Below are 43,360 nucleotides of genomic sequence, written 5' to 3' on the forward strand. Positions count from 1 at the left end.
GGGTGCGGGGGCGGCGTCCTCTGCGGGCGCGGCGACCGGCTCGGCGGCGGGGGCCGCGGCCTCGACCGGAGCGGCTTCGGCGGCCGGGGCGGCGACGGCGCGGGTGGCACGACGACGGGCACGCGGCGCGGGAGCGGCGTCCTCGACGGGCGCGGCGACCGGCTCGGCGGCGGGGGCCGGGGTGACCTCGGAGGTCTCGGCGGTCACGACGGCGCCGGGCGGACCGGCGGGCCGCGATGCGGCGCGGCGCCGCCTGCGCGGCGGCAGGTTGTCGCTGGGGCTGTTGCCCTCGGCGGTGTTGTCGTTGGCGGTGTTCTCGTTGTTGAGCATGTGCGGGGTTCTCCCGTCGCGCTCCCGGGCGCCGCGGCTGACATCCGGTCCGGCACGGCTCCGCGCGATGAACGCGGAACCGGCCTCCGGGGCGCGTGCGCCACACGGGAGCTGTAGTCCATGGCCGCCGGTTCCGTACGTGTTTGTCCGTACGGCCTGGCGGAAGTCTTCAGGTCTTTGCGCCGCCCGACCCAGGAAGATCCCGGATGCCAGGGTGGCGCGGCAACGACGGTCCCTACGCGGCGGGACCTTCCGGCGCCTTCGCGTCGGCCGCTACGGCAGCCGTGGGTGGGGCGGCCGTGACGGCCTCGCGGTCGGGCGCGAGCGGGTCGGTCACCGTGCCGGACTCCTCGTCGAAGAGCCCCTGCGCCAGCCTGGTCACCGCTGCGGGGACCGGCGGCGCCAGGTCGGCCACAGCTCGGAGACCGGACAGGACGTCGTCGGGTCGAACGGCAGGTGTCAGATGCCGAACAACCAGCCGCAGTATCGCACAAGCACTGTCCAGCGGCCTATCAGCCGGAACGGCCGAGGTCGCGGCCAGGTCGAGGCTGACGACGGCGCCGCGCGTGTCGAAGGTGCGCATGCCGTTCTTCGTACGGCGCTGGACCTCCACGGTCTCGGCGGCGAGGAAGAGGGCCACGGCCCGCTCGGCCTCGGCGGGGTCCGTGCCGTCCAGGCGCAGTTCCCAGATCGAGGCGGTGAGCCGGTCCGCGAGGCCCGAGGTGCGGGCTTCGACGGCGTCGACGATGTCCAGGCCGGCCGGCATCGACTCGTCGAGCAGGGCGCGCAGCGTCTGCGGGTCGCGGGGCGCGGCGAGGGCGATCTCCAGGTACTCGGCTTCGCTGCCGGTCCCGGTGGGGGCCGCGTTCGCGTACGAGACCCTGGGGTGCGGGGTGAAGCCCGCCGAATAGGCCATCGGAACCTCGGCGCGGCGCAGGGCCCGCTCGAAGGCTCGCTGGAAGTCGCGGTGGCTGGTGAACCGGAGGCGGCCGCGCTTGGTGTAGCGCAGTCGGATGCGCTGTACCACCGGTGCGGGAGGGGGGCCTTCGGGCTGTCGCTTGCCCAGTGGTTCTTCTCCTTGTGCGGGGCGGGCGCTCTCGCGCACCGTCCGAGGTCTGTGGAGCCGTCCGGCCGTGCCCGCTACTCCGGCTCACCCCCGCTGGCGCGGGGAGATCTCGGGTGCGTGCGCGTCGCCGTCAGCTGTCGTACTACCCACAGTACGCGCCCGTGACCTCCTCGGTTGCACGGGAGGATCAGCCCGGGTCGAGGGAACCGGGATCGGCGAGCCGCTCGGCGCGCCCCGCGGCGCACGGGCCTTCGGGCGCCGCCCGAACGCGCGTGCCCCCGCCGGATCCCGGCGGGGGCACGTGCGCGACAGCGGTGACGGCCGTCGTGGCGGCTACTTCACGACCGACAGCGGCAGCAGCTTCTGGCCCGTGGGGCCGATCTGGATCTGGGTGTCCATCTGCGGGCAGACGCCGCAGTCGAAGCACGGGGTCCAGCGGCAGTCCTCGACCTCGGTCTCGTCGAGGGCGTCCTGCCAGTCCTCCCAGAGCCAGTCCTTGTCGAGACCGGAGTCGAGGTGGTCCCAGGGCAGGACCTCCTCGTAGGTGCGCTCGCGGGTCGTGTACCAGGCCACGTCCACGCCGTACGCGGGCAGCGTCTTCTCGGCCGCCCGCATCCAGCGGTCGTAGGAGAAGTGCTCGCGCCAGCCGTCGAAGCGACCGCCCGATTCGTAGACGGCGCGGATGACGTCGCCGATGCGGCGGTCACCGCGCGACAGCAGGCCTTCGACCACGCCCGGCTTGCCGTCGTGGTAGCGGAAGCCGATGGAGCGGCCGTACTTCTTGTCGCCGCGGAGCTTGTCGCGCAGCTTGGTCAGGCGCGCGTCCGTCTCCTCGGCCGACAGCTGCGGGGCCCACTGGAAGGGGGTGTGCGGCTTGGGCACGAACCCGCCGATGGACACCGTGCAGCGGATGTCGTTCTGCCCGGAGACCTCGCGGCCCTTGGCGATGACGTTGACCGCCATGTCGCCGATCTGCAGGACGTCCTCGTCGGTCTCGGTCGGCAGGCCGACCATGAAGTACAGCTTCACCTGGCGCCAGCCGTTGCCGTAGGCGGTGGCGACCGTGCGGATCAGGTCCTCTTCCGAGACCATCTTGTTGATGACCTTGCGCATGCGCTCGGATCCGCCCTCGGGGGCGAAGGTGAGGCCCGAGCGGCGACCGTTGCGGGTCAGCTCGTTGGCCAGGTCCACGTTGAACGCGTCCACGCGGGTGGACGGGAGGGACAGGCCCACCTTGTCCTCCGTGTAGCGGTCCGCCAGGCCCTTGGCGATGTCCGCGATCTCGGTGTGGTCCGCGGACGACAGCGAGAGCAGGCCGACCTCTTCGAAGCCGGTCGCCTTCAGGCCCCGCTCCACCATTTCGCCGATGCCGGTGATGCTTCGCTCCCGTACGGGACGCGTGATCATGCCGGCCTGGCAGAAACGGCAGCCGCGGGTGCAGCCGCGGAAGATCTCCACGGACATGCGCTCGTGGACGGTCTCGGCGAGCGGGACCAGGGGCTGCTTCGGGTAGGGCCACTCGTCGAGGTCCATGACCGTGTGCTTGGACACCCGGTACGGAACGCCGGAGCGGTTCGGAAGGACACGCGCGATGCGGCCGTCCGGGAGGTATTCGACGTCGTAGAAGCCCGGCACGTACACCCCGCCGGTCTTCGCCAGGCGCAGCAGGACCTCTTCGCGCCCGCCCGGACGGCCCTCGGCCTTCCAGGCGCGGATGATGTCGGTCATGTCGAGGACGGCCTGCTCGCCGTCGCCGATGACCGCGCAGTCGATGAAGTCCGCGATCGGCTCGGGGTTGAAGGCCGCGTGGCCGCCCGCGAGGACGATCGGGTCGTCGATCGTACGGTCCTTGGCCTCCAGCGGGATGCCCGCCAGCTCCAGTGCCGTGAGCATGTTGGTGTAGCCCAGCTCCGTGGAGAAGGACAGGCCGAACACGTCGAAGGCGCCCACGGGGCGGTGGGAGTCGACCGTGAACTGCGGCACCTTGTGCTCGCGCATCAGCTCTTCGAGGTCGGGCCACACGCTGTAGGTGCGCTCGGCGAGGACGCCCTCGCGCTCGTTGAGCACCTCGTAGAGGATCATGACGCCCTGGTTGGGCAGTCCGACCTCGTAGGCGTCCGGGTACATGAGCGCCCAGCGGACGTCACATTCGTCCCAGTTCTTGACGGTGGAGTTCAGCTCCCCGCCGACGTACTGGATCGGCTTCTGGACGTGCGGAAGCAGGGCCTCGAGCTGAGGGAAGACCGACTCGGTCATCACGCGACTTTCGTGAAGCGGGCAGGGGGCGACTCTCAAGCGTACCCCGGGGCACGGGCGCCACCCGCCGCCCCGATCACCGGCTAACCGCCCAGCGGGGCCCGGAGCCGCGGGTCGGAGGCTTCGGCCCAGGCCGCGGGGAGTTCGCGTTCGCGGCGCTCGGCCAGGGCCTCCTCGCGTCCGTGCAGCAGGCCCCAGGTGAAGGAGGACTCCCCCGCGCCGTTCGCCTGGACGGCCAGGGCGCGCAGGGCGTCGCGGGCGACCACGCTGTCCTGGTGGTCGCCGAGCAGGGTCTGGACCGACTTCATGGCCTTGGCCAGCCGTTTCGCCGGGGCGCCGAGGGCCGGTACGGCGGCTTCCGCCGCGTAGCGGGCGCGCTTGGCGGCCTTGCGCGCGTCGTGCAGGGCCAGGTCGCGGTCCTCGCCGGGGGTGAGGGCGAGCGCCGTGCCGATCCGGCCGGAGAGGCGTTCGTAGTCGGCGAGGACGGCCTTGGGCAGGACCCGCGGGGCCGGCTTCGCGGCGGCCGGGAGCAGCGGCGGGTCCTGGAGCAGCGCGTCCAGGGCGTCGAGCAGGGCGAGGTAGCGCTTGCCGTCGAGGGTGGCGAGGGCGCGGCGCCGGGAGCCGGAGCGGCGGGCGGTGTTCCAGATGCGCAGGCGGGCGCGGACGGGGCCGAGCACCAGGGTCTGCGGGAGTTCGCCGAGGCGGGTGCGCAGGCGGTCCAGGAGGACCTCCTGGTCGCGGTCGACGCCGAGCTCGCCGGCGAGCCAGCGCAGCTCCTGGCCGAGCGGGTCGGTGCGCTCGCGGTCCAGGACGCGGCGGTGGGTGCGCAGCGCGCTGCGCAGGCGGCGGGTGGCGACGCGCATCTGGTGCACGGCGTCGGGCAGCGCGCGCCGGACGGCCGGGTCCTGGGCGACGAGGGCGTCGCGCTGGGCGCGCAGGTACGCGAGGACGTGGGCGCCCGCGGTGTCGTCGGCCGGGTCGGCGCCGGGCCGGGGGGCGGGCGCGGATCCGGTCTCGGCGAGGGCGCGGGCGAGTTTGGAGGGGGCGGCGGAGACGGCGAGTCCGGCCTTGCGCAGGCGCTGCTCGACGGCGTCGAGCAGGGCGGGGTCGACGTCGTCGGCGAGTTCGACCTCCACCTCGGTCCAGGTGGCGGTGGTGTCGTGGCCCTCGGCGCGCACGGCATCGGTGCTCAGCTCCGCGAGCAGCGCTCCCCCCTCGTCCAGGAGGTGGAGCACCTTGCGCGAGGACAGCAGCCGCATCTGCGGGACGAGCGCCGCGTCGCGGACCCGGGAGCGCAGCAGGGCGGTGAGGGCGCGCGGCACGCCGTCGGTGAGTCCCGCGCGCACTTCGTCGCGCACCCCGGGCGAGACGGGGAGCTTGAGGTGCCAGCCGGCGTCCTCGCCGCCGGTCCTGCGCCGCAGGGTCAGGCCGTCGGCGGCGAGCCGCTGGTCGGGGGTGTCGTAGTAGACCGCGTCGAGTTCGACGGTGCCGCGGTCGAGGACCGCGGCGATGCCGGCCGTGCCCGTCAGGTCCGGTACGCCGCGCCGTCCCGCCTTGACGCTCGTGAACTCGAATTTCCGCTCGACTTCGCGCTTGGTCTCCGCCATGGACCGAACGTAGTCCTGAACGGAAGACGAAGTGAAGGCGAACGCCGGGGACGGCCGCGCGTCGGCCACGGATCCGGCCGACAACGGCCCCTCAGGCCGACATCGGCCGTTGCACCCTGATCGACTGCAACAGCCCGATGGCCACCCACACGGCGAACATCGACGATCCTCCGTAGGAGACGAAGGGCAGCGGCAGTCCGGCCACCGGCATGATGCCGAGCGTCATGCCGATGTTCTCGAAGGCCTGGAAGGCGAACCAGGCGATGATCCCGGCGGCCACGATCGTCCCGTACAGCTCGGTGGTCTCGCGGGCGATCACGCAGGCCCGCCAGAGCACCACGCCGAGCAGGACCAGGATCAGCCCGGCCCCGACGAAGCCCAGCTCCTCCCCCGCCACGGTGAAGACGAAGTCGGTCTGCTGCTCCGGCACGAACTGGCCGGTGGTCTGGGAGCCCTGGAAGAGCCCCTCGCCGAACAGTCCGCCGGAGCCGATCGCGATCCGGGCCTGGTTGGTGTTGTAGCCGACGCCCGCCGGGTCCAGGGCCGGGTTCGCGAAGGCCGCGAAGCGGTTGATCTGGTACTCGTCGAGGATGCCGAGCTGCCAGATGAGTACGGCGCCCAGCGCGCCGGATCCGAGCAGCCCGAGCACCCACCGGTTGGAGGCCCCGGAGGCCAGCAGCACCCCGAGCACGATGACCAGCATGACCATGACCGAGCCGAGGTCGGGCATCAGCATGACGATGCCCATGGGCGCGGCGGCCAGGCAGAGCGCCTTGGCCACGGTGCGGTGGTCGGGGTGGTCGAGGTCCCCCGCGTCCACCCGGTGCGAGAGCAGCATCGCCATGATCAGGATGATGGTGATCTTGCAGAACTCGGAGGGCTGGAGCGAGAAGCCGCCACCGATGACGATCCAGGCGTGCGCGCCGTTGATGGTCGCGCCGAGCGGGGTGAGCACGGCCAGGACCAGGACCAGCGAGAGCCCGTAGAGGATCGGCACCGCGCCGCGCAGGGTGCGGTGGCCGAGCCAGACCGTGCCGATCATCAGCACCAGGCCGATGCCGGTGTTCATGGCGTGCCGGAAGAGGAAGTAGTACGGGTCGCCGTTGTTCAGCGAGGTGCGGTTGCGGGTGGCCGACCACACCAGCAGCGAGCCGATGAAGGACAGCGCCAGCGCGCTGAGCAGTATCGGCCAGTCCAGCCGCCACAGCATCGAGTCCCGGGCGGTGAGCTTGCCGATCGCGCTCCGGTCGGGGCCGTAGCGGGAGACGGAGAAGGCGTTCGGTCCGGGCATCAGTCCTGCCTCCCGGTTCCCGGGCTGCGCGGCGGGCCGGCGGCGGGCGGCGGCGCGTCCGTCGGGCTCGGCGGGACGTAGGGCTTGACCTCGGGCGCGTCGATCGAGCCGTCGGGCTGGATCGTGGGGAGCGCGGTCTCGGGGTGCGGCAGCAGGGCCTTGGAGAGGTCCTGCTTGCCGGCCATGTCGAGGCCGTAGATCGCGTTGTAGATGTTGCGCACGGCGGGACCGGAGGCACCGGAACCGGTACCGCCCTGGGAGATCGTCATCACGATCGTGTAGTCCTCGGTGTACGTGGCGAACCAGGACGTCGTCTGCTTGCCGTAGACCTCGGCGGTGCCGGTCTTGGCGTGCATCGGGATCTGCTTCTGCGGCCAGCCGCCGAAGCGCCAGGCGGCGGTGCCGCGCGTGGCGACGCCCTCCAGCGCATCGTTTATCTGCGACCGGGTCTTCTCGTCCATCGGCAGCTTGCCGTGGGCCTGGGGCTTGATCTCCTGGACGTTCTTGCCGTCGGCGCTGACGATCGCCTTGCCGATGGTGGGGTTCCACATCGTGCCGCCGTTGGAGATGGCGGCGTAGATGGTGGCCATCTGGATCGGGGTGACGAGGGTGTCGCCCTGGCCGATCGAGTAGTTGACGGAGTCACCGGCGCGCATCATGTTGCCTTCGAGGCAGTTCTCGTAGGAGAGCAGCTCGATGTAGGTGCCGCCCTTCTTGCCGACCTTGCACCACTGGTCCTTGTTGGCCTCCCAGAACCGCTGCTTCCACTGGCGGTCGGGGACCCGGCCCTTCTCCTCGCCCGGCAGGTCGACGTGGGTCTCCGCGCCGAGGCCGAACTCGTGGGCCGTCTTGTAGAAGATGTCCGCCGGGTTCTTCACCGGCTTGAGCGCGCCGTCCTTCTGCCACTGCTGGTGGGCGAGGGCGTAGAAGACGGTGTCGCAGGAGACCTCCAGGGCCTGGCCGAGGGTGATCGAACCGTGGCCCTGGGACTCGAAGTTCTTGAAGACCTGGCCGCCGATGGAGTACGAGCTGGGGCAGGGGTAGTTGCCGTCGAAGGCGTACCCGGCGTTGACGGCGGCGGCGGTGGGGATGACCTTGAAGATGGAGCCGGGGGCGGCCTGGCCCTGGATCGCCCGGTTCATCAGCGGGACGTTGGACTCCTTGGCGGTGAGCTTGGCGTAGTCCTTGCCGGAGATCCCGCCGACCCAGACGTTGGGGTCGTAGGTCGGGTTGGAGGCCATGGCCACGACGCGGCCGGTCTTGGACTCCAGGACGACGACGGCGCCCGCGTCGGCCTTGTAGTTGACGCCGGTGTTGCGGTCGTTCTGCTTGCGGGCCTCGACCATGGCCGCGTTCAGCTCGTACTCGGTGACCGCCTGGACCCGGGAGTCGATGCTGGTGACCACGTTGGCGCCGGGGACCGCGGGGTCGTTCTTGGCCTCGCCGATGACGCGGCCGAGGTTGTCGACCTCGTAGCGGGTGACGCCCGACTTGCCGCGCAGCGCCTTGTCGTAGGTGCGCTCCAGGCCGAAGCGGCCGACCTGGTCGGAGCGCAGGAAGGGCGAGTTGGTGGTCTTGGCGGTCTGGATCTCGCTGTCGGTGACGGGCGAGAGGTAGCCGAGGACCTGGCCGGTGTTGGCGCCGCCGGGGGCCGGGTAGCGGCGTACGGCGGTGGGCTCGGCGGTGATGCCGGGGAAGTCCTCGGGGCGCTCGCGGATCTGCAGGGCCTGCTGGGTGGTGGCTTCGAGCGTGACCGGGATCGGCTGGTACGGGGAGCCGTTCCAGCACGGCTGGGGGGTCTTGGAGTCGCAGAGGCGGACCTTGTCCATGACCTCCTGCGGCTTCATGTCCAGGACCCCGGCCAGCCGGGTCAGGACGTCCTTGCCCTTGTCCTTTATCTTCATCAGCTCGGTGCGGCTGGCGGAGACGACCAGGCGGGTCTCGTTGTCGGCGAGGGCCACCCCGCGGGCGTCGAGGACCGACCCGCGCACGGCGGGCTGGACGACCTGCTGGACGTGGTTGTTCTTGGCCTCGTCCGCGTACTCCGCGCCGTTGCGGATCTGCAGGTACCACAGCCGCCCGCCGAGGGTGAGCAGCAGCGAGAAGACGAGCACCTGGAGGATGACGAGCCGGATCTGCACCCGGGGGGTGCGGCCGGTCTCGGGAATGTTGGTCACGCGCGGTCCCCCGTCACAGCTTCTTGACGCCCTTGACGCTCTTCACGCCCTTGACCCCCTTGACGCCCTTTATGCGCACGGCCTTGTTCGCGCGGCTGCGCGCGGTCTTCATCCGCAGACCGCCGCGCTGGCTGCCGATGCGCAGGCCCGTGCCGCCCGAGAGCCAGCCGGAGGCCACGTCGGCGCCCTGCGCCGGGCCGCCGCCCGTCTCGACGGCCATCGGGTCGTTCTCCGCGCGCCGGGCCAGCGCCATCAGGAACGGCACCGTGAAGGGTGCGAGCAGCAGGTCGTAGAGGACCGCGGTGAACAGCAGTCCGCTCAGCCCGACGTGGCGGGCGGCGGTGTCGCCGACGAGGGCGCCCACGCCCGCGTAGAGCAGCGTGGAGCCGACGGCGGCGGCCACCACGGTGAGCATCGGCCCCCAGGCGGAACGGAAGCGCCCGGTGTCGGGCCGCACCAGCCCGCAGACGTACCCGGTGAGGCAGAGCACCAGGGCGTAGCGGCCGGCGGCGTGGTCGGCCGGCGGGGCCAGGTCGGTCAGCAGTCCGGCGCTGAAGCCGATCAGGGCTCCGCTGACCGGTCCGTAGACCAGGGCGAGGGCGACGACGGTGAGCAGGACCAGGTCGGGGACGGCGCCGGGCAGCTGGAGCCGCCCCAGCACGCTGACCTGGACGACGAGGGCGACCACGACCAGGGTCGTGGAGAGCAGGATGCGGTTGAAGCGCATGGCGGTCGGCTCCTACTCGTCGGCCGGCTTGACGGACCCGCTGGGGGACGGCGCGACGGTGACGGTGACGGTCGGCGTCGGCTTGGGTCCCTCGGGCTTGGGCGGCAGGACGGCGTCGCGCGGGTCCTGTCGGGGCGGCATGACCACGACGCCGACGATGTCGAGGCGGGAGAAGCCGACGTAGGGGCGGACCCAGATCGTGCGGGTGAGGTCGCCGCGGGAGGGGTCGACCTTGACCACCTCGCCGATCGGGACGCCGGGCACGAAGGGCTTGTTGCCGCGCGAGCCGAAGGTGACGAGGCGGTCGCCGGGGCTGACCTTGGCCTTGCCGTTGAGCATCTGGACGGACAGGGCGCGGTCGCCCTGGCCGGTGGCGAAGCCGAGCTCGCCGGTCTTCTCCAGGCGGGTGCCCACCGTGAAGTCCGGGTCGTTGGCCAGGACGACGGTGGCGGTGTCGGGGCCGACGGTGGTGACCCGGCCGACGAGTCCGTCGCCGTTGAGGACGGTCATGTCGCGTTCGATGCCGTCCTTGCTGCCGGCGTCGATGGTCACGGTCCAGGAGAAGCCCTGGGCCGCTCCTATGGCGATGACCTCGGCGCCCTTGATGCCGTACTGGCCGGAACCGGCGCGCTTGAGCATCTCGTCCAGCTCGTGGATCCGGCTCTTGTTGCGGTCGTCGCTGCCCAGTTTGGCCTTGAGCGCGGCGTTCTCGCCCTCGAGCACGGTGATGCGGTTGTGGCGCTCACCGGAGTCGCGCACCGCCCCTATGGCGTTGGCGACCGGGTCCACCGCGGTCGCCACGCCCTTCTCGACCGGGCCGAAGACCGCTGCGGCGGCCTGCCGGGCACCGTCGACCGGTGACTCCTCGCCCGCTCTGATGTCCACCGTGATCAATGCGAACGCGATGGCGATCAGCAGCACCAGGAGCAGCCGGCTCTCTCGTGTGTCCCTCACGTGCGGCGGCCGTGCCTTCCTCGTCGGAATATTTCCCTGCCTGTATATCAACGATCCGCCGTACGGGAGCGACAGCACCCGTACGGCGGATCCTTGTGTTCCGCAAGGCCGTCCGCCCCGTGGGCCCCCTGGCAGAGGGGCGCGCGGCGGGGCGGGTCAGCGGCGGGGCTGCGCGTCCAGGACCTGCTGGAGCGCCTCGAACTCCTCCACGCACTTGCCGGATCCGAGCGCGACCGAGTCGAGGGGGTCCTCGGCGATGTGGATCGGCATGCCGGTCTCGCGGCGCAGCCGCTCGTCGAGGCCGCGCAGCAGGGCGCCGCCGCCGGTGAGGACGATGCCGCGGTCCATGATGTCGCCGGACAGCTCCGGCGGGCACTTGTCCAGGGTCGTCTTGACCGCGTCGACGATGGCGTTGACGGGCTCCTCGATGGCCTTGCGCACCTCGGCCGCGGAGATGACCACGGTCTTGGGCAGGCCCGAGACGAGGTCGCGGCCGCGGATCTCGGTGTGCTCGTCCTTGTCGAGGTCGTAGGCCGACCCGATGGTGATCTTGATCTGCTCGGCGGTGCGCTCGCCGAGGAGGAGCGAGTACTCCTTCTTGATGTGCTGGATGATCGCGTTGTCCAGCTCGTCACCGGCCACCCGGATGGACTGCGCCGTGACGATTCCGCCGAGCGAGATGACGGCGACCTCGGTGGTGCCGCCGCCGATGTCCACGACCATGTTGCCGGTGGCCTCGTGGACGGGCAGGCCCGAGCCGATGGCGGCGGCCATGGGCTCTTCGATGATGTGCACCTGGCGGGCGCCGGCCTGCGTGGACGCCTCGATGACGGCGCGCCGCTCCACTCCCGTGATGCCGGAGGGTACGCAGACCACGACGCGCGGACGGGCCAGGTAGCGGCGCTTGTGGATCTTGAGGATGAAGTACCGGAGCATGCGCTCGGTGATCTCGAAGTCGGCGATCACGCCGTCCTTGAGGGGGCGTACGGCGACGATGTTGCCGGGCGTGCGCCCGATCATCTTCTTCGCTTCGGAACCGACCGCCAGAATGCCACCGGTGTTCGTGTTGATGGCGACCACGGACGGCTCGTTCAGGACGATACCCCGGCCCCTCACGTACACCAGCGTGTTGGCGGTCCCGAGGTCGATCGCCATGTCACGGCCGATGAACGACATGTTGTTCCCCTTGTTCCCCATGAGGAGCGTCTGGCCTTCCAGTTGATAGCGGCTGCTGTCAGGTCGGCGAGGTGGGTGTGTGGGTGGAGGCCCCATCGTAATGCCGCAAGTACGGGCACCGCGCGACGGGACTCCGGCAATCCCGCCGGAACGGAAACCCGCCCCCTAGTGGTGACGTCACGTCCTGCGCATACGTTCCCGTGATCACCCGTTAATACCGAAGGGCGACCGAAATTAATTCGGTCGCCCCAGGTCATGAGCGCTATTCGGCTGATGTTCCGTCAGGAAAGAGTCATCAGAGAGCCGGGAAGAACAGCTTCAGCTCCCGCTCGGCGGACTCCTCGGAATCCGACGCGTGGATCAGGTTCTCCCGGGTGATGGTGCCGAAGTCGCCCCGGATGGACCCGGGCGCCGCGGCGATCGGGTCAGTGGGTCCGGCCAGCTGGCGGACACCCTCGATCACGCGTTCCCCTTCGACCACCAGGGCGACGATCGGACCGGAGGACATGAAGCCCATCAGGGGCTCGTAGAACGGCTTGCCCTTGTGCTCCCCGTAGTGCGCCTCCAGGGTCTCCTGGTCCAGCGTCCGCAGCTCCAGCGCGGGGATGGTCCAGCCGGCCTTGCGCTCGATCCGGCCGATGACCTCGCCGATCAGACCACGACGGACGGCGTCGGGCTTGAGCAGGACGAGAGTGCGCTGGGTCATGTTCTAACTCCTTGCGGCATACGGGTGCGGTGCGTCGAGGCTACAGGGGCCGTACGGGCCCCCGTCACGCAGCGTCAGGAGCGGCCGCCTCCGCCTGCGCGGCCCAGCGGGCCTTGATGACGTCGATCTTCCGCCCGTAGTGCACGGAACACCACCACAGGCCCGCGAACACCGCACCGAGGATGAACATCGTCGGAACGACGAACCCGCTCAGGACCAGCCCGATCTGCAGCGCCCACCCGATCTGGACGGCGCCGGGGCGCGAGAGCATCCCGCACAGCAGTACCGACAGCAGCATGGTGACCCCGCAGACCGTCCAGACCGTGGCCTGCGTCAGGTCCGGGTCCTTCATCGCGACCAGACCGGCGAAGCCGATCACGAAGAACTCGCCGATCAGCGTGCTGGCACAGAGCGTGTGCATGTCCTCAGCCCCTCTTGAACAGCAGGCGTGCCTCGCCCACCGTGATGACGGAGCCGGTCACCAGGACCCCGGCCCCTCCGAATTCGGCCTCTTCCTCCGCCAGGGTGATGGCCGCCTCCAGCGCATCGTCCAAACGGGGCTCCACCTGTACCCGCTCGGCGCCGAAGACCTCCACGGCGACCGCGGCCAGCTCGTCAGCGCCCATCGCCCGGTGACTGGCGTTCTCGGTCACCACGACCTCGGCGAAGATCGGCTCGAAGGCCTCCAGGAGGCCCCTGACGTCCTTGCCCTCGCTCGCGGCGACCACGCCGATGAGCCGGCTGAAGCCGAAGGACTCGGTGACCGCCTCGGCCGTGGCCAGGGCGCCCGCCGGGTTGTGCGCGGCGTCCAGCACCACCGTGGGGCTGCGCCGGACGACCTCCATCCGGCCCGGGGAGGACACGGAGGCGAAGGCCTTGCGCACGGTGTCCACGTCCAGCGGACGCGCGTGCTCGGCGCCGATCCCGAAGAACGCCTCTACGGCCGCCAGGGCCACCGCCGCGTTGTGGGCCATGTGGGCGCCGTACAGCGGCAGGAAGATGTCCTCGTACTCGCCGCCCAGCCCGCGCAGGGTCAGGTGCTGACCGCCGACCGCGACCTCGCGGGCGACCACGCCGAACTCCATGCCCTCGCGGGCCACGGTCGCGTCCACCTCCACGGCCTTCTTCAGCAGCACCTGCGCCGCGTCCACCGGCTGCTGCGCGAGGATCACGGCGGCGCCCTGCTTGATGATCCCGCCCTTCTCCTGCGCGATCTCGCCGGGAGTGGAGCCGAGCCGGTCCGTGTGGTCCAGGCTGATCGGGGTGATCACCGCGACCGAGCCGTCGATCACGTTGGTGGCGTCCCAGCTGCCGCCCATGCCGACCTCGACCACGGCCGCGTCGACGGGGGCGTCCGCGAAGGCCGCGTAGGCCATCCCGGTGAGCACCTCGAAGAAGGACAGCCGGTACTCCTCGGCGGCGTCGACCATCTCCACGTACGGCTTGATGTCGTGGTAGGTCTCCACGAACCGCTCGTGGCTGATCGGCAGCCCGTCGAGGCTGATCCGCTCGGTGATCGACTGCACGTGCGGGCTGGTGTAGCGCCCGGTGCGCAGCTCGAAGGCGACCAACAGGGCCTCGATCATGCGGGCGGTGCTGGTCTTGCCGTTGGTGCCGGTCACGTGGATGGAGGGGTAGGCGCGCTGCGGTGACCCCAGGACGTCCATCAGCGCCGCGATGCGCGTGACGGACGGCTCCAGCTTGGTCTCGCCCCAGCGGCCGGCGAGCTCCTGCTCCACCTCGCGCAGGGCCCGCTCCACCTCCGGGTCCTCGGGGCGGGAGGGGGCCTGGTCGCCCTGCGGCGCACCCCCATGGGCGCGCAGGGTGCGGCTGCCCGCCTCGATCACCGCCAGGTCGGGGTCGCGGTCGGTCTCTTCGGCCACGATCTGGTCGAACTCGTCGGGCCGGTCGTCGCTCTCGGGCTGCTGCTCACTCACGGGCCCCAGTCTACGGACGGGGAGCGGAAGGACTTTCGGCCCGGGCGTTTCGGGACCTTGGGCGCAAAGGGCGACCAGATCGTTATGCGAGTCTTGCGGCAGGAGATTGGGGAACAAATGCCGCAGGCCAGCAGCAATAAGACAGGATCCAGCCGCGACATAGGAATAGACCTGGGGACCGCGAACACCCTCGTCTACGCACGGGGGCACGGCATCGTGCTCAATGAGCCGTCCGTGGTGGCGGTCCGGGCGGGAACCACGGCGGCCGTGGCCGTGGGCACGGAAGCCAAGGAGACCATCGGCCGCACCCCCGGCTCCATCACCGCGATCCGCCCGCTCCAGGGCGGCGTGATCTGCGACTACGAGGCCGCGGAGGAGATGATCCGGCACTTCGTGCGCAAGGCCGTGCCGGGCCGCAGGCCGCGCACCCGCATGGTGGTCTGCGTGCCGTCCGGGGTCACCCCGGTCGAGCGGCGGGCCATCATCCACGCCTCGACCCGGGCCGGGGCCAAGGCCGTCCACCTGATCGAGGAACCGATGGCGGCGGCGATCGGCGCCGGGCTGCCGGTCTCGGAGCCGCGCGGCTCGATGGTGGTGGACATCGGCGGGGGCACCACCGAGGTCGCCGTGATCTCGCTGGGCGGGATCGTCACCTCGCGGTCGCTGCGGGTCGGCGGGGACCGGCTCGACGCGGCGATCATCGACTACGTCCGCAAGGAGCACTCGCTGCTCATCGGCGAGCGGACCGCCGAGGACATCAAGTGCGCCATCGGCTCGGCCTGGCCCGTCCCGGGCAGCCCGGAGCTGGAGGAGCGCACCTTCACCGTGCGCGGCCGGGAGAAGGTCGCGGGGATGCCCAAGACCCTGGAGCTGACGGCCTACGACGTCCGCTCCGCCCTCGACGAGCCGGTCGAGGCGATCATCGCGGCCGTGCGCACCACCCTGGAGGAGTGCCCGCCGGAGCTGTCCGGTGACGTGATGGAGTACGGGATCGTGCTCACCGGCGGCGGCGCGCTGCTACCGGGTCTGGAGCTGCGCCTCGCCTCGGCGACCGGGATCCCGGTCTTCGTCGCGGAGAACCCGCTGGACTGCGTGGCCCTGGGCTCGGGCAAGTGCGTGGAGGACATGGACACGCTCAACTCGCTGCTGTCCCCGGCGAAGTAGCCGGCGCGCGGCCGACCGCCGCCGCGCGGGTGCGGTCAGCCGCGCGGCAGGGTGGCCACGACGAGGTAGGTGTCGTCCGTGCGCGTCGTGGTCAGGGTGCCGCCCAGGCTGCGGACGCGCTCGGCCATGCTCGCCGTGCCCGAACCGGCCGAGACGGGGGCGCGCACCGGGCCGCGCACCGGCAGGCCGTTGCTGACCGCGATCCGCAGCCGCGGGCCGTCGACGCCGATGGTCACCTCGATCGTCTCGCCGCGCGCGTGCTTGGCGGCGTTCGTCAGGCACTCCTGGACCACCCGGTACACGGCGGCCTGGCGCAGCGGCGAGAGGGAGCGCGCCTGCGGGTCCATGACGAGCCGGACGGGTGATCCGGCCCGGCCGCTCTCGTCGGCGAGCCCGGGCAGCCCGTCCACGCCCGGGGTGGAGGCCCGCTCCCCGCGCTGCACGATGATCTCGTTGAGCACGAGGTGGGCCCGGCGCGCGGTGTCGGCCAGCTCCTCGAAGTCCTTGGCGGACGCCGACTCGCGCGTGCGCATCGAGAGCACCTCGGAGCGCACCGTCAGCAGGGTCAGCTCGCGCCCGACGAAGTCGTGCACGTCCCGCGCGACCGAACGGCGCTCCTGCTCCACGGCCTGGTAGACGGCGGCCTCGCCGCGCCGGACGGCCAGCTCGCGCACCAGGTCGTGCCGGTAGGCGGCGATGCCGACGGCGGCGGCCAGCACGCCGATGGGGATGACCAGGCTGAGGAAGCCGCTCAGGGTGTCCGCCCGCTCCTCGGGCCACCCGGGCAGGTTGAAGAGGGCGAAGGCGAAGAGGACGTACCCGGCGGTGGCGAGGATCCCGGCCCGCCGCCCGCGGTAGCGACCGACCGAGTAGAGCGCGAACTGGATCAGGGTCAGCTCGTGCAGCCAGCCGATGAAGAGCAGCGCGGTGAGGTACGCGAGCCACGGCGCCCGGCGCCGCACCAGCAAGGTGGCGGCCCCCAGGGTGAGCACCACGGCGGCCTGCGGGGCGTTGAGCGAGTTGTCCTCGGAGGCCAGTCCCGGCAGGTCGAGCGCCATCAGGGCGAGGCAGCCCAGCGAGGTGAGGACATCGAGCGCGCGGGGCGACCCGGCCCAGCTCTCGGGGAGTCGCCGGCCCGTGGCCAGGACCCACTGGAGCGCCGAGGCGACGGGCTTGACGTGCATGCCCTCCATCATCCGTGGTCGGCGAGGACGATCGAATCTTCCGGGCGTCCGGAAAAGGTGATATGCCACACTCCGTCTGGATGTGGATCAGGGCCGGACGGCCCTGCCCCGGCCCGGCCCGCCTTCGTAACCTCGAAAAGATGACCCCCGAGTACACACCGGTCGGCGCCCGCAGGCGCGGCCTGCCCTTCCTGATGCTGATCGGCGGCGTGATCGGCGCGCTCTCCTCCTGCGTGCTGACCTACGACCGCATCCGCACCCTGGAAGACCCGCTCTTCAGCCCCGGCTGCAACATGAACGCGGTCCTGAGCTGCGGCGACGTGATGACCACCTGGCAGGGCAACCTGCTGGGCTTCCCCAACATGATCCTGGGCATCGCGGGCTTCGCGGCGCTGGCCGCGCTGGGCCTGGCGCTGGTCGCCGGGGCGGTCTTCCCGCGCTGGCTGTGGCGGTGGGTGTGGGTCGGCGTCGCGGCCGGCTTCGTCTTCACGGTGTGGCTGATCGGCCAGTGCCTGTTCGTGATCGGCGCGCTGTGCCCCTGGTGCATGGTCGTGTGGGCGGTCATGATCCCGCTCTTCTGGTACGTCACCCGCCACCTCGCCCGGCCCGGGTCCCCGCTGCGGGCCCTGCCGCACTGGCTCGTGCCGACGTTCCTCTACCTCCTGGTACTGGCGCTCATCCTGTCCGTATTCGGTGTTCGAATTTTCTGACTGTTTACCTAGGATCAGTTCCCTGCGGCCCTCCGGCCCGGCAGCACGCCCGACCCGACCCGAGGCCCGCATTCCGATGAGTCACGTCCCGACCAGCCCTGCCCCCGTCCTGCCCCGCGGCACGGGCGGCCGGTACAGACCCGATGCGCCCGGCGCACCCGGCACGCCCGGCACGCCCGCGCGCCGGCGCCTGAGCCGCCCCGGCGCCCTCGCCGCCCTCGTCTCCGCCCTCATGTCCATGACGGCGTACTGCGCCGGGCTCGCCGCCCACGGCACCTACCCCTTCGGCCCGTCCCCGCGCGCCGACAACGACCTGCGCCACCAGTACGTGCCCTTCCACACCCACCTGTGGGACCTCCAGCACGGCGCGGCGCGGGGCGACCTCCTCTACAACTGGCAGAGCGGCTACGGCGTCGGCTTCCTCGGCGACTTCTTCACCTACCTCGCCAACCCCTTCTCCTGGCTCGTCGGGCTCTTCCCCCGCGACCAGAGCGAGTTCCCCGTCTTCCTGGTCAGCCTGTTCAGCACGGGCCTGGCCGCCGCCGCCATGACCGTCTTCCTCGGCCGGCTGCGCCCCGGCTCGCCCTGGCTGCGCGCCCTGATATCCGTCGGCTACGCCCTGTGCGGCTGGAGCCTGGCCGAGGGGGCCATCGTCCCCATGTGGATGTGGGGCCTGGTCGCGCTCCCGCTGCTCGGGATAGCCGCCGACTGGTGCCTGACCGGCCGCCACCGGATCCTCGGCAGCCTCCTCGTCGCCCTGTGCTGGTACGCGAACTTCTACACCGCCGCCATGGCCACCCTGGCGGCCGCGCTCGTCCTGCTGCTGCGGCTGGCGACCGCCGACACGGCCCGCCTCGGGAGCGGCACCCGGCTCCGGGTCCTGTGGCGGGCCGCCACCATGACCGCCACCGGGATGCTGCTCGCCGCCCCCGCCATCGTGGTGTGCGCCCTGGCCAACGCCCAGGCCCAGCCCACCGACAAGTACGTCGTCAGCGTCGCCACCCCCGCCCTCGGCTACCTGGCGATGTTCCTGCCCGGCAGCATCGCGAGCCCCTCGGCGCCCAACGTGTTCACCGGCTCCCTCGTCCTCCTGCTGGTCCTCGCGCTGCCCTTCCAGTCCCGGGTCCCGGTGCGCGAGCGGGTCGCCTGGGCGGCGCTGATCGTCCTCACCGCGCTCTCCTTCGTGTTCACGCCCACCGCGAAGCTCTGGCAGGGCCTCGCCCTCCCGCACGGCGCCCCCTTCCGCGAGTCCTTCGTCCTCAGCGGCTTCCTGGCCATGGCCGCCTGGGTCTGCCTGGCCCGGATGCCCCGGCCGCGGGCCCTGCTCGGCGGGGCCGCGCTGCTCGCCCTCCTGCTCGCCCTGACCTACGACGCCCAGCCCGTCGGCGGCCACGCGCTGACCGGCAGCCTCGTGGGCGGGGCCGCCGTGACCGGCCTGCTCCTGCTGTACGCGCGCGGGCGCCGCCGCCGGGCCCGCGGCGCCGTCGTCGCCCTGCTCGCCGTCACCGTCCTGGCGGGGGCCACGTACGGCGTCTACGGGCTCACCGAGCTCCTCGACCCCACCAAGCGCGGCCCCGCCCGCGCCCAGACCATGACGGAGCTCGGGCTGAACGTCCGTCGGGTGCTCGCCCCGCACGAGGACTGGCCCGCCGCGCGCACGGACCCCGGGCCCGGCGTCTTCGTCACCAACAACGACGCGATGCTGCTCGGCACCGGGGGCGGCTCGTACTACAGCAGCTACATCACGAAGGAGACCGCCGACGCGCTCGCCGGGCTCGGCCTCGGCGAGGCCATGGGCGGACGCCACCTGTGGCCCGTCCGGGACCCCGTCCTCCAGGCCCTCCTCGCCATCGACACCACCGTCGACGTCATCGACACCGACGGCGCCCGGGCCCGCGGCACGACCGCGCTGCCGCTGGTCGCCGTACGGCCGCCGGGCAGTGACCGGGCGTACGGCGCCCCCGCGGACTCGGTGTGGGCCCGGCGCCAGGCGGCGCTGGGCGCGCGGGTGTACGAGGTCCCCGCGCTCAGCGCCCAGGACCCGCGGCGCGGCCTGCGGCTGAGCCCGGACGCGGCGGACGCGGGCGCGGCCGCCGGGAACACCTTCACCGCCCAGTGCACGCCCGGGGCGCGCGCCTTCCTCTACGCGCCCGCGCTGCGCGCCGACGTCGCCGCCGCAGGCGTCTCCGAGGGCTTCTACGGCGACCCGCCGCAGCGGCTGGCGCCGCTCAAGGAGCTGGGCACCGTCCCGGCCGACGGACGCTTCGTCTTCACCGTCCGCACCGGCGAGGACGGCCAGTCGCTCCCGGCGGACGCGCTCGGCTGCCTGGACGTCCCGGCCTTCGAGCAGGCCGTGCGGACCCTGCGGGAGAAGGGCGGCGCGGCCGTCGAGACCGGCGGGCACTCCCTGACCGCCCGCCTCCCGAAGGGCTCCACCGGCACCGCCGTGGTCGCCACCACCGCTCCCCCGGGCTGGAGCTGCTCGGTCGACGGCGGCCCGGCCCGGCCGCCGGTGTCCTACCAGGGGCTGCTCGGCGTACCGCTGGGGAAGGGCGGCGCGGACCGGATCGAGTGCGCCTACACGCCACCCGGCCTGACCGCCGGGCTCGCCGGAACCGGCGCCGGCGCGCTGGCGCTCCTCGGCACGGCCGTCGCCGCGCGGCTGCGCGGGCGGGGACGCGGGCGCGGGCGCTGACACCTGCGCGGGTCCGGGCCGATCGCGTCGTATCCGGCCCGATCGGCCCGGTCGGCCTCGTCGGGCCAAGGGAAAGGGCCCCGCACCGGCTTCCGGTGCGGGGCCCTTCCCTTGCGACTGCGCGGCCGTCAGGCCTCCGGCATGGCGGCCAGCTGGGCCTGGATCCGGGCGATGTCCGCCTCGGCCTTGGCGAGGCGACCCTTGATCTTGTCCACGACGTTGTCGGGCGCCTTGGCGAGGAAGGCCTCGTTGCCGAGCTTGCCCTCCGCCTGCTGCTTCTCCTTCTCGGCGGCGCCGAGGTCCTTGGAGAGCCGCTTGCGCTCGGCGGCCACGTCGATGGTGCCCGACAGGTCGAGCGCGACGGTGGCACCGCCGACCGGCAGGGTCGCGGTGGCGCTGAAGGCGTCGCCCTCCGGCTGCAGGCGCAGCACCTGGCGGATGGCGGCCTCGTGCGCGGCGAGCGTGGTGGCGGACAGGTCCAGGCGGGCCGGGACCTTCTGCTTGTCGTCGAGGCCCTGCTCCTTGCGGAAGCGGCGCACCTCGCGGACCAGGCTCTGGACGCCCTCGATCTCGGCCTCGGCGGCCGCGTCGCGGAATCCGCTGTCCTTCGGCCACTCGGCGATCACGAGGGACTCGCCGCCGGTCAGCGTGGTCCACAGGGTCTCGGTGACGAACGGGACCACCGGGTGCAGCAGCCGCAGCATGACGTCGAGGACCTCGCCCAGGACCCGGGCGGAGGCCTTCGCCGGCTCGCCGCCCGCGAAGAAGGTCGTCTTCGACAGCTCGACGTACCAGTCGAAGACCTCGTCCCACGCGAAGTGGTAGAGGGCGTCCGACAGCTTCGAGAACTGGTAGTCCTCGTAGTAGGCGTCGGCCTGCGCGACCGTCTCGTTCAGGCGCGACAGCACCCAGCGGTCGGTGGCGGACAGCTCCTCGACCGGCGGCAGGTCGCCCTCGATCGTGGCGCCGTTCATCATCGCGAAGCGGGTGGCGTTCCAGATCTTGTTGGCGAACTTGCTGGAGGCCTGGACCCAGTCCTCGCCGATCGGGACGTCGACACCCGGGTTGGCGCCGCGGGCCAGGGTGAAGCGGACGGCGTCGGAGCCGTACTTGTCCATCCAGTCCAGCGGGTTGACCGCGTTGCCGAAGGACTTCGACATCTTCTTGCCGCGCTCGTCGCGGACCATGCCGTGCAGGGCGATGGTGGAGAACGGCGGGGTGCCGTCCATCGCGTACAGGCCGAACATCATCATCCGGGCGACCCAGAAGAAGAGGATGTCGTAGCCGGTGACCAGCACCGCGTTCGGGTAGAACTTCGCGAGGCTCTCCGTCTGCTGCGGCCAGCCGAGCGTGGAGAACGGCCACAGGCCGGAGGAGAACCAGGTGTCCAGGACGTCCGTGTCCTGGGTCCAGCCCTCGCCCGACGGCGGCTGCTCGTCGGGGCCGACGCAGACGATCTCGCCGTTCGGGCCGTACCAGACCGGGATGCGGTGGCCCCACCACAGCTGGCGCGAGATGCACCAGTCGTGGAGGTTGTCGACCCAGTCGAAGTACCGCTTCTCCATCTCCTGCGGGTGGATCTTGACCTTGCCGTCGCGGACCGCGTCACCGGCGGCCTGGGCGAGCGGGGCGACCTTGACCCACCACTGGAGCGACAGGCGCGGCTCGATGGTGGTCTTGCAGCGCGAGCAGTGCCCCACCGAGTGGGTGTACGGGCGCTTCTCCGCGACGATCCGGCCCTCGGCGCGCAGCGCGGCGACGATGGCGGAGCGGGCCTCCAGCCGGTCCAGACCCAGGAAGGGGCCGTGGACGGTGATGACGGCGTGCTCGTCCATGACCGCGAGGTTGGGCAGGCCGTGGCGCTGGCCGATCTCGAAGTCGTTGGGGTCGTGCGCCGGGGTCACCTTGACGGCGCCGGTGCCGAACTCGGGGTCGACGTGCGCGTCCGCGACGACCGGGATGCGGCGGCCGGTGAGCGGCAGCTCGATCTCGGTGCCGACGAGGTGCGCGTAGCGCTCGTCCTCCGGGTGGACGGCGACAGCCGTGTCACCCAGCATCGTCTCGGCGCGGGTCGTGGCGACCACGATGGACGCGTCGCCCTCGCCGTAGCGGATGGAGACGAGCTCGCCCTCGTCGTCCTGGTACTCGACCTCGATGTCGGAGATCGCGGTGAGGCAGCGCGGGCACCAGTTGATGATGCGCTCGGCGCGGTAGATCAGCTCGTCGTCGTAGAGCTTCTTGAAGATGGTCTGGACGGCCTCGGAGAGGCCCTCGTCCATGGTGAAGCGCTCGCGCGACCAGTCGACGCCGTCGCCGAGGCGACGCATCTGGCCGGAGATCTGGCCGCCGGACTCGCCCTTCCACTGCCAGACGCGCTCGACGAACGCCTCGCGGCCCAGGTCGTGGCGGGACTTGCCCTCCTTGGCGAGCTCGCGCTCGACGACGTTCTGGGTGGCGATGCCCGCGTGGTCCATGCCGGGCTGCCACAGGGTCTCGTACCCCTGCATGCGCTTGCGGCGCGTGAGGGCGTCGATCAGCGTGTGCTCGAAGGCGTGCCCCAGGTGGAGGCTTCCGGTGACGTTCGGCGGCGGGATGACGATGGCGTACGGAGGCTTCTCGCTCTTCTCGTCCGCCTCGAAGTACCCACGCTCTACCCAGCGCTCGTAGAGCTTCCCCTCTACGTCGGCCGGCACGTACGCGGTCGGCAGTTCGGAGTCGGGGCTGCTGGGTGTCTGCGTGTTCTCGGTCACGGGCACAGGATACGGGCGGCCCCCACCCCGTTACGAATCGATACCGCATCCCGGCATCCGTTGACCGGCCCGCGGCAGGTCGGCATCACTGAGCCCATGAACGAGAACGATCAGCAGACGGCTCAGTCCCCCGTACCGGGCTCCTCCCTCCCCTACGCGGCGTCGCCGTCACGGCCGCCGTCCAAGGCGAAGCGCACCCTGTGGGTCGTCGCGGGAGCACTCGTGATGGCGGCGAGCGTGCTGGGCGGACGACTGGCCATGAACGCGTTACTGGCCCCCGCCGAGCCGGAGGCGGCGAGCGCACCCGGACCGCAGCGATCGGAACCCGCCGCGGCCCCCGAACCGGCCGACTCGGGCCGCTACCGCCTGGCACCGCCCGCCGCCTTCCAGGGGCTGACGCTCCAGGACTCCGGCCCGCGGGTCGATGCCATCAAGCAGGGCCAGGGCCCGGCGAAGCCCGGCACGACGCCCGTGGCCGTCGTGTACGCGGACGAGGAGGGCCAGGCGCAGCTCGTCGTCAGCGGTGTGGCCGGGCGCTTCGGCGCCGTGGATCCGGCTGCGGCGCTGGACAGCGGCTTCCTCGCCCTGCAGATCGAGCACGGGCAGATCCTCGACCACGACGCGGGCTCGCCCGCGGGCGCCGTCATGCGCTGCGGCACTCCCACGCTCCAACGCGTGACGGTCCCGCTCTGCATGTGGGCCGACCACAGCACGCTGGTGACGGTCACCGTCCCCATCGAGAACGAGCCGCCCACGACCGGCGAACTCGCCGCCCGGACAAAGGCGCTGCGCGAGGCGATGCAGGTCCCCGCGTCGTAGTTCGGTAACGCCGAGGCCCCCGGGGCACGGATCCTCGCGTCCTTCCGACAGGATGTGAGCAACATAAGTAGTTCCTAAGGGGGACGCGGGTATGAGTTACAACCAGCCAGGTCCGTACGGCGGCCAGCAGCCGCAGCAGCCGGGACCGTACGGCCAGCAGCCGCCGCAGCCCGGGTACGGCTACCCGCAGCAGCAGCCCGGCTACCAGCAGCCGGGCTACCCGCAGACGCCCCCGCCGCCGCCGGCCCCGGGCTACGGCTACCCCCAGCAGCCGGGCGTCCCCCCGCAGGGCTACCAGCAGCAGCCCCCGCAGCAGCCCGGCTACCCCCAGCCCGGCTACCAGCAGCCCCCGAAGAAGTCCAAGACGGGCGTGATCGTCCTCTCGGTGGTCCTCGCGATCGCGGTCATCGGCGGCGCGGGCTGGTACTTCACGAAGGGCGGCGGCGGCGCGAGCGGCGACGTGGCCGCGGACACGAAGGGCTACAAGCTGGTCTACCCGGCTTCGGTCGACGAGTACCAGAAGGACCCCGCGTCGCCCACGACGCCCGACACCCCGCTCACCGGCGAGGCCAAGACCACCGCCGAGGCGCTCGGGGTGAAGAACCCGCACAACACGTCGGCCTCGTACAAGAGCGGCACGGGCGCAACGGTCAAGCAGGTCACCGCCTACGGCATCTGGGGCGAGATCGACGACCCCTCGAAGGCGGTGGACGCGTACTTCGCCAGCATCGCGGTAGCGAGCAAGAAGAACGCGGCCACCGGCTTCACCTACGAACTCGCCGGCACGCCGAAGGAGTTCACCCCGGCCGGCTTCAAGGGCGCCGTGATGAAGTGCGTCAACCTCAAGATGGCGGCGACGAAGAACGTCAAGCCGGGCGAGCCGAGTTCGGCCCTCATCCCCACCTGCGTCTGGGGCGACCACTCCACGCTGGGCGCCACCAACCGGATGGACATGGCCTCGATCCTGGTCGGCGGCAGCAGCGGCAGCCTCGACGACGTGGCGAAGACCGCCGGGAAGCTCTACAACACGAGCCGCACGAAGGTCTGATAGCCAGAGGGGCTCGGCCAATTGCGCGGGCCCCTCCGTATCGGCTTCTTCATTAGCTGTTTGCCTGACTACAGGCCTCCCTAGCGTCGCTGGGCTTCACACCTGCCTGCACCAGCAAGACGTAGCATCCCTGCTCTCCCACCCATCCCGTCTCACCCGTATCGCACGCTCCCTGCACCCTCGGGCCAACGATGTAGCCCACGTTGCTCAGGAATTGACGGCAGTCATACGTATCCGCCGATGCCGCCGAAGCCGAATCGCAGGGGTCAAAGTCCTGAACGGTCATGACACGCGAAGGGGCGCCCCGGATGATCCGGGGCGCCCCTTCGCGCGTTGCGTGCGGCGGTCGTTACGCCGACTTCTCCTGCGGGCCCTGGTCCTTCGGGACGATCCGCGGGACCAGCGTGGGGTTCACGTTGGAGCGGACGACCTCGGAGGTGACGACGACGCGGGCCACGTCCTTGCGGGACGGGACCTCGTACATCACCGACATCAGGACCTCTTCCATGATGGCGCGCAGGCCGCGCGCGCCGGTCTGGCGGAGGATCGCCTGGTCCGCGATGGCTTCGAGCGCCTCGCGCTCGAAGTCCAGCTCGACACCGTCGAGTTCGAACAGCCGTTGGTACTGCTTCACCAGGGCGTTACGCGGCTCGATCAGGATCTGCAGCAGGGCCTCGCGGTCCAGGTTGTGCACCGAGGTGATGACGGGGAGACGGCCGATGAACTCGGGGATCATCCCGAACTTCACCAGGTCCTCCGGCATGACCTCGTGGAACTGGTCGCTGGCCTCGATCTCGCGCTTCGAGCGGATCGTCGCCCCGAAGCCGATGCCCTTGGCGCCGGCGCGCGACTCGATGATCTTCTCCAGGCCGGAGAAGGCTCCGCCCACGATGAAGAGCACGTTCGTCGTGTCGATCTGGATGAATTCCTGGTGCGGGTGCTTCCGGCCGCCCTGCGGCGGGACGGAGGCGGTCGTGCCCTCCAGGATCTTCAGCAGGGCCTGCTGGACGCCCTCGCCCGACACGTCGCGCGTGATCGACGGGTTCTCGCTCTTGCGAGCCACCTTGTCGATCTCGTCGATGTAGATGATCCCGGTCTCGGCCTTCTTGACGTCGTAGTCCGCGGCCTGGATCAGCTTGAGCAGGATGTTCTCGACGTCCTCGCCGACGTACCCGGCCTCCGTCAGCGCCGTCGCGTCGGCGATGGCGAACGGGACGTTGAGCATGCGGGCGAGCGTCTGGGCCAGCAGCGTCTTGCCGGAACCCGTGGGTCCCAGCAGGAGGATGTTGGACTTCGCGAGCTCGATCGCGTCGTCCCGGCCCTGCGCGCCGCCGTTCTCGCCGGCCTGGACGCGCTTGTAGTGGTTGTACACCGCGACGGAGAGCGCCTTCTTCGCCGGCTCCTGGCCGACGACGTAGCCCTCCAGGAACTCGTAGATCTCGCGAGGCTTGGGGAGTTCCTCCCACCTGACCTCGGAGGTCTCGGCCAGTTCCTCTTCGATGATCTCGTTGCAGAGGTCGATGCACTCGTCGCAGATGTACACACCGGGACCTGCGATGAGCTTCTTCACCTGCTTCTGGCTCTTTCCGCAGAACGAGCACTTGAGCAGGTCGCCACCATCACCGATGCGTGCCACGAGGTGCTTCCCCTTCGCCTGGGAGACGCCTGGTTCAGCGCTCCTGGTGCCTCTATCCGACGGTACCTTGCCAAGTGCCCCCTGCGGGGCCCCCTTGACGTGGTTCACATCGCCTTCTGCGACGGTCGCCCACGCCAAGGGGCGGCAAGGATCAGACCGCGTTGCTCTTGCGGGTGGAGACGATCTGGTCGATCAGGCCGTACGCCAGGGCGTCCTCGGCCGTCAGGATCTTGTCGCGCTCGATGTCGTCGCGGATCTTCTCCAGCGGCGTCGTCGAGTGCTTGGCCAGCATGGTCTCCAGCTGGTCGCGCATGCGCAGGATCTCGTTGGCCGCGATCTCCAGGTCGGAGAGCTGCTCGCGACCGGTGCCGCCGGACGGCTGGTGGATCAGCACGCGGGCGTTCGGCAGCGCCATGCGCTTGCCGGGGGTACCGGCGGCCAGCAGGACGGCGGCGGCGGAGGCCGCCTGGCCCATGCAGACCGTCTGGATGTCCGGCTTCACGAACTGCATCGTGTCGTAGATCGCCGTCAGCGCGGTGAAGGAGCCACCGGGGCTGTTGATGTAGATGGAGATGTCGCGGTCCGGGTCCATCGACTCCAGGCACAGCAGCTGCGCCATGACGTCGTTGGCGGAGGCGTCGTCGATCTGCACGCCGAGGAAGATCACGCGCTCCTCGAAGAGCTTCGCGTACGGGTCGTACTCGCGCACGCCCTGCGAGGTGCGCTCGACGAAGCGCGGGATGACGTAGCGGTTGTCCACCTGCGGACCGGTGTGGAGGCCGCTCGCGGGAGAGAGGTTGTTCATGTACATCGGGGTTTTCACCATCCTGGTGGCGTTCTACGGCTGTCGGCTGGGTGCGAGCGGTCGTCGCCGGGGTCCGGGACCCCGGCGCTGCCCGGGGATCAGGCCCCGGTGCCACCGCCGCCCGGAACGTTGGACGCGGCCGAGATGATCTCGTCGATCAGGCCGTACTCCTTGGCCTCCTCGGACGTGAACCAACGGTCGCGGTCGCCGTCGCGGATGATCGCTTCGACCGTCTGGCCCGAGTGGAACGCGGTGATCTCGGCCATGCGCTGCTTGGTGCGCAGCAGGTACTGGGCCTGGATCTTGATATCCGAGGCGGTGCCGCCGATGCCCGCGGAACCCTGGTGCATCAGGATGTCGGTGTTCGGCAGGGCGAAACGCTTGCCCTTGGAGCCGCCGGTGAGCAGGAACTGGCCCATCGAGGCCGCCATGCCCATGCCGATGGTGACGACGTCGTTCGGGATGTACTGCATGGTGTCGTAGACGGCCATGCCGGCCGTCACCGAGCCACCGGGGCTGTTGATGTACAGGTAGATGTCCTTCTCCGGCTCGGCGGCCAGGAGGAGGAGCTGCGCCGTGATCTTGTTGGCGATGTCGTCGTCGACCTGCTGGCCGAGGAAGATGATGCGCTCGCCGAGCAGCCGGTTGTAGACATGGTCGCCGAGGCCGCCACCGATGGACGGCTCACCCGCGGCGTAAGGCTTCAGATTCGTCACGTATCCACCTGCTCGTCTCCGACGGCTCACGTGCCGTCTCAGCGTCTCTTTCAGGGGCCGCGGCTCGGCCGATGCGGACTTGTCCGCCGGCGTCCGGGTACTCCCGCAACCCTCGTATTCATGGACCCTAACGCGCAGGTCGGACAACGCCATCCCGCTTCCCGAACTGTTCGCTCGGAGCGCAAGCTCCGGAGCCCCGCGCGAGGCGAAGCCGAAGGGCCCGGGCGCATCCGCGTCCGGGCCCTTCGGGCACTGCTCACAAGCCTCGCGGGAGGACCGTGACCGGCCCCCCGCCTGGGCTTACTTGGCCTCTTCGGCCTCGTCGGCGTCGGCAGCGTCGGCGTCGACCGCGGCCTCGACCGTCTCGGCGGCCTGCTCCTCGTCCTCGTCGGACAGGTCGACCTCGACACCGTTGGTGTCGGTCACCTTGGCGGCCTCGACGACGACCGCGAGGGCCTTGCCGCGGGCGACCTCGCCGACCAGCATCGGGACCTGGCCGCCTTCGACGACGGCCTGGGCGAACTGGTCCGGGGACATGCCGGAGGACTGCGCGCGACGCATGAGGTGCTCGGTGAGCTCCTCCTGGTTCACGTTCAGCTTCTCCTTGTTGACCAGCTCGTCGAGGAGGAACTGGGTCTTGATGCCCTTGATCGCCTGCTCGCGCGTCTCGGCGTCGAACTCCTCGACCGTCTTGCCCTGGATCTCCAGGTACTTCTCGATGGTCAGGCCCATCTGGCCCAGCTGGTGGTGCTCCAGGCTGTGCTTACGGGTGTTGACCTCGTCCTCGAGGAGCTTCTCGGGGATCGGGACCTCGGCGAGCTCCAGGAACTTCTCCAGCACGCGCTCCTGGGCCTGGGTGGCCTGGTCGTACTGCTTCATGTTCTCGAGGCGCTTGCGGCTGTCGGCCTTCATGTCCGCCAGCGTGTCGAACTCGCTCGCGGTCTGGGCGAACTCGTCGTCCAGCTCCGGCAGCTCGCGGGCGGAGACCTTGGTGACCTTCACGGTGACCTCGGCGTCCTTGCCCTCGGCGGAACCGCCCTTGAGCTGCGAGGTGAAGGTGGCCTCGCCACCGGCCTCCAGGCCGGTCACGGCCTCGTCGATGCCTTCGAGCAGCTCGCCCGAGCCGATGGTGTACGAGACGTCGGAAGCGACGCCGTCCTCGAGGACCTCACCGTCGACCTTGGCTTCGAGGTCGATCGTCACGACGTCGCCCTCGGCGGCGGCGCGCTCGACGACGTTGGTGGTCGCGAAGCGGCCGCGAAGCTGCTCGATCGACTTCTCGACGTCCTCGTCGGTGACCTCGACCGCGTCGACCTCGACCTCGATGCCGGAGTAGTCCGGGATCTCGACGGTCGGGCGGACGTCGACCTCGGCGGTGAAGGCCAGCAGTTCGCCGTCCTTCAGCTCCGTGATGTCGACCTCGGGCTGACCCAGCGGGTTGACCTCGGCTTCGTTGACCGCCTCGGTGTAGAACTTCGGGAGGGCGTCGTTGACGGCCTCCTCCAGCACAGCACCGCGGCCGAAGCGCTGGTCGATGACTCGGGCCGGGATCTTGCCCTTGCGGAAGCCCTTCACCGTGACCTGCTGGTTGATCTTCTTGTACGCCGCGTCGAGGCTGTCCTTGAGCTCCTCGAAGGGCACCTCAACAGTGAACCGAACCCGAGTAGGGTTCAGGGTCTCCACGGCGCTCTTCACGGTTAGGTCTCCTTGTGGCTGACTGCTGGGGTTCTGCTGACGCTGCGATTCAGCGGTTCAGCGGATCGGGCCCGGTACATCAGACACACGGGCACGCAGCTTGCATAGTAACCGCAAGCGGTAAGCAGCCCACAACGCGATCTTCATGTCGACGACGAGCGCCCACTGCCGAAGGCGGCCCCGCCGGGCACCTCGGGGCCCGGCGACGACGGTGCTGGTGGTGCTCGTGCGGTGATGCCACAGGCGCCTCGCGGCGATGCCGCGTGATGTTGGTCGGGGTGGCCGGATTCGAACCGACGACCTTCCGCTCCCAAAGCGGACGCGCTACCAAGCTGCGCCACACCCCGTCGGTGCGACACGTAGGGTACATGCCCGGAGACGTTCCGGAGCGCGCGCGTGAGAGAACGCGTGAAGGAGCCCGGGACACGTGGCCGGGAACGCGGTGTGCGATCGCCCGCCGGAACCGGCTAGGATGCTGCGTGTGCCACGGTCGGTGACCTGCGGTACGCACTGTGCGGGCGTAGCTCAATGGTAGAGCCCTAGTCTTCCAAACTAGCTACGCGGGTTCGATTCCCGTCGCCCGCTCTTGATGAACGAAGGGCCAGGTCAGAGGACGTTTCCTCGGACCTGGCCCTTCGGCGTTCGCGGGGTCGGCGATCAGGTCGCCGTGCCCCCCGCGTGCCCCTTGCCACGCACAGGGAATGGATCATCCGCAACGCCAAGGGGCGGAAGTTCGTCCACGAGCCTGCGGCGGAAGCCTTCGGGGAATTGCACGAGTACGGCGAGGGAGCCGTCGTGCTGACCCGCCAGGTCTACCGGGGCATGTTCCGCACCAAGCCCGTCACCGACTGGCAAGAGGTCCCGCCGCCCACCGCCGATCCCGACGTCGAGGGCTGATCCCCCTCACAGCACGAGGACCTAAGGGTTGAGGGCTTCTCGGGCGGCCTCCACGAAGGCATCACGGGTGCCCCGTGCTGCCCTTCTACGCTGGTCCGTCAGCGCTCGCTGCTCGGCAATGTGGTCGGGGGTACCGGAGTGCAGAGCATCATTGAGGCGACGGGTCGCACTCCAAAAGCCGTTCACTGTCTCGTAGAGATCGCGTACGGCTACCCCAACCGTCGGGGGACCCTCAAGGAAGGCCACGTGCATCGTGCTCAAGAGGGTGGCCCGGTCTGCCCGCGCCTCTTCCAGCAGTACTCGGAATGCATCCGAGTCGCCAGCGACCGCGACCATGTCGCCAATCCTGCTGTGCAACGCTCCCGCAGCCTTCGCGAACTCGGCGTATGCCTGGCGTCGCTGCTGGTACCTGTGCTCGACCTGCGCATGGCGAAGTTGCGCTACCTGCATCTCGCGATTCAAACGGGCTTGAGTCCTGGCAGCGACCGTAGTGAACCAACCAGTCGTCGCGCTGGCTAAAACTGCTGAGCCAGCGGCAATCACGGCGGTCCAGGAGGCATCCATGGCGCCGAGGGTATGCGCGGCTCGCTCCAGCAGCTATGTGATCACAGTGGTCAGTCCTCGAACCAGCCCATCAGACGGAGGCGACGCCGCCTTCCGCCAGTAGTCGCCGCAGCCGTTCATCGTCACGCGCCGACTCCAGCCTCAGGAATGGGCACCCACCTTCATCCCGCTGCTGGTTCAACCTTGAGGCAGGTTCGACAGGGCTCGTCCTGAGGCGCGAATACTCGACCTAGATCGAGACGTGTCCCTCACGTGCCTGGTGGAGCGGCAGCATGCGGGTCCTCCGGTCCTCGGCGCGCGAGCAGCCGCGCGGTGCGAGATCGTCTACGAGGTCCCGGTCGGTCGTTGGAGTTGCCGGCGGAGAGGGTGGGTATTGCCATGGACGCGGAGCGAGAGGCTCGCATAGCCGAGGTGGCGGCGAGAGCGCAGCCCGTGTGGGCGGAGAGCCATGACGGCGGGGCGCTGCAAGATTTCCTGAAGGGGATCGGTTGTGACGGCGTGGACGCGGTCATGGTGACGCGGCAGGTGGTCGGATGCAGTCTCGGCGAGGCTCAGGAGATGTTCTTCACCGCGCCCTGCCGGAGCGCCGAGCTGGCCTTCCACAATGCGTTCATGGAGGGCCTTGAGCGGTCTCAGGGCGACGTCTGAGCGCCGGGCGAAAGTGCGCGACAAGTCAAGGCAACGCCGTTAGCTTCCTCGGCATGACCAGCAACGAGCCGACCTGTCCGGAGTGCGGTCGAGTCATGGAGTTCGGCGGATTCGTGCTCTGCCGGAGGAAGGACGACGACAAGCGCGTCTGTCGGGGTGTGTGGAAATGCCCGGAGCCGCATGTCTGGTGGAACTGGGCCGACCGTCCGCACGAGACGTTGGAGCCGTGTCCGATGCCGGACATTTTCGACTGACACTCGTGTCTGCGCGGGGCTTGGCTGGTGAGGGAGTGGGTGTTTCCCAGGACCTGGCCCTTCGGCGTTCGCGGGGGCGTCAGTAGATGGAGAGCGGTGGTATCCGCACCCGCAGGCCGGCTTCGTGCAATTTCTGCTGCCACTGCGCGTCGATCTCCGCGCGGCCGCGCCGGATCTCGTCCCAGCCTTCGATGGAATCCGGGAGGCGTTCCCCCCTGACCCACGCCCCCAGCAGCATCCGGGTCTCGTTCCTGGCGAGGAAGCCCACCTCGGCGGACGAGTACGCGCCGACGTCGCCCACCGACGCGAGGTCCAGGAAATGGCATATCTCGGTGATGCGTTGGCGCAGTTCGCCGTCGAGGATGAAGGACTGCTCGAAACCGAGGACCTTGACGATCTCGGTGATGCTCAGCACGGTCGCGTCCATGAGCTGGTTCACGAGCCCGATGGGGTTCTCGAGGTAGGCGGAGAGGATCCTTTCCACGGCGCGCATCTCCCGGTCCCGCTTCTCTCTCCTGCCCTCGTCCTCGACGGCCTGGCGGCGAGCCGTCTCGACGTCCTCCAGGTGTTCCAGGCGGGACGTCCTCGCCTGGCGGCGAGCGCCGATCCTGCCCATGGCGTCACCGCCCAGGCCTATCAGCCCGCCGATGAGCACGGCGATGACTGTTCCCCACTCCACGTTCCCTCCCCGTTCCGGAAGGTGCGCGGGGCCCCTCGGGCGGGCTTCGCGCACCGGTCGTGGCGCTGAGGGTATGCGCGCGTGCGGGCGCCGCCGCCGGGGGCTAGAGCTTGATGCCGGCGATCGTGTCCGCGAGGGAGTTGAGGAAGCGGTTCACGTCGGGCGCGATGGAGCTGGACGCCAGGAAGAACCCGAAGAGGGCGGCCACGATCGCGGGGCCCGCCTTGATGTGGTTGCCGCGGATCAGCACCACCAGGATGACCGCCAACAGAACCACCACTGACAGCGAAATGGCCACTACTGATCACACCTTCGGTCGTCCCCTGGTCGGCCCGGGGCCGCGCGGCCACGCGCGTCCCCAGGAACATCGTGCCACCAACGGGCCCCGCCTATCCGCCCGGTGACGACCCTTTCTGTCGACCGGGCCGTTTCAGAGCCCGAGCAGGGACCGGACGCGGGCATATTTGGCCGTCAAACGCGTCCGGGTCGCCTCGTCCAGTACGGACAGCCGGTCGGGGTCCGCGTTGTGGGCGAGGTCCGCCTCCTTGACGAGCCGCGCGCCCGGGGTCGCCAGGATGCGCGCGGTGTACTCCTCGACCGGCTCGTCCGCTCGCTTGGTGACCGCCAGGACCATGTCCTTCACGGACCGCGGGAGGGCCGCGCGCTCCAACCACTCGTGGCTCAGGGCGTCGTCCTCGACCGCGTCGTGCAGCCAGGCCGCCGCCTGCTGCTCGGCGCTGCCGCCGCGGGCCCGGACGCCCTCCGCGACGGCGGCGAGGTGCTCGGCGTAGGGGCGGCCGGCCTTGTCGGTCTGGCCCTCGTGCGCCGCGCGGGCCAGGGCCTCGACCTCGGCCAGGGTGAGGGGCGGGGGCGGGGACGACGGGGGGTGGGCTTCGGTCATGCGATCCCTTCCGCGGCGCGGCGCAGGGCCCGGGCGGCCCGGTGCACGTCGGCGGACGTGGTGCGCCAGTTGGAGAACGCGGCGCGCAGGGCGGGGGTTCCCGCGTGGACGGTGGGGGTGACGAACACTTCGCCGTTCGCGGCCTCCCGCAGGGCGGTCAGGCGGGCCGGGGTGGGATCGGTGGCCAGGGTGAAGCAGACGACGTTCAGCCGGACCGGTGCGAGCAGGGTGAAGGCCGGGTCGGCGTCGAGTTCCGCGCCCAGCTCCCGGGCGCAGGAGATGTCCCGTTCGACGATCTCCCGGTGGCCCTGGCGACCGTACGCGCGCAGCGTGAACCAGGCCGCCAGGGCGCGCAGTCGGTGGGAGTTCTCGGGGGTGAGGTGGACGAGGTCGGGCTCGTCCCCGAGCGGGCCGAGGTAGGCGGCGGCGTTCTGGAAGACGCGGGCCTGGAGGTCGCGGCGGCGGGTGAACAGGACGGCGCTGTCGTAGGGGACGTTGAGCCACTTGTGGAGGTCGACGGTGACGGAGTCGGCGGCGTCGAGCCCGTCCGTGAGGTGGGCGTGCTCCGGCGAGAGGGCGGCGAAGGCGCCGAACGCGGCGTCGGTGTGCAGCCAGAAGTCGTGGCGTTCGCGCAGTGCGGCGACGGCGCGGAGGTCGTCGAAGTCGACGGTGTTGACGGTGCCGGCGTTGGCGACGACCACGCAGGGGCCGGGGGCGTCGGCGAGGGCGCGCTCCAGGGCGGCCGGGTCCACGGCTTCGCGGCCGGGCAGGGTCGGCACGGTCACCAGGGCCGAGCGGCCGAGGCCGAGGACGGCGAGGGCCTTGGCGATGGAGGAGTGCGGGGCGCCGGAGAGGACCCGGACGGGGCCGAGGGCGGCGGCGCCGTCTTCGGCCGGGGAGACGCCGGCGCGCTCGCCGAGCCACTCGCGGGCGATGGCGAGGCCGGTGGTGTTGGACATGGTGGCGCCGCTGACGAAGGTGCCGGTGTGGGCGTCGGTGAGGCCGAAGAGGTCGCGCAGCCAGGTGGTGGTCTCGCGCTCCAGGTCCTGGCCGGCGGGGTCGAGGGCGGAGTTGGAGTTCTGGTCGTGGGTGGCGGTCAGCCAGTCCCCGGCCAGGGCGGCGGGGGTGGCGCCGCCGGTGACGAAGCCGAGGTAGCGGGGGCCGGCGGAGGCGGAGAAGCGGGGGGCCCAGCGTTCCTGGAAGGCGGTGAGGGTGTCGGCCAGGCCGGTGCCGAGGTTGGGGAGGGGGGTGGGGGTGGCGGTGGCGGTGGCGGGGGCGGGGTTCGGGGGCGGCGGTACGACGGGACGCTCGGCCAGGGTGGCCAGGGTGGTGGCGGCCGTACGGTGGGTGGCGGCGAGCAGGGCCGGGAGGTCGGCCAGGTCTGCGGCGAGCGTGGGGTCCATGGGGGCACGCTAGGTCGGTCGGTGGTGGGGGCACCGGTCCAATCGCCGGCAAGTGGCCGGGGGCTCCCGGGGGGGCGCGGTCTGTGGGCCCTCCGGGGGCGCCTCTGGGGTGGCGCGGGCCTGGAGCCGACGCTGAGGTCGTATGCCCTCCGGGGGCGCCTCAAACGCCGGCGAGGCTGGAATAGGTGCGGGACTGGACCCGACACCGAGGACATCGACCCTCCGCGGGCGCCTCAAACGCCGGCGAGGCTGGAAGGGGTGCGGGACTCGACCCGACGCCGAGGACATCGGCCCACCGGGGGCGCCTCAAACGTCGGCGGGGCTGGGTTGGTGCCGCGGTCGTGCGCCTATCGGCGGGATTGGTGCGGGGTGGGTGGTCGGTGCGGCGTAGGGTCGCGGGATGGTGGAGCGTTTGGTGGGGAAGGCTCGGTCGGGGCGGGCGGTTGTTGTTGCCGCCCTGTTGGCGGGAGGGCTCGTCGGGTGTGAGACGCCGCCGGCTCCGGCGGCGGCGCCCGGGGCGACCGGGCGGGCGCCGCGGGTGGAGGCGCAGGCCTGCCCGGAGGGCGGTGTCCGGATCGTCGAGGGGCAGGGCGACGCCGCGATGGGGTTGCGGGTCGGGCGGCTGGAGCTGGTCAACTGCGCCGCCGCGCCGTACCGCTTGGAGGGCTTCCCGGAGGTACGGGTGCTCGACGCGGACGCCCGGCAGGCAGAGGTCTCGGTGGTGCACGGTTCCGCCGGGATCACCACCGGCGTGACCGGCATGGACCAGCCCCCGCAGCCCGTGGTCCTCATGCCCGGGGAGGCCGCGAGCTTCCCGCTGCTCTGGCGGAACACGGTCACCGACGGGACCACGGTCGACGGGCGCTACGTCGAGGTGGTGCCGCGGCCGGGCGCCCCCGCGCTCCGGCTGAAGCTCGTGGAGCCCCTCGACCTCGGGACCACCGGGAAGCTGGGCATCGGCCCGTGGCAGGGCGCGCGGACCGCGCCGTGATCGTCTGGCTGAACGGCCCCTTCGGCGGCGGGAAGACGCAGACGGCGCACGAACTGCTGCACCGGTTGCCCGGCAGCGTGCTGTGCGATCCCGAGCACATCGGCTTCGGGTTGCACCGCACGCTGCCGCCCGCGCTCCGCGGGGACTTCCAGGACCTGCCCGCCTGGCGCCGGGGCGTCTTCGAGGTGCTGGACCTGGCCGCGGGCCGGCAGCCGGGGACGGTGCTGGTCCCGATGACCGTCACCGAGCCGCGCTACTTCGCCGAGACGGTCGGCCTGCTGCGCGAACGCGGCCACGACGTACGGCACTTCGCCCTCCTGGCCGACCGCGCGACGGTCCTGCGGCGGCTGCGCGAACGCGGCCTCGGCCGCGGGTTGAAGCGCGAGAGCTTCGCCGTCTCCCGCCTCGACGGAGCCCTGGAGGCCCTGCGCGCACCGGAGTTCGCGGAGCACCTGTGGACGGACCGGCTGCCGGTGTCCGGGGTCGCGGACCGGATCGCCTCGAGCGCGGGCCTGGCGCTGACCCCGAACACCGACGGCCCGTTGCGCGCACGGCTGCGGCGCACGCTCGTCGGCGTGCGCCACATCCGCTTCGACTAGGCCGTCCTCCGCAGGGCATGGCGGGCCGGGAGGGACGTGGCCAGGAGGGCGAGGAGGAGGGCTCCGGCGGCGAAGGAGCCGTAGACCAGCGGCGGGACGTAGGGGGCCTCGCCAGTGAGGGCCTTCGTCATCGGGATCAGGGTGGCGGCGGCGATGGCGGAGCCGAGGGTCAGGCCCGCGCCGGCGACCAGGAGGGCCTCCCAGCGGATCATGCGGAGCACCTGGCGGCGGGTGGAGCCGACGAGGCGCAGCAGGGTCAGCTCGCGGCGCCGGTCCAGGACGGTCATGGCGAGGGTGTTGGCGGCGGCGAGGGCCGCGAAGCCGCCGAGTACGGCCGCCATGACGGTGTTGGCCCAGGCGTTCAGCTGCCGGTCCGTGTCCTGGGCGGTGGCCCAGCCGCTCTTGTCGGTGAGCGTGCCGCCGAGGTCCGCGAGGCCGGGCGAGGCGCCGCGGACGAGGAGTTCGGTGGCTGCGGGTGCGGTGCGGTGCGCGGCGAGGTCGGCGGCGGGGAGGGTGATCTCGCCGAAGCCGAGGCCCCGTTCGTAGACGGCGACGACCTCGGGGGCGGCCCGGACGCCGTCGGGCAGCCGCAGCTCCATCCGGTCGCCCGGGCGCACCCCGACGGCTTCGGCGAGGCTCCGGTCGACGGCGACGGTGCCGGCGCGGAGCGCGCCGAGGGAGCCCGCGCGCACGCCGAGGTCCTGTACGGGGGTGAGGTCGCCGCCGGTGACCTGGGCGGAGGCGCTGCGCAGTTGGGCGCCGCTGCCGGAGCCGACGGGCACGAGGACGGAGGTGCGGCTGACGGGGACGGCCGCGCTGACGCCGGGGAGGGCGGCCGCGCGGGCCGCGGCGTCGGAGGGGAGGCCGGATCCGGCCGGTGCGCTGACGATGTGGTCGGCCAGGAGTCCCGCGGCCTGCTGGTGGCCGGTGGCCCGGTCCGCGCTGGTCTGGAGGAAGACCAGGGTGGAGGAGAAGGCGACGGCCAGCACGATGGGGGTGAGGGCGGAGGCCAGCCTCCGGGCGTTGGTGCGGGAGTTGGCGGCGGCGAGGGCCCCGGCCGGGCCGGTGGCGCGCAGCGGGAGGCCGAGGACCGTGGCGCAGCCGCGGGCGATCAGCGGTCCGAGCAGGGCCACGGCGAGCATGAAGAGCATGACGACGCCGGGTCCGGCGGCGGCCGCTGCGCTCACGGAGCCGCCGGAGGCCAGGCCCGCGCAGGTGAATCCGCCCGCGACGGCGGCGATGCCGAACGCGGTGCGGATCCAGCCGGGGCGCAGGCGTTCCACGGCGGCTTCGGCGAGGGCGGCGCCGGGCCGGATGCGGGCGGGGCGGCGGGCGGCGGCCCAGCCGGCGAGGAGGGCGGTGACGAGGCCGGTGCCGATGGCGCTGACCAGCGGGATCCAGGAGACGGCGAGCTCGACGGGGGCCGGGATCGCGCCCTTGTCCTGGAGCTGCCCGAACCACCAGTGCGCCAGCGCGATGCCGGGCAGGCAGCCCAGGACGCCGGCGAGGGGGGCGACGAGGAGCGCCTCGGTGGCGACGGAGCGGCGGATCTGGCGCGGGGTGGCGCCGACGGCGCGCAGCAGGGCGTACTCGCGGGAGCGTTGGCCGACGCAGAGCGCGATGGCCGCGGCGGCGGTGAAGACGGCGACCAAGGTCGCGGTGCCGCCGAAGGAGGCGCCGAGGGCGATCAGCAGTTCCTTGGCGCCGGCGAGGCGGGCGTCCAGGACGCGGTCGTCGCCGGTCAGGACGTGGGCCCGGGCGCCGACGGCGGCGCGGGCCCGCTCGGCCACGGCCGCGGGGTCGGCGCCGGGCGCGGGCAGGAGCGCGATGGCGTCCAGGGCCCCGGGGTGGCCGGAGAGGGCGCGGGCCTGGTCGTCGGCGAACCAGGCGCCGGGGGCGTCCGTACGCCCGGACACCCGGAATTCCCGCTTCCCCGCCGGGGTGTCGAGGGTGATCCGCTCGGCGCCGCCGGTGGCCGGGCCGCCGAGGACGACCTCGCCGGGGCCGGGGGCGCGGCCGGTGCCGAGCCGGGTGCCGGTGAAGGCCGCGGAGCCCCAGCCGGACGCGGTCATCGGCCCGGCGTCGGAGCGTACGGGGAAGGACACGTCGGGCACGGCCCGACCCAGCGGCGCGAGCTCCGCCAGCAGCCCGGCGTCCACCCGGGCCGCTTCCGGGACCGGGACGGCGAGCTGTTCGGCGTCCTCCCCGCGTCCGGCGGTCATGCGGACCTGCTGGTCGGCGGCGATGACGACGGGGGCGCCCGCGTACCGGGTGGGCGGGACGGCGGCGCGCAGGCCGGTCTCCAGCAGGATGCCGCAGGCGGAGACGATGGCGACGGTCATCAGGAGGGCGAGGAAAGTGCCCACGAAGGCGGCGGGGCGGGCGCGCACGGCGGCCCGCGCGAGGCCGTTGGAACGGGACGGACGGAACATCAGGCAGCTGCTCCCGCGTACGCGGCGGCGCTGGGGCGGGCGGCCCCGCGAGCGGTGAGCGCGGCCATCCGGGCGGCGACGACCGGGGCGGGGCTGCGCGGCAGCCGGTCCGCTATCAGGCCGTCGGCGAGGAAGAGCACCTGGTCGGCGTGGGCGGCGGCGGCCGGGTCGTGGGTGACCATGACCACGGTCGCGCCGAGGCTGTCCACCGCGCCCCGCAGCAGCGCGAGGACCTCGGCCGCGGTGGTGGTGTCCAGGGCGCCGGTGGGCTCGTCGGCGAAGATCACGTCGGGGCGGGTGACCAGGGCCCGGGCGATGGCCACGCGCTGCTGCTGGCCGCCGGAGAGTTCGCCGGGGCGGCGGTGGCCCTTGCCCTCCAGGCCGACCTGGGCGAGGAGGGTGGCGGCGCGGGCGGCGCCGCCGGATGCGGCCCGGCCGCCCGCGAGGCGCAGCGGGAGCAGGACGTTCTGCTCGACGGTGAGCGAGGGCAGCAGGTTGAAGGCCTGGAAGATGAAGCCGAGGCGGCTGCGGCGCAGCTCGGTGAGCTGGTTCTCGTTCATGCCGGTGATCTCGGTGCCGCCGAGGCGGACGGAGCCGGAGCTGGGGTGGTCCAGTCCGGCGGCGCACTGCAGGAAGGTGGACTTGCCGGAGCCGGAGGGGCCCATGACGGCGGTGAAGCTGCCGCGCGGGAGCGTGAGGTCGATGCCGCGCAGGGCCTGGACGGCGGTCGCGCCGCGCCCGTAGGACCGGCGTACGTCGCTCAGCTGGACGGCGGCGGCCGCGGTGGCGGCGTACGGCCCGGGGCCGGGGCCCGCGTCGGACACGTCCCACCCGTCGTTTCCGCCGCGTCCGGCGGGCCCGCTGCCGCGCAGCTGCCGTTCTCTTTGCCGCTTGCCGCGCCCGAACCCCATGATGTGCCGCCTTCCGCGTCTGCCGTCCTGCTCGTGACCTCGACGCTACGGATCGGGCGGGGGCCCCGGCCATGGTGGGAACGGGCCGGTCGGGGGTGGGGCAAACCCCACCACGGGGCCGCCGCCGGGGGTCAGAGGGAGCGTCGGATGAGCAGCAGGGCGCGGTCGTCGTTGACGTCCTTGGCGACCTTCTCGATCAGGTGCCAGGTCGCGCCCTCCCAGCCGGAGGCGACGTAGCGGTCGGCTTCGCCGGTGAGCCGGTCGATGCCCTCGCTGATGTCCCGGTCGGCGGTCTCGACGAGTCCGTCGGTGAAGAGCATCAGGACGTCGCCGCGCTGGAGGTTGCCGTGGGCGGCCACGAAGTCGGCCCCGTCGTAGACGCCGAGGAGCGGTCCCTCGCCGCTCTTCTCCTGCCAGCGGCCGGTGCCCGCGGACAGTTGGAGGGCGGGCAGGTGACCGGCCGAGAGCAGGTCGTAGTCCCCGGTCTCCAGGTCGAGGACGAGGTGGATGGAGGTGGCGAAGCCCTCGTCCCAGTCCTGGCGCAGCAGGTAGCCGTTGGCGGCGGGCAGGAAGTCGGGCGGGGGCAGCGAGCCGAGCAGTCCGCCGAAGGCGCCGGAGAGGAGCAGGGCGCGGGAGCCCGCGTCCATGCCCTTGCCGGAGACGTCGGTGAGGACGACTTCGAGGGTGCGGCCGCCGTTGGTGCGGGCCGCCACGACGAAGTCGCCGGAGAAGGACTGGCCGCCCGCCGGGCGCAGGGCCATCTCGCGGTGCCAGCCGCGCGGCAGGTCGGGCAGCTTGCTCTGGACCCGGATGCGTTCGCGCAGGTCGAAGAGCATGGTGCCGCCGCGTCTCCAGGGCACGCCGACGCGGCTGCGGAACTGGGCGATGACCAGGCCGAAGAAGCCGCAGGCGGCGACGACGAGGATGGTGCCGGGGGTGACCCGGGCGGGCCCTTCGGTGTAGGGGCCGAGGACCAGGGCCTCGACGATCAGCGCGGTCGCGGAGGCGGCGTAGAGGGCGAGCAGGCTGGCGGGGCGCAGCAGCAGGCCGCCCGCGACGATGGGCAGGACGAGGGCCGACGGGGAGAACCAGACGGGCAGGAGCAGCGTGCCCCAGGTGATCGCGGGTACGGTCAGGATCAGGCCGCCGAAGGCGAGCCAGTCCGAGGCGTCGCCCCGGAAGTAGTCCACGGCCGATTTGCGCAGGGCCGTGCGGACCCGGTGCGAACTCTTCCGCAGCCGTGCCGTCAGGGTCTCCATCCGTGCTCCGCCCATTGCTTCGGGACCCTATCCATCCTGACTGTGAGCGCGCAGGGGTACCCCCCGACCGCACGCTGATTTCAGGACCAAATCGGGTCGACCGGGATGGATCGCCCTGGTAGGCATGGCCCTATGGCTCATGAGACACGGGTATTGCGACCCGAAGAATGGGACGGCTGGTACGACCACCTGGAACTGGCGTTCGGGGGCGTGCCGGAAGCGGAGGAAGAGCGTGAACTGTACAGGTCACTGACCGAGGTCGAGCGCTCACTGGGGGTGTGGGACGACGGTACCTGCGTGGCCTCGGCCGGTGCCTTCACCTTCCGGGTGACGGTGCCCGGCGGGGCGCTGGTGCCCGCGGCGGGCGTGACCATGGTCGGCGTGACGCCGACGCACCGGCGCCGGGGGCTGCTGACCGCCCTCATGCGGCGGCAACTCGACGACGTCCGTGCGGGTGGCGAACCGGTCGCCGTGCTGACGGCGTCGGATCCGGCCATCTACGGGCGCTTCGGCTACGGCACCGGGGTGTACTCGCTGGCCGTGGACATCGATACGAGCCGGGTCGGGCTCCGGCTGCCGCCGGGAGCGGACGACGTCCGGATGCGACTGGTGGATCCGGAGCGGGGGCTGGCCGCGTGCGAGGCGGTGTACGCGGAGCTGGTGCCGCGGCGGCCCGGGATGACGGCCCGGCAGCCGGGCTGGGAGCGCCAGGCGCTGCTCGACCCGCCGTCGGGGCGCTCGGGGCGGTCCCCGCTGAAGTGCGTGCTGGCGGAGCGGGGGACGGACGGGAAGGTGGTGGGCTACGCCCGCTACCGGGTGCGTCCGGAGTGGGAGCTGAGCGGTTCGGCCGGTGTGGTCGAGGTCCAGGACCTCGACGCGCTGGACCCGGCGGCGTACGGCGCGCTGTGGGCGTACGTCTTCGGGATCGACCTGACCTGGACGGTACGGGCGACCAAGCGGCCGGTGGATGATCCGCTGCTGCACCTGGTCAGTGACGTGCGCCGGGCGAAGCCGCGCACCCGCGACGCGATGCACGTGCGGCTGGTGGACCTCGGGGCGGCGCTGGAGGCCCGGACGTACGGGGCGCCGCTGGACGTGGTCCTGGAGGTGGAGGACGCCTTCTGCCCCTGGAACGCGGGGCGCTGGCGGCTGACCGGGGACGCGAAGGGGGCGAGCTGCGTGCGGACCGCGGATCCGGCGGAGCTGGCCCTGTCGGTGGCCGAGCTGGGCTCGGCCTACCTGGGCGGGGTCACGCTGACGTCGCTGGCGGGCGCGGGCCGGGTCACCGAGCTGCGGGCGGGCGCCCTGGCGGAGGCCTCGCGGGCCTTCGCCTCGGACCTGGCGCCGTGGCTGCCGCACGGCTTCTAGTGGGAGGTGCCCCCGGGCGGGGCTGAGACAGCCCCCTCAGCCCGGCTGGCAGCCCGGGCACCAGAAGAGGTTGCGGGCGGCGAGGTCGGCGGTGCGGATCTCGCCCCCGCACAACAGGCAGGGCAGGTGGGCGCGCCGGTAGACGTAGACCTCGCCGCCGTGGTCGTCCACGCGCGGCGGGCGGCCCATGGCCTCGGGGGTGTGCTCCGGGCGGACGGTGTCGATGCGGTTCAGCCGGACGCCCTCGCGCATCAGGGCGGCCAGGTCGCTCCAGATCGCGTCCCATTCGGTGCGCGTCAGGTCCCGGCCGGGCCGGTAGGGGTCGATGCCGTGCCGGAAGAGGACCTCGGCGCGGTAGACGTTGCCGACGCCGGCCACGACCTTCTGGTCCATGAGGAGGGCGGCGATCGTGGTGCGGGAGCGGGAGATCCGCGCCCAGGCCCGGTCGGGGTCGTCGGCGGGGCGCAGCGGGTCGGGGCCGAGGCGCTCGTGTATCGCGTGCTTCTCGGCGCCGGTGATCAGCGCGCAGGTGGTGGGGCCGCGCAGGTCGGCGTACTGCTCGTGGCCGACCAGGCGCAGGCGCACGGTGTCGGTGGCGGGCGGGGCGGGGACAGGGCCGAAGCCGTACTTGCCGAAGAGGCCGAGGTGGATGTGGACCCAGTCCCCGGCGGGGCCGTCGAAGCCGAGGAAGAGGTGCTTGCCGTGGGCCTCGGCGGTGTCGAGCTCCCGGCCGTCCAGCAGGGCCGCGCTCTCGGCGAAGCGGCCCTGGGGGCTGCTGACGCGCAGGGCCCGACCGGCGAAGCGCTCGGCGTGGTCCTGGGCGAGGCGGTGGATCGTATGCCCCTCGGGCACGGCGGTACTCCTCGGCGGGAAATCGGAAGAAAGACCGGCTCGGAAACGAAAAACCGGCCGCGGGGGCCCCCGGGGGGGGCGGCCGGGGGCGGGGGAGGCGCCCAGGGGGGGGGGGCCGGGGGGGGGGGGGGGCGAGTATTAAAAAAAAAAAAC

38 protein-coding genes and 2 tRNA genes are annotated in these 43,360 nt (G+C 71.8%); 12 read left to right on the forward strand and 28 right to left on the reverse strand.

The genetic code is table 11. From position 1 onward, the window contains the following. The 12 genes from ACFWAR_RS30275 to ACFWAR_RS30330 form a co-directional block, all read right to left on the reverse strand. The coding region (locus tag ACFWAR_RS30275) for a hypothetical protein (protein WP_385783877.1) at positions 1-330 on the reverse strand (330 nt) is incomplete at its 3' end. 235 nt (positions 331-565) lie between these two features. Then, entirely contained in the window at positions 566-1,357 is a 792-nt protein-coding gene (locus tag ACFWAR_RS30280) for a TIGR03936 family radical SAM-associated protein (RefSeq protein WP_385783880.1), read from the reverse strand. A 372-nt stretch (positions 1,358-1,729) separates the two neighbouring features. Continuing rightward, complete coding sequence (locus ACFWAR_RS30285) at positions 1,730-3,655, reverse strand: TIGR03960 family B12-binding radical SAM protein (protein WP_385783883.1); 1,926 nt, start codon at positions 3,653-3,655, stop codon at positions 1,730-1,732. A gap of 80 nt (positions 3,656-3,735) precedes the next feature. Further along, positions 3,736-5,259, reverse strand: coding sequence for a CHAD domain-containing protein (locus ACFWAR_RS30290; RefSeq protein WP_385783886.1), 1,524 nt, complete (start codon positions 5,257-5,259; stop codon positions 3,736-3,738). Between the two features lie 91 nt (positions 5,260-5,350). Next, a complete protein-coding gene (gene rodA / locus ACFWAR_RS30295) occupies positions 5,351-6,550 on the reverse strand; it encodes a rod shape-determining protein RodA (protein ID WP_385783889.1) in 1,200 nt (399 codons plus the stop codon). After that, a complete protein-coding gene (gene mrdA, locus ACFWAR_RS30300; protein ID WP_385783891.1) occupies positions 6,550-8,727 on the reverse strand; it encodes a penicillin-binding protein 2 in 2,178 nt (725 codons plus the stop codon). Before mrdA ends, rodA begins: the two co-directional genes overlap by 1 nt. Before the next feature lie 13 nt (positions 8,728-8,740). Next, the gene (gene mreD, locus ACFWAR_RS30305; protein WP_385783894.1) at positions 8,741-9,454 is read right to left on the reverse strand and encodes a rod shape-determining protein MreD; all 714 of its coding nucleotides are present in this window, start codon (positions 9,452-9,454) and stop codon (positions 8,741-8,743) included. A gap of 12 nt (positions 9,455-9,466) precedes the next feature. Next, the gene (mreC, locus tag ACFWAR_RS30310; protein WP_385783896.1) at positions 9,467-10,408 is read right to left on the reverse strand and encodes a rod shape-determining protein MreC; all 942 of its coding nucleotides are present in this window, start codon (positions 10,406-10,408) and stop codon (positions 9,467-9,469) included. A 156-nt stretch (positions 10,409-10,564) separates the two neighbouring features. Then, positions 10,565-11,584, reverse strand: a complete 1,020-nt coding sequence (locus ACFWAR_RS30315; protein WP_008738981.1) for a rod shape-determining protein — start codon at positions 11,582-11,584, stop codon at positions 10,565-10,567. Between the two features lie 295 nt (positions 11,585-11,879). After that, positions 11,880-12,290: a nucleoside-diphosphate kinase gene (gene ndk / locus ACFWAR_RS30320; protein WP_354380244.1), complete on the reverse strand. Its 411-nt coding sequence runs from the start codon at positions 12,288-12,290 to the stop codon at positions 11,880-11,882. Positions 12,291-12,354: 64 nt separating this feature from the next. Beyond that, the gene (locus tag ACFWAR_RS30325; RefSeq protein ID WP_385783899.1) at positions 12,355-12,711 is read right to left on the reverse strand and encodes a DUF4233 domain-containing protein; all 357 of its coding nucleotides are present in this window, start codon (positions 12,709-12,711) and stop codon (positions 12,355-12,357) included. 4 nt (positions 12,712-12,715) lie between these two features. Then, on the reverse strand, positions 12,716-14,227 hold the full coding sequence (locus tag ACFWAR_RS30330) for a bifunctional folylpolyglutamate synthase/dihydrofolate synthase (RefSeq protein ID WP_385783901.1): 1,512 nt from the start codon (positions 14,225-14,227) through the stop codon (positions 12,716-12,718). A gap of 117 nt (positions 14,228-14,344) precedes the next feature. On the opposite strand from ACFWAR_RS30330, the gene ACFWAR_RS30335 reads away from it, so the two are divergent. After that, positions 14,345-15,391, forward strand: coding sequence for a rod shape-determining protein (locus ACFWAR_RS30335; RefSeq protein WP_385783904.1), 1,047 nt, complete (start codon positions 14,345-14,347; stop codon positions 15,389-15,391). 35 nt (positions 15,392-15,426) lie between these two features. Here ACFWAR_RS30335 and ACFWAR_RS30340 read toward each other — a convergent pair whose 3' ends face one another. Continuing rightward, the gene (locus tag ACFWAR_RS30340; protein ID WP_385783906.1) at positions 15,427-16,575 is read right to left on the reverse strand and encodes a sensor histidine kinase; all 1,149 of its coding nucleotides are present in this window, start codon (positions 16,573-16,575) and stop codon (positions 15,427-15,429) included. Positions 16,576-16,715: 140 nt separating this feature from the next. Here ACFWAR_RS30340 and ACFWAR_RS30345 point away from each other — a divergent pair, with 140 nt between their 5' ends. After that, entirely contained in the window at positions 16,716-17,285 is a 570-nt protein-coding gene (locus tag ACFWAR_RS30345) for a vitamin K epoxide reductase family protein (RefSeq protein ID WP_385783908.1), read from the forward strand. A 76-nt stretch (positions 17,286-17,361) separates the two neighbouring features. Then, entirely contained in the window at positions 17,362-19,980 is a 2,619-nt protein-coding gene (locus tag ACFWAR_RS30350; protein ID WP_385783911.1) for a YfhO family protein, read from the forward strand. Positions 19,981-20,108: 128 nt separating this feature from the next. Here ACFWAR_RS30350 and ACFWAR_RS30355 read toward each other — a convergent pair whose 3' ends face one another. Continuing rightward, a complete protein-coding gene (locus ACFWAR_RS30355) occupies positions 20,109-22,730 on the reverse strand; it encodes a valine--tRNA ligase (protein ID WP_385783914.1) in 2,622 nt (873 codons plus the stop codon). A 96-nt stretch (positions 22,731-22,826) separates the two neighbouring features. Here ACFWAR_RS30355 and ACFWAR_RS30360 point away from each other — a divergent pair, with 96 nt between their 5' ends. Next, positions 22,827-23,549, forward strand: coding sequence for a hypothetical protein (locus ACFWAR_RS30360; protein ID WP_385783917.1), 723 nt, complete (start codon positions 22,827-22,829; stop codon positions 23,547-23,549). Positions 23,550-23,640: 91 nt separating this feature from the next. Then, positions 23,641-24,597, forward strand: coding sequence for a hypothetical protein (locus ACFWAR_RS30365; protein WP_385783919.1), 957 nt, complete (start codon positions 23,641-23,643; stop codon positions 24,595-24,597). Between the two features lie 349 nt (positions 24,598-24,946). On the opposite strand, the gene clpX is transcribed toward ACFWAR_RS30365, so the two are convergent. The 5 genes from clpX to ACFWAR_RS30390 form a co-directional block, all read right to left on the reverse strand. Continuing rightward, positions 24,947-26,233, reverse strand: a complete 1,287-nt coding sequence (gene clpX / locus ACFWAR_RS30370; protein ID WP_330330389.1) for an ATP-dependent Clp protease ATP-binding subunit ClpX — start codon at positions 26,231-26,233, stop codon at positions 24,947-24,949. A gap of 151 nt (positions 26,234-26,384) precedes the next feature. After that, positions 26,385-27,059 (reverse strand): ATP-dependent Clp protease proteolytic subunit, encoded by a 675-nt coding sequence (locus tag ACFWAR_RS30375; protein ID WP_330330390.1) that lies wholly within the window; start codon positions 27,057-27,059, stop codon positions 26,385-26,387. A gap of 77 nt (positions 27,060-27,136) precedes the next feature. Next, positions 27,137-27,754 (reverse strand): ATP-dependent Clp protease proteolytic subunit, encoded by a 618-nt coding sequence (locus ACFWAR_RS30380; protein WP_385783924.1) that lies wholly within the window; start codon positions 27,752-27,754, stop codon positions 27,137-27,139. Between the two features lie 300 nt (positions 27,755-28,054). Further along, on the reverse strand, positions 28,055-29,449 hold the full coding sequence (gene tig, locus ACFWAR_RS30385; RefSeq protein WP_385783927.1) for a trigger factor: 1,395 nt from the start codon (positions 29,447-29,449) through the stop codon (positions 28,055-28,057). Positions 29,450-29,719: 270 nt separating this feature from the next. After that, positions 29,720-29,796: transfer RNA gene (locus tag ACFWAR_RS30390), tRNA-Pro, on the reverse strand. Positions 29,797-29,963: 167 nt separating this feature from the next. On the opposite strand from ACFWAR_RS30390, the gene ACFWAR_RS30395 reads away from it, so the two are divergent. After that, positions 29,964-30,034 (forward strand) — tRNA-Gly (locus ACFWAR_RS30395). 93 nt (positions 30,035-30,127) lie between these two features. Then, positions 30,128-30,346: a hypothetical protein gene (locus ACFWAR_RS30400; RefSeq protein ID WP_385783929.1), complete on the forward strand. Its 219-nt coding sequence runs from the start codon at positions 30,128-30,130 to the stop codon at positions 30,344-30,346. Positions 30,347-30,367: 21 nt separating this feature from the next. On the opposite strand, the gene ACFWAR_RS30405 is transcribed toward ACFWAR_RS30400, so the two are convergent. Beyond that, positions 30,368-30,796, reverse strand: coding sequence for a hypothetical protein (locus ACFWAR_RS30405; protein WP_385783932.1), 429 nt, complete (start codon positions 30,794-30,796; stop codon positions 30,368-30,370). A gap of 492 nt (positions 30,797-31,288) precedes the next feature. On the opposite strand from ACFWAR_RS30405, the gene ACFWAR_RS30410 reads away from it, so the two are divergent. After that, on the forward strand, positions 31,289-31,558 hold the full coding sequence (locus ACFWAR_RS30410) for a hypothetical protein (protein WP_385783935.1): 270 nt from the start codon (positions 31,289-31,291) through the stop codon (positions 31,556-31,558). A gap of 53 nt (positions 31,559-31,611) precedes the next feature. After that, positions 31,612-31,812: a dehydrogenase gene (locus ACFWAR_RS30415; protein ID WP_385783938.1), complete on the forward strand. Its 201-nt coding sequence runs from the start codon at positions 31,612-31,614 to the stop codon at positions 31,810-31,812. Between the two features lie 79 nt (positions 31,813-31,891). Here the strand turns inward: ACFWAR_RS30415 and ACFWAR_RS30420 are convergent, their stop codons facing one another. From ACFWAR_RS30420 to ACFWAR_RS30435, 4 genes are all read right to left on the reverse strand, one after another. Further along, positions 31,892-32,491: a hypothetical protein gene (locus ACFWAR_RS30420; protein ID WP_385783941.1), complete on the reverse strand. Its 600-nt coding sequence runs from the start codon at positions 32,489-32,491 to the stop codon at positions 31,892-31,894. 103 nt (positions 32,492-32,594) lie between these two features. Next, a complete protein-coding gene (locus ACFWAR_RS30425) occupies positions 32,595-32,789 on the reverse strand; it encodes a hypothetical protein (RefSeq protein WP_354380256.1) in 195 nt (64 codons plus the stop codon). Between the two features lie 132 nt (positions 32,790-32,921). Next, on the reverse strand, positions 32,922-33,392 hold the full coding sequence (locus ACFWAR_RS30430) for an HD domain-containing protein (RefSeq protein ID WP_385783944.1): 471 nt from the start codon (positions 33,390-33,392) through the stop codon (positions 32,922-32,924). After that, complete coding sequence (locus tag ACFWAR_RS30435) at positions 33,389-34,795, reverse strand: pyridoxal phosphate-dependent decarboxylase family protein (RefSeq protein ID WP_385783948.1); 1,407 nt, start codon at positions 34,793-34,795, stop codon at positions 33,389-33,391. The genes ACFWAR_RS30430 and ACFWAR_RS30435 overlap by 4 nt, the downstream gene beginning before the upstream one ends. Positions 34,796-35,210: 415 nt before the next feature. On the opposite strand from ACFWAR_RS30435, the gene ACFWAR_RS30440 reads away from it, so the two are divergent. After that, positions 35,211-35,786 (forward strand): DUF4232 domain-containing protein, encoded by a 576-nt coding sequence (locus ACFWAR_RS30440; RefSeq protein ID WP_385783951.1) that lies wholly within the window; start codon positions 35,211-35,213, stop codon positions 35,784-35,786. Next, complete coding sequence (locus ACFWAR_RS30445) at positions 35,783-36,385, forward strand: AAA family ATPase (RefSeq protein ID WP_385783969.1); 603 nt, start codon at positions 35,783-35,785, stop codon at positions 36,383-36,385. The genes ACFWAR_RS30440 and ACFWAR_RS30445 overlap by 4 nt, the downstream gene beginning before the upstream one ends. Here ACFWAR_RS30445 and ACFWAR_RS30450 read toward each other — a convergent pair. From ACFWAR_RS30450 to ACFWAR_RS30460, 3 genes are all read right to left on the reverse strand, one after another. Further along, positions 36,382-38,817 (reverse strand): FtsX-like permease family protein, encoded by a 2,436-nt coding sequence (locus tag ACFWAR_RS30450; RefSeq protein ID WP_385783955.1) that lies wholly within the window; start codon positions 38,815-38,817, stop codon positions 36,382-36,384. The genes ACFWAR_RS30445 and ACFWAR_RS30450 overlap by 4 nt on opposite strands. Continuing rightward, on the reverse strand, positions 38,817-39,728 hold the full coding sequence (locus ACFWAR_RS30455; RefSeq protein ID WP_385783958.1) for an ABC transporter ATP-binding protein: 912 nt from the start codon (positions 39,726-39,728) through the stop codon (positions 38,817-38,819). Before ACFWAR_RS30455 ends, ACFWAR_RS30450 begins: the two co-directional genes overlap by 1 nt. Positions 39,729-39,859: 131 nt before the next feature. Next, positions 39,860-40,987, reverse strand: a complete 1,128-nt coding sequence (locus ACFWAR_RS30460) for a PP2C family protein-serine/threonine phosphatase (RefSeq protein ID WP_385783961.1) — start codon at positions 40,985-40,987, stop codon at positions 39,860-39,862. A 132-nt stretch (positions 40,988-41,119) separates the two neighbouring features. Here ACFWAR_RS30460 and ACFWAR_RS30465 point away from each other — a divergent pair, with 132 nt between their 5' ends. Then, entirely contained in the window at positions 41,120-42,355 is a 1,236-nt protein-coding gene (locus ACFWAR_RS30465) for a GNAT family N-acetyltransferase (RefSeq protein ID WP_385783964.1), read from the forward strand. Between the two features lie 36 nt (positions 42,356-42,391). Here ACFWAR_RS30465 and ACFWAR_RS30470 read toward each other — a convergent pair whose 3' ends face one another. Then, positions 42,392-43,207 carry an Fpg/Nei family DNA glycosylase gene (locus ACFWAR_RS30470; RefSeq protein ID WP_385783967.1) on the reverse strand — a complete coding sequence of 272 codons (816 nt, stop codon included), beginning with the start codon at positions 43,205-43,207 and terminating at the stop codon, positions 42,392-42,394. Positions 43,208-43,360: the final 153 nt, after the last annotated feature.

The sequence above is a fragment of the Streptomyces sp. NPDC059917 genome (genome assembly GCF_042730635.1).
Lineage (GTDB): Bacteria > Actinomycetota > Actinomycetes > Streptomycetales > Streptomycetaceae > Streptomyces.

Bases quoted from the DNA above. Each gene is read 5' to 3' on its own strand.
- rodA (WP_385783889.1), bottom strand. From the start codon at position 6,550: ATGCCCGGACCGAACGCCTTCTCCGTCTCCCGCTACGGCCCCGACCGG.
- ACFWAR_RS30375 (WP_330330390.1), bottom strand. From the start codon at position 27,059: ATGGTGAAAACCCCGATGTACATGAACAACCTCTCTCCCGCGAGCGGC.
- ACFWAR_RS30350 (WP_385783911.1), top strand. From the start codon at position 17,362: ATGAGTCACGTCCCGACCAGCCCTGCCCCCGTCCTGCCCCGCGGCACG.
- ACFWAR_RS30340 (WP_385783906.1), bottom strand. From the start codon at position 16,575: ATGCACGTCAAGCCCGTCGCCTCGGCGCTCCAGTGGGTCCTGGCCACG.
- ACFWAR_RS30365 (WP_385783919.1), top strand. From the start codon at position 23,641: ATGAGTTACAACCAGCCAGGTCCGTACGGCGGCCAGCAGCCGCAGCAG.
- ACFWAR_RS30290 (WP_385783886.1), bottom strand. From the start codon at position 5,259: ATGGCGGAGACCAAGCGCGAAGTCGAGCGGAAATTCGAGTTCACGAGC.
- ACFWAR_RS30455 (WP_385783958.1), bottom strand. From the start codon at position 39,728: ATGGGGTTCGGGCGCGGCAAGCGGCAAAGAGAACGGCAGCTGCGCGGC.
- ACFWAR_RS30435 (WP_385783948.1), bottom strand. From the start codon at position 34,795: ATGGACCCCACGCTCGCCGCAGACCTGGCCGACCTCCCGGCCCTGCTC.
- ACFWAR_RS30415 (WP_385783938.1), top strand. From the start codon at position 31,612: ATGACCAGCAACGAGCCGACCTGTCCGGAGTGCGGTCGAGTCATGGAG.
- ACFWAR_RS30460 (WP_385783961.1), bottom strand. From the start codon at position 40,987: ATGGAGACCCTGACGGCACGGCTGCGGAAGAGTTCGCACCGGGTCCGC.
- ACFWAR_RS30345 (WP_385783908.1), top strand. From the start codon at position 16,716: ATGACCCCCGAGTACACACCGGTCGGCGCCCGCAGGCGCGGCCTGCCC.
- mreD (WP_385783894.1), bottom strand. From the start codon at position 9,454: ATGCGCTTCAACCGCATCCTGCTCTCCACGACCCTGGTCGTGGTCGCC.
- ACFWAR_RS30335 (WP_385783904.1), top strand. From the start codon at position 14,345: ATGCCGCAGGCCAGCAGCAATAAGACAGGATCCAGCCGCGACATAGGA.
- ACFWAR_RS30325 (WP_385783899.1), bottom strand. From the start codon at position 12,711: ATGCACACGCTCTGTGCCAGCACGCTGATCGGCGAGTTCTTCGTGATC.
- ndk (WP_354380244.1), bottom strand. From the start codon at position 12,290: ATGACCCAGCGCACTCTCGTCCTGCTCAAGCCCGACGCCGTCCGTCGT.
- ACFWAR_RS30315 (WP_008738981.1), bottom strand. From the start codon at position 11,584: ATGTCGTTCATCGGCCGTGACATGGCGATCGACCTCGGGACCGCCAAC.
- ACFWAR_RS30360 (WP_385783917.1), top strand. From the start codon at position 22,827: ATGAACGAGAACGATCAGCAGACGGCTCAGTCCCCCGTACCGGGCTCC.
- ACFWAR_RS30465 (WP_385783964.1), top strand. From the start codon at position 41,120: ATGGCTCATGAGACACGGGTATTGCGACCCGAAGAATGGGACGGCTGG.
- ACFWAR_RS30405 (WP_385783932.1), bottom strand. From the start codon at position 30,796: ATGCAGGTAGCGCAACTTCGCCATGCGCAGGTCGAGCACAGGTACCAG.
- ACFWAR_RS30410 (WP_385783935.1), top strand. From the start codon at position 31,289: ATGGACGCGGAGCGAGAGGCTCGCATAGCCGAGGTGGCGGCGAGAGCG.
- ACFWAR_RS30450 (WP_385783955.1), bottom strand. From the start codon at position 38,817: ATGTTCCGTCCGTCCCGTTCCAACGGCCTCGCGCGGGCCGCCGTGCGC.
- ACFWAR_RS30430 (WP_385783944.1), bottom strand. From the start codon at position 33,392: ATGACCGAAGCCCACCCCCCGTCGTCCCCGCCCCCGCCCCTCACCCTG.